Source organism: Arthrobacter sp. P4_H3 (assembly GCF_056400885.1).
In genome coordinates this window covers 225,172-281,431 of sequence record NZ_JBFUKK010000004.1, presented here as the reverse complement: position 1 = coordinate 281,431, position 56,260 = coordinate 225,172, and the positions used below count along the sequence as shown (strand labels likewise).

51 protein-coding genes, 1 tRNA gene and 1 other RNA gene are annotated in these 56,260 nt (G+C 65.7%); 22 read left to right on the top strand and 31 right to left on the bottom strand.

What is annotated here, in order from left to right; translation table 11 throughout:
* Positions 1-56 precede the first annotated feature (56 nt).
* Positions 57-1,532, top strand: a complete 1,476-nt coding sequence (locus AC1DRE_RS08030) for a stealth family protein (RefSeq protein WP_476984124.1) — start codon at positions 57-59, stop codon at positions 1,530-1,532.
* Positions 1,533-1,541: 9 nt separating this feature from the next.
* On the opposite strand, the gene AC1DRE_RS08025 is transcribed toward AC1DRE_RS08030, so the two are convergent.
* From AC1DRE_RS08025 to AC1DRE_RS07990, 8 genes are all read right to left on the bottom strand, one after another.
* Positions 1,542-2,483: a phosphodiesterase gene (locus tag AC1DRE_RS08025; protein WP_476984123.1), complete on the bottom strand. Its 942-nt coding sequence runs from the start codon at positions 2,481-2,483 to the stop codon at positions 1,542-1,544.
* Between the two features lie 195 nt (positions 2,484-2,678).
* Positions 2,679-3,890: a formaldehyde dehydrogenase, glutathione-independent gene (gene fdhA, locus AC1DRE_RS08020; protein ID WP_476984122.1), complete on the bottom strand. Its 1,212-nt coding sequence runs from the start codon at positions 3,888-3,890 to the stop codon at positions 2,679-2,681.
* A 286-nt stretch (positions 3,891-4,176) separates the two neighbouring features.
* Entirely contained in the window at positions 4,177-5,298 is a 1,122-nt protein-coding gene (locus tag AC1DRE_RS08015; RefSeq protein WP_476984121.1) for an ABC transporter ATP-binding protein, read from the bottom strand.
* 11 nt (positions 5,299-5,309) lie between these two features.
* The gene (locus AC1DRE_RS08010) at positions 5,310-6,137 is read right to left on the bottom strand and encodes an ABC transporter permease (RefSeq protein WP_476984120.1); all 828 of its coding nucleotides are present in this window, start codon (positions 6,135-6,137) and stop codon (positions 5,310-5,312) included.
* The gene (locus AC1DRE_RS08005) at positions 6,124-7,011 is read right to left on the bottom strand and encodes an ABC transporter permease (RefSeq protein ID WP_476984119.1); all 888 of its coding nucleotides are present in this window, start codon (positions 7,009-7,011) and stop codon (positions 6,124-6,126) included. The genes AC1DRE_RS08010 and AC1DRE_RS08005 overlap by 14 nt, the downstream gene beginning before the upstream one ends.
* Before the next feature lies 1 nt (position 7,012).
* Positions 7,013-8,050: an extracellular solute-binding protein gene (locus AC1DRE_RS08000; protein WP_476984118.1), complete on the bottom strand. Its 1,038-nt coding sequence runs from the start codon at positions 8,048-8,050 to the stop codon at positions 7,013-7,015.
* A gap of 402 nt (positions 8,051-8,452) precedes the next feature.
* On the bottom strand, positions 8,453-8,938 hold the full coding sequence (locus tag AC1DRE_RS07995) for a glutathione peroxidase (protein ID WP_104174074.1): 486 nt from the start codon (positions 8,936-8,938) through the stop codon (positions 8,453-8,455).
* A gap of 97 nt (positions 8,939-9,035) precedes the next feature.
* On the bottom strand, positions 9,036-10,211 hold the full coding sequence (locus tag AC1DRE_RS07990; protein ID WP_476984117.1) for a peptidoglycan DD-metalloendopeptidase family protein: 1,176 nt from the start codon (positions 10,209-10,211) through the stop codon (positions 9,036-9,038).
* Positions 10,212-10,624: 413 nt separating this feature from the next.
* On the opposite strand from AC1DRE_RS07990, the gene AC1DRE_RS07985 reads away from it, so the two are divergent.
* Complete coding sequence (locus AC1DRE_RS07985) at positions 10,625-11,536, top strand: oxygenase MpaB family protein (RefSeq protein WP_476984116.1); 912 nt, start codon at positions 10,625-10,627, stop codon at positions 11,534-11,536.
* 49 nt (positions 11,537-11,585) lie between these two features.
* Here the strand turns inward: AC1DRE_RS07985 and AC1DRE_RS07980 are convergent.
* A tRNA-Ser gene (locus AC1DRE_RS07980) sits at positions 11,586-11,670 on the bottom strand.
* 416 nt (positions 11,671-12,086) lie between these two features.
* Here AC1DRE_RS07980 and AC1DRE_RS07975 point away from each other — a divergent pair.
* From AC1DRE_RS07975 to AC1DRE_RS07950, 6 genes are all read left to right on the top strand, one after another.
* Positions 12,087-12,413: a hypothetical protein gene (locus tag AC1DRE_RS07975; protein ID WP_476984115.1), complete on the top strand. Its 327-nt coding sequence runs from the start codon at positions 12,087-12,089 to the stop codon at positions 12,411-12,413.
* A 59-nt stretch (positions 12,414-12,472) separates the two neighbouring features.
* An RNA gene (gene ffs / locus AC1DRE_RS07970) (signal recognition particle sRNA small type) lies at positions 12,473-12,569 on the top strand.
* Between the two features lie 51 nt (positions 12,570-12,620).
* Complete coding sequence (locus AC1DRE_RS07965; protein WP_476984114.1) at positions 12,621-15,833, top strand: DNA polymerase III subunit gamma and tau; 3,213 nt, start codon at positions 12,621-12,623, stop codon at positions 15,831-15,833.
* A gap of 139 nt (positions 15,834-15,972) precedes the next feature.
* The gene (gene recR / locus AC1DRE_RS07960; protein WP_104174078.1) at positions 15,973-16,572 is read left to right on the top strand and encodes a recombination mediator RecR; all 600 of its coding nucleotides are present in this window, start codon (positions 15,973-15,975) and stop codon (positions 16,570-16,572) included.
* Between the two features lie 25 nt (positions 16,573-16,597).
* On the top strand, positions 16,598-17,218 hold the full coding sequence (locus AC1DRE_RS07955) for a GNAT family N-acetyltransferase (protein WP_476984113.1): 621 nt from the start codon (positions 16,598-16,600) through the stop codon (positions 17,216-17,218).
* Positions 17,219-17,298: 80 nt separating this feature from the next.
* Positions 17,299-18,657, top strand: coding sequence for an aspartate kinase (locus tag AC1DRE_RS07950; protein WP_104174080.1), 1,359 nt, complete (start codon positions 17,299-17,301; stop codon positions 18,655-18,657).
* A gap of 95 nt (positions 18,658-18,752) precedes the next feature.
* On the opposite strand, the gene AC1DRE_RS07945 is transcribed toward AC1DRE_RS07950, so the two are convergent.
* A complete protein-coding gene (locus tag AC1DRE_RS07945; protein WP_104174145.1) occupies positions 18,753-18,935 on the bottom strand; it encodes a hypothetical protein in 183 nt (60 codons plus the stop codon).
* A 144-nt stretch (positions 18,936-19,079) separates the two neighbouring features.
* Positions 19,080-19,307, bottom strand: a complete 228-nt coding sequence (locus tag AC1DRE_RS07940) for a hypothetical protein (RefSeq protein ID WP_476984112.1) — start codon at positions 19,305-19,307, stop codon at positions 19,080-19,082.
* 80 nt (positions 19,308-19,387) lie between these two features.
* Here AC1DRE_RS07940 and AC1DRE_RS07935 point away from each other — a divergent pair, with 80 nt between their 5' ends.
* Positions 19,388-19,915, top strand: a complete 528-nt coding sequence (locus tag AC1DRE_RS07935) for a MarR family winged helix-turn-helix transcriptional regulator (RefSeq protein WP_476984111.1) — start codon at positions 19,388-19,390, stop codon at positions 19,913-19,915.
* Positions 19,916-19,955: 40 nt separating this feature from the next.
* On the opposite strand, the gene AC1DRE_RS07930 is transcribed toward AC1DRE_RS07935, so the two are convergent.
* Complete coding sequence (locus tag AC1DRE_RS07930; protein ID WP_476984110.1) at positions 19,956-23,033, bottom strand: S8 family serine peptidase; 3,078 nt, start codon at positions 23,031-23,033, stop codon at positions 19,956-19,958.
* Between the two features lie 313 nt (positions 23,034-23,346).
* Here AC1DRE_RS07930 and AC1DRE_RS07925 point away from each other — a divergent pair, with 313 nt between their 5' ends.
* Genes AC1DRE_RS07925 through AC1DRE_RS07915 form a run of 3 tightly spaced genes read left to right on the top strand, consistent with a single transcriptional unit; the run spans position 23,347 to position 25,218 of the window.
* Entirely contained in the window at positions 23,347-23,901 is a 555-nt protein-coding gene (locus tag AC1DRE_RS07925) for an SSI family serine proteinase inhibitor (RefSeq protein WP_476984109.1), read from the top strand.
* Positions 23,902-23,905: 4 nt separating this feature from the next.
* Positions 23,906-24,847, top strand: a complete 942-nt coding sequence (locus AC1DRE_RS07920) for a 3-methyladenine DNA glycosylase (protein ID WP_476984108.1) — start codon at positions 23,906-23,908, stop codon at positions 24,845-24,847.
* Entirely contained in the window at positions 24,847-25,218 is a 372-nt protein-coding gene (locus AC1DRE_RS07915; protein ID WP_476984107.1) for a serine protease inhibitor, read from the top strand. The genes AC1DRE_RS07920 and AC1DRE_RS07915 overlap by 1 nt, the downstream gene beginning before the upstream one ends.
* A 131-nt stretch (positions 25,219-25,349) precedes the next feature.
* Here AC1DRE_RS07915 and AC1DRE_RS07910 read toward each other — a convergent pair whose 3' ends face one another.
* The 3 genes from AC1DRE_RS07910 to AC1DRE_RS07900 all read right to left on the bottom strand — a co-directional run bounded on the left by AC1DRE_RS07910 (position 25,350) and on the right by AC1DRE_RS07900 (position 32,084).
* A complete protein-coding gene (locus tag AC1DRE_RS07910) occupies positions 25,350-28,496 on the bottom strand; it encodes a S8 family serine peptidase (RefSeq protein ID WP_476984106.1) in 3,147 nt (1,048 codons plus the stop codon).
* A gap of 270 nt (positions 28,497-28,766) precedes the next feature.
* Positions 28,767-31,739 (bottom strand): exo-alpha-sialidase, encoded by a 2,973-nt coding sequence (locus AC1DRE_RS07905; RefSeq protein WP_476984105.1) that lies wholly within the window; start codon positions 31,737-31,739, stop codon positions 28,767-28,769.
* 159 nt (positions 31,740-31,898) lie between these two features.
* The gene (locus AC1DRE_RS07900) at positions 31,899-32,084 is read right to left on the bottom strand and encodes a hypothetical protein (protein ID WP_104174087.1); all 186 of its coding nucleotides are present in this window, start codon (positions 32,082-32,084) and stop codon (positions 31,899-31,901) included.
* Between the two features lie 264 nt (positions 32,085-32,348).
* Between AC1DRE_RS07900 and purS the strand changes: the two genes are divergently transcribed.
* Genes purS through purL form a run of 3 tightly spaced genes read left to right on the top strand, consistent with a single transcriptional unit; the run spans position 32,349 to position 35,690 of the window.
* The gene (purS, locus tag AC1DRE_RS07895; protein WP_028265707.1) at positions 32,349-32,600 is read left to right on the top strand and encodes a phosphoribosylformylglycinamidine synthase subunit PurS; all 252 of its coding nucleotides are present in this window, start codon (positions 32,349-32,351) and stop codon (positions 32,598-32,600) included.
* 1 nt (position 32,601) lies between these two features.
* Positions 32,602-33,375 carry a phosphoribosylformylglycinamidine synthase subunit PurQ gene (purQ, locus tag AC1DRE_RS07890; protein ID WP_476984104.1) on the top strand — a complete coding sequence of 258 codons (774 nt, stop codon included), beginning with the start codon at positions 32,602-32,604 and terminating at the stop codon, positions 33,373-33,375.
* Positions 33,372-35,690: a phosphoribosylformylglycinamidine synthase subunit PurL gene (purL, locus tag AC1DRE_RS07885; protein WP_476984103.1), complete on the top strand. Its 2,319-nt coding sequence runs from the start codon at positions 33,372-33,374 to the stop codon at positions 35,688-35,690. The genes purQ and purL overlap by 4 nt, the downstream gene beginning before the upstream one ends.
* Before the next feature lie 75 nt (positions 35,691-35,765).
* Here purL and AC1DRE_RS07880 read toward each other — a convergent pair whose 3' ends face one another.
* The 7 genes from AC1DRE_RS07880 to AC1DRE_RS07850 all read right to left on the bottom strand — a co-directional run bounded on the left by AC1DRE_RS07880 (position 35,766) and on the right by AC1DRE_RS07850 (position 39,694).
* Positions 35,766-36,707 (bottom strand): hypothetical protein, encoded by a 942-nt coding sequence (locus AC1DRE_RS07880; protein ID WP_476984102.1) that lies wholly within the window; start codon positions 36,705-36,707, stop codon positions 35,766-35,768.
* Positions 36,708-36,826: 119 nt separating this feature from the next.
* Complete coding sequence (locus tag AC1DRE_RS07875; RefSeq protein WP_436056581.1) at positions 36,827-37,120, bottom strand: DUF503 domain-containing protein; 294 nt, start codon at positions 37,118-37,120, stop codon at positions 36,827-36,829.
* A 32-nt stretch (positions 37,121-37,152) separates the two neighbouring features.
* Complete coding sequence (locus AC1DRE_RS07870; RefSeq protein WP_476984101.1) at positions 37,153-37,470, bottom strand: putative quinol monooxygenase; 318 nt, start codon at positions 37,468-37,470, stop codon at positions 37,153-37,155.
* Between the two features lie 79 nt (positions 37,471-37,549).
* Positions 37,550-38,176 carry a hypothetical protein gene (locus AC1DRE_RS07865; protein ID WP_476984100.1) on the bottom strand — a complete coding sequence of 209 codons (627 nt, stop codon included), beginning with the start codon at positions 38,174-38,176 and terminating at the stop codon, positions 37,550-37,552.
* Positions 38,177-38,190: 14 nt separating this feature from the next.
* Complete coding sequence (locus tag AC1DRE_RS07860; RefSeq protein ID WP_476984099.1) at positions 38,191-38,748, bottom strand: DUF1990 family protein; 558 nt, start codon at positions 38,746-38,748, stop codon at positions 38,191-38,193.
* Positions 38,745-39,155, bottom strand: a complete 411-nt coding sequence (locus AC1DRE_RS07855) for an MmcQ/YjbR family DNA-binding protein (RefSeq protein ID WP_476984098.1) — start codon at positions 39,153-39,155, stop codon at positions 38,745-38,747. The genes AC1DRE_RS07860 and AC1DRE_RS07855 overlap by 4 nt, the downstream gene beginning before the upstream one ends.
* Before the next feature lie 113 nt (positions 39,156-39,268).
* Complete coding sequence (locus AC1DRE_RS07850; protein ID WP_476984097.1) at positions 39,269-39,694, bottom strand: CoA-binding protein; 426 nt, start codon at positions 39,692-39,694, stop codon at positions 39,269-39,271.
* Positions 39,695-39,978: 284 nt separating this feature from the next.
* Between AC1DRE_RS07850 and acs the strand changes: the two genes are divergently transcribed.
* The 4 genes from acs to AC1DRE_RS07830 are packed head-to-tail and all read left to right on the top strand — an operon-like array spanning position 39,979 to position 45,299.
* Positions 39,979-42,198 (top strand): acetate--CoA ligase, encoded by a 2,220-nt coding sequence (gene acs, locus AC1DRE_RS07845; RefSeq protein ID WP_476984096.1) that lies wholly within the window; start codon positions 39,979-39,981, stop codon positions 42,196-42,198.
* A 40-nt stretch (positions 42,199-42,238) separates the two neighbouring features.
* A complete protein-coding gene (gene sfnG, locus AC1DRE_RS07840; RefSeq protein ID WP_476984095.1) occupies positions 42,239-43,447 on the top strand; it encodes a dimethylsulfone monooxygenase SfnG in 1,209 nt (402 codons plus the stop codon).
* A complete protein-coding gene (locus tag AC1DRE_RS07835; protein ID WP_476984094.1) occupies positions 43,447-44,805 on the top strand; it encodes an O-acetylhomoserine aminocarboxypropyltransferase/cysteine synthase family protein in 1,359 nt (452 codons plus the stop codon). Before sfnG ends, AC1DRE_RS07835 begins: the two co-directional genes overlap by 1 nt.
* On the top strand, positions 44,805-45,299 hold the full coding sequence (locus AC1DRE_RS07830) for a CoA-binding protein (protein WP_476984093.1): 495 nt from the start codon (positions 44,805-44,807) through the stop codon (positions 45,297-45,299). Before AC1DRE_RS07835 ends, AC1DRE_RS07830 begins: the two co-directional genes overlap by 1 nt.
* A 45-nt stretch (positions 45,300-45,344) precedes the next feature.
* Here the strand turns inward: AC1DRE_RS07830 and AC1DRE_RS07825 are convergent, their stop codons facing one another.
* From AC1DRE_RS07825 to AC1DRE_RS07810, 4 genes are all read right to left on the bottom strand, one after another.
* The gene (locus AC1DRE_RS07825) at positions 45,345-46,214 is read right to left on the bottom strand and encodes a hypothetical protein (protein WP_476984092.1); all 870 of its coding nucleotides are present in this window, start codon (positions 46,212-46,214) and stop codon (positions 45,345-45,347) included.
* Positions 46,211-46,765, bottom strand: a complete 555-nt coding sequence (locus AC1DRE_RS07820) for an RNA polymerase sigma factor (RefSeq protein ID WP_476984156.1) — start codon at positions 46,763-46,765, stop codon at positions 46,211-46,213. The genes AC1DRE_RS07825 and AC1DRE_RS07820 overlap by 4 nt, the downstream gene beginning before the upstream one ends.
* Positions 46,766-47,130: 365 nt before the next feature.
* The gene (locus AC1DRE_RS07815; protein ID WP_476984091.1) at positions 47,131-47,535 is read right to left on the bottom strand and encodes a phosphotransferase; all 405 of its coding nucleotides are present in this window, start codon (positions 47,533-47,535) and stop codon (positions 47,131-47,133) included.
* Between the two features lie 135 nt (positions 47,536-47,670).
* Positions 47,671-48,168, bottom strand: coding sequence for an Hpt domain-containing protein (locus AC1DRE_RS07810; protein WP_476984090.1), 498 nt, complete (start codon positions 48,166-48,168; stop codon positions 47,671-47,673).
* Between the two features lie 245 nt (positions 48,169-48,413).
* Here AC1DRE_RS07810 and AC1DRE_RS07805 point away from each other — a divergent pair, with 245 nt between their 5' ends.
* Complete coding sequence (locus AC1DRE_RS07805) at positions 48,414-48,599, top strand: hypothetical protein (RefSeq protein WP_476984089.1); 186 nt, start codon at positions 48,414-48,416, stop codon at positions 48,597-48,599.
* Between the two features lie 90 nt (positions 48,600-48,689).
* Here AC1DRE_RS07805 and AC1DRE_RS07800 read toward each other — a convergent pair whose 3' ends face one another.
* Positions 48,690-49,979, bottom strand: a complete 1,290-nt coding sequence (locus AC1DRE_RS07800; RefSeq protein WP_104174103.1) for an adenylosuccinate synthase — start codon at positions 49,977-49,979, stop codon at positions 48,690-48,692.
* 317 nt (positions 49,980-50,296) lie between these two features.
* Between AC1DRE_RS07800 and AC1DRE_RS07795 the strand changes: the two genes are divergently transcribed.
* Together AC1DRE_RS07795 and AC1DRE_RS07790 are read left to right on the top strand one after the other, a co-directional pair.
* On the top strand, positions 50,297-51,751 hold the full coding sequence (locus AC1DRE_RS07795; protein ID WP_476984088.1) for a purine-cytosine permease family protein: 1,455 nt from the start codon (positions 50,297-50,299) through the stop codon (positions 51,749-51,751).
* Positions 51,752-51,958: 207 nt separating this feature from the next.
* A complete protein-coding gene (locus AC1DRE_RS07790) occupies positions 51,959-52,591 on the top strand; it encodes a uracil-DNA glycosylase family protein (protein ID WP_476984087.1) in 633 nt (210 codons plus the stop codon).
* Positions 52,592-52,661: 70 nt separating this feature from the next.
* On the opposite strand, the gene AC1DRE_RS07785 is transcribed toward AC1DRE_RS07790, so the two are convergent.
* The 4 genes from AC1DRE_RS07785 to AC1DRE_RS07770 all read right to left on the bottom strand — a co-directional run bounded on the left by AC1DRE_RS07785 (position 52,662) and on the right by AC1DRE_RS07770 (position 56,109).
* Positions 52,662-53,087 (bottom strand): DUF3151 domain-containing protein, encoded by a 426-nt coding sequence (locus AC1DRE_RS07785; protein ID WP_476984086.1) that lies wholly within the window; start codon positions 53,085-53,087, stop codon positions 52,662-52,664.
* 1 nt (position 53,088) lies between these two features.
* Positions 53,089-54,108: a class II fructose-bisphosphate aldolase gene (gene fbaA, locus AC1DRE_RS07780; RefSeq protein WP_104174107.1), complete on the bottom strand. Its 1,020-nt coding sequence runs from the start codon at positions 54,106-54,108 to the stop codon at positions 53,089-53,091.
* Between the two features lie 172 nt (positions 54,109-54,280).
* Complete coding sequence (locus AC1DRE_RS07775; RefSeq protein ID WP_476984085.1) at positions 54,281-54,955, bottom strand: TrmH family RNA methyltransferase; 675 nt, start codon at positions 54,953-54,955, stop codon at positions 54,281-54,283.
* A gap of 89 nt (positions 54,956-55,044) precedes the next feature.
* Complete coding sequence (locus AC1DRE_RS07770; RefSeq protein ID WP_476984084.1) at positions 55,045-56,109, bottom strand: hypothetical protein; 1,065 nt, start codon at positions 56,107-56,109, stop codon at positions 55,045-55,047.
* Positions 56,110-56,260 lie beyond the last annotated feature (151 nt).

Here is a 56,260-nt window from a genome sequence, read left to right as displayed (position 1 = left end):
GCCACCCCGAGGTAACGTCGCCGGCCGCTGTTGCACGGCTGAAGAACCGCCCCGACGTGGTGCGCCACCGGGGGCGTTATGCGCTGATCAATTCCACCCGTACGCCGTACCAGGCCATGGTGGAGGACCTGCTGTTCATCCGCAATGTCCTCGCCAACGCAGGCCTGGACTACCTCCTGGTCCGCGGCAACAACCACCGGCCCGTCATCGCGCTGGACTGGAAGGACCGGAAGAAACTCCGGGCCGCGCTGGTGGAGGCGTGCCGCAACGAACCCGTGTACTCCATGACCGTGGACGCCAAGAAGAAGTCCTCCGTGCTTGTTGCCGACGGCGAGCTCTCCATCAACCGCCACGCCCGCATCTTCCGGCTCTACCGTCCGCGGGTGGAACCCGACGGCGGCTTCGAGTTTGGTTCGTCCGCCGGCGTGCAGATCGAGCTGTGGAGCTTCGAAGGCAACCAGCTGATCCTGCCGATCGAAAACTCCCTTACCCGCCGGACCATGCTCACCACCGACGCCGTGCGCGGCACCGTGGAACGCTACGGGCACACCTGGCCCACCATCGAGAACATGTTCGCGGATCACGCCAGCGACATCAGCTTCGACATTGACATGGTGTTCTCGTGGGTTGACGGCAGCTCCCCGGAATACATTGCGGCGCGGCGTGCCCGGATGGCCGGCGTTGTGGTGGGCGAGGGCGATGACCATGAGGCCCGCTTCCGCCAGATCGACGAACTGAAGTACGCCCTGCGCTCGGTGTACATGTTCGCTCCGTGGGTGCGGCGCATCTTCATCGCCACGGACTCCCCGGCGCCCGCCTGGCTGGCCGACCACCCCACCGTGACCATTGTGCGCAGTGCGGAGTTCTTCGCGGACCCGTCGGTGCTGCCCACGCACAATTCGCAGGCCGTGGAGTGCCAGCTGCACCACATCGAAGGACTCTCGGAGCACTTCCTGTACTCGAACGACGATATGTTCTTCGGCCGCACGGTGGGACCGGACATGTTCTTCACCCCGGGCGGCGTCACCAAGTTCATTGAGGCGGAAACCCGCATCGGCCTGGGTGACAACGATGCCGAACGCAGCGGGTTCGAGAATGCAGCCAGGGTGAACCGGAAGCTGCTGTGGGACCGGTTCGGCCGGATCACCACCCGCCACCTGGAGCACACCGCTGCCCCCTTGCGGCGCAGCGTTGCAGCCACCATGGAGCAGGAATTCCCGCAGGAATTCGCCAAGACCGCGGCGAGCCGGTTCCGTGCTGCGGACAACATCTCCGTGACGAATTCCTTCTACCACTACTACGCCCTGCTGACCGGACGGGCAGTGACCCAGACGGCTGCAAAGGTGAGGTACGTGGACACCACCGCCCGCGCCGGGCTCAATTACCTGCCCAAGCTCCTGTCCAAGCGCAACATGGACTTCTTCTGCCTCAACGACGGCAGCTTCCCCGAAGTGGAAGCGGAGGAACGCGCCAGCCTGGTCACGGAATTCCTCGAAAAGTACTACCCGATCAAGGCGCCCTGGGAAAAGTAGGGCCCAGCCTCAGCCGCCCACTCGGATCATGGGGATGTTCTGTGTGGGCGGGTGGCCTTGCGTTTTGGCCTTCCGCGGAATCCGGACACCGGCCGCCGCCAGCCGCCGCTGGGTTTCGGCCGCGGTCACGACCTCGCCCACGGCTGCTGCGCTGCCGATCGGAACAACGGAATGTACGATCGTGTGCTCGTAAACGTGCACGAGGTTGAAGGCCTGGCCTCCGTCGCGGGGCCGGGTGCCGCCCACAGGTACGTTCAGGTCCTGGGTGTAGCAGGTGGCGGAGGCCACCGATACCGGGATGCCGGCGAAGCTGGCTGTGGTGGAGTAATGCAGGTGTCCGGCCAGGATAGTGCGGACATCCGAGTTACGCAGGACTGCAGCCAGGGCCGCCTGGCCGCGTAGCTCCACAAGGACAGCCAGGTCCAGCACGGAGGGCACCGGAGGATGGTGCAGCGCCAGGATGGTGCCGTCCGGTGCGGGCGTCTCCAGCTCCGCGGCCAGCCATGCCAGCTGCGCCTCGCTGAGCTCACCGTGGTGAAATCCCGGCACCGAGGTGTCCAGCGTGATCACCCGCAGGCCGTTGATGAAGTAGCTGTGGTCCACCGGCGAATCGTTTCCGGTCTGGTCGAGGAGCCCGGTGCGGAAGTTCTCACGGTCGTCGTGGTTTCCCATGGCCCAGATGACCTGGGCGTTCATCGCCTTACAGGCGGGCTCCACGATGGCCCGCAGCTTTGCGTATGCCTCGGGTTCGCCCTGGTCCGCCAGGTCGCCGGTGAAAATCACGGCTTCCGGGCGCGCCCCTGAGGCTCTGACTTCCTCAAACAGTTGTTTCAGGCGGGCTTCGCTATCCACTGCGCCATAAAGATGATCCGGACCTCCCAACAGGTGGGGGTCGCTCAGGTGGAGTAGAAAATGACGTGGCCGGGGGTGTTCGGCCTCGATGAGCTCCATTACTGCCTTCGTGGTTGGTTGGAAGCGGCGCCTCCAGTGTCCCTCTCAGTAATGTCTATCCAATCAGACATTCGGCCAACAATGTGCAAACTCCAGTACGCATGTTGGAAAATTCGGTAATAACGAGTAGTCCGGCGGACACCTACCCGCCTCAGTATGTGTCCGCCGGCGCGTGGTTACTCAGGTACCTGGCGGCTAGCTCAGGTAGCCATTCGGATTCAGCACATATTTCGTGGCGGCACCGGCGTCGAATTCGGCGTAGCCCTTGGGCGCGTCCTCCAGGCTGATCGCCTTGGCATTGACGTTCTTGGCGATGTGAACCTTGTCGTGCAGGATGGCCATCATCAGCTGGCGGTTGTACTTCATGACCGGACACTGGCCGGTGGTGAAGGCCAGCGATTTGGCCCAGCCCGTTCCCAGGCTGATCGAGAGCGCACCCTTCTTGGCCGCCTCGTCCACCCCGCCCGGGTCTCCCGTGACATACAGGCCCGGAATGCCCAGTGCGCCGCCGGCAGCCGTGATTTCCATCAGCGAGTTGAGCACCGTGGCCGGGGCTTCCTGCGCTCCGGCACCGTGGCCGCGTGCCTCGAAGCCCACCGCGTCAACGCCGCAGTCGACCTCCGGAACGCCCAGGATCTGCTCGATCTGCTCAGCCGGTCCGCCCTTGGTCAGGTCAACGGTCTCGCAGCCGAAGCTGCGTGCCTGCGCGAGCCGCTGCTCGTTCAGGTCGCCAACGATCACTGCCGCAGCACCCAGCAGGTGGGCACTCGTTGCAGCAGCGAGGCCCACGGGGCCCGCGCCCGCAATGTAGACGGTGGACCCCACCCCGACCCCCGCCGTGACGGCGCCGTGGAAGCCAGTGGGGAAGATGTCGGAAAGCATGGCCAGGTCCAGGATCTTCTCGAGGGCCTGGTCCTTGTCCGGGAACTTGAGCAGGTTCCAGTCTGCATAGGGCACCAGGACGTAGTTGGCCTGGCCGCCCACCCAGCCGCCCATGTCGACGTAACCGTAGGCGCTTCCCGGCCGGTCCGGATTGACGTTGAGGCAGATTCCGGTCTTGCGTTCCTTGCAGTTCCGGCAGCGGCCGCAGGCGATGTTGAAGGGGACGGAACAGATGTCCCCCACTTTGATGAATTCGACGTCGGGGCCCACTTCCACCACCTCACCGGTGATTTCGTGGCCGAGCACGAGGTCCGGTGGCGCCGTGGTGCGTCCGCGCACCATGTGCTGGTCGGAGCCGCAGATGTTGGTGGCGACCGTTTTGAGGATGACGCCATGGCGCACCGAACGGCCGACGTTGGCGGGGTTGACGCCCGGGCCGTCCTTGAGTTCGAAGCTGGGATAGTCAATGTCGATCAGTTCGACCTCGCCCGGTCCCTTGTAGGCAACGGCTTTGTTCCCTGTCATCTCTTTCCTCCTGGCTTCACGGGCACCCAAACGGGTGCCCTGCTGTGATTCACGAAGTACTGATGCGCCCTCCCCTGGCTGGCATGAGCCGGCCGTACCATCCTGCGGTGCTGCGCCGTCAAAGCCACGCAGCAGGGTTGCGGGAAGCCGGAGGGTCCGGCCAGTCTAGGCCGGGGGGATGGTGCGTAACAGGGACCAAGGTCCCGCCTATGCAGGTGGCGGACGGGACCACGGCGGCGAATGACCCGGACAGGCCGCTCCGCCGCCGTGCTCCAGACGGTCCGGCCTACGACTCCAGGACCAGGAGCTGGGCTTTGTCCGCGTCCCAGCGGACCCATACTTCGTCCTCCGGCGCGAAACGGGCGGCGGAGTCTGAGCTCAGCTCACGCAGCTGAAGGTCGTGGCCGGCGGCAATTAGCCGGTGGCGCACCGTGGCGCCAAGGTTCGTGGACGTCACCAGCTTTGCGGCGCAGCCGTTGCCTGCCACGGCTGCGGAGCTGAATTTGAGGTGCTCGGGACGGATGGAGACGGCGTAATTCTCCCCCTTTGCCCCGCGGTCGCGAACACGGGCGCGGCCCAGTCCGCCAAGATCCACCACGGCTTCCTCGCCGGTGCGCTCTACGACGGTGCAGGGAATCAGGTTGGTGTCGCCGAGGAAGCTGGCCACCCAGTCCGTGAGCGGATGGTTGTACACATCCTCCGGCGCCCCGGACTGGACAATCTTCCCGTCCCTCATCACCACGATCCGGTCGGACATTGCCATCGCCTCGTCCTGGTCATGTGTCACGAACAGCACGGAGATGCCGAGGCTCTTCTGCAGTGTCTTGATTTCCTCCTGCATCTGCTCCCGGAGCCGCTTGTCCAGGGCGGCCATGGGCTCGTCCAACAGCAGGGCGGCAGGGTTGAATACCAGCGCCCGGGCCAGCGCCACCCGCTGCTGTTGCCCGCCGGAAAGCTGCCGGGGCTTACGGTCTCCCATTTTTCCCAGGCCTACCCTTTCCAGGGCATCCACGGCGCGCTGGCGCCGTTCCGTGCGGGGCACTTTGCGCATGCGGAGGGCAAATTCCACGTTTTCCAGGGCACTCATGTGCGGGAACAGCGCATAGTTCTGAAAAACCACGCCCAGGTTCCGGTCCCTTGGCGGCAGGGTGTCCACCGGCTTGCCGTCGATGAGGACGGACCCGGAGGTATGGTCCTCGAAGCCCGCCACCATCATCATGGTGGTGGTTTTGCCGGACCCGCTCGGACCCAGCAGCGTGACGAACTCCCCGGGCTGGACGGTCAGGTCCAGCTGGTCCACGGCAACGACGTCCCCGTAGCTCTTGCGGACCTGGCGGAGTTCAATGGCGCCTTGGCGAGCCGGCTTGGCCTGGGGCTTCTGGTGCGCGGAAATCACTGATGTGCTCATCGATTTTTCCTTTAGGTTTGGGCGGGTGCGGCCAGCGGCAGCATCCGGGCGGTGGAGCGGCGCCTCAGGACAAACATGACCTGGAGGAGGAGCCCGAAGGTGGCCACGCTGACCAGCAGTGCGGATGAGACCGCGATCTTGGGGGTCAGGTTGAACTGGATGTCCGTGAACATCTTCACGGGGAGGGTGGTGGCGGCCGGCGACTGCATGAACAGGGACATCACGGTCTCGTCAATCGACACCGAGAACGCGAACAGTGCCCCGGAAATCAGTCCGGGTAGGATGATCGGCAAATACACGTGCCGAAGCACGGACAGCGGGCCGGCGCCGAGGCTCTGCGCTGACCGCACCAGGGCCGGGTTCAGCCCGGCCAGGCTCGCCCGGGTGGTCAGGTACACGTAGGGCGTGGCAATCACGGCATGGGCCAGGCCGATCGGCAGGATGCTGCCCACCATCCCGATGGCTATGAAGAACTGATAGAACGCGAGTGCCAGCACCACAGTGGGCACGATCATCGGTGCCAGGATCAGCCCCACCACAGCGGGCTGGCCCGTGAACTTGCGCCCGTGCATGCCGATGGCCGCGGTGGCGCCAAGCAGGACTCCGATGACGACGGCGATACCGGCCGATTGGAGGCTGGCAGTCAGGGCGGAGGTCCAAGCCTTGTCGGCAAAGAATCCCGCTACCGCCGCGAAGGACAGCCCTTCGGGCGGAAAGGTGATGTAACGGCTGTCGTTGAGCGCCACAGGCACCACGATCGCCGTCGGGATCACCAGAAAGAGGAAGATCGGCAGGGAAAGAAGCGCCACCAGGCGGTGCTGCGGGCTAGTTGTCTTCATGTTGGCCTCCTGCTTTGAGTACGCGCTGGTAAACCGCCACCAGGATGCTGACCATGACCGTCAGGACCACAGCCAGGGCCGCGGCTCCGGAGAAGTCCGTCAGTTGGCGTGCGTAGTAGTCAATCTGGTTCGCGATCATCATGTCGCCGGGTCCGCCCATGACCACGGGCGTAATGAAGAAACCGGTGCTGATGATGAAGACCAGCAGGCCTGCGGCCGAGACGCCGGGGGCGCTGAGCGGCAACGTGATCCTGCGGAACACGGAGGACTCGGTGGCCCCGAGGGAGCGCGCCGCCAGGCCAAGCCTGTCGTCGATTGACATCAGTGACGAGAAGATCGGGAACACCGCATACGGGAGGAGGCAGTGGACCATTCCCACAATGACGGCGAACCGGTTGTGAAGGAGTTCCACCGGCGCGTCGGTCAGGCCTATGCCCTGCAGGAAGGCATTGATGATGCCGTTGTCCTGCAGCAGCACGGCCCAGGCGAAGTTCTTCACCAGGATGCCGGTCCAGAAGGGCAGCAGCACGACGGCGAAGAGGACAACGCGAGTGACGTTGCCTGCGTTGCAGAGCACCACCGCAATGACGTAGCCCAGGGCCACGGTGACCAGGGTGGATGCGAGGCTGATGGTCAGCGTGTTCACCAGTGAGCGGACCACCAGCGGATCTTCCAGCACCCGCTGGTAGGCGTTGTCAGCGAAGCTGGACGCCACAAGCTTTCCAAGCGGCGTCAGGAACAGGACGACGTCGAAAACGAGGATCGGTGCCAGCAGCAGCCACCATCCGGTTCGCCGGCGCTTCGGCGCCGTTCCCGCGGGCGACGGGTTATCCCGGCCTTTGGGCCGGGTCCTTGGCAGAGTAGCGGTGCTCATCTCAGCTGGCCTGCCACAGCTTGAACTGCTGCTCGGTCTTCTTCAGGTTCTGGGACCACCACTTGTCGTCCCGGACAAGGATCTTGTCCGCGAGGCGCGGGCTGGTGGGCAGCGTGTCGGCAATTTCCTTGGGCAACTTGGAGAGGGCGGGCGTGTTGGCCAGCGTCAGGTTGGTGACCTTGTCGAAGGCCGCTCCCGCCTCGGCATCGTTGGACATGAAGTTCATCAGCTTGAACGCCGCTTCCTTGTTCTTCGCCCCCTTCGGCACCACAAAGTAGTCTCCGGCCAGCACTGCATTCTCGGCCGCGAAGTTCAGCTTGGCGCCGTCAGTGCGGGCGGCATTGATCCGGTTGTTGAAGCTGGTGGAGAGCGAAACCTCGCCGGAGGTGAGCTGCTGGATGGGCTCCTGGTTCGCTGCGTGGTAGAGCAGGCGGTCCTTGCCCGGGTGGTGGCCAAGAACGCGCAGGGCACGGTCCACGTCCAGCGGGTAGATCTTGTCGACCGGGACTCCATCCGCCAATAGCGCCGCCTCGAGGACGGAGCTGTCGGAAAGTTGGTTGTAGACCGAGCGCTTGGTGTTGTACATGTCCTGATCGAAGAACTGGGCCCAGTCTTTTGGCGCCTTGGCATCAGGGATGACGTTCTGGTCCCAGGCCATGACAAACAGGAAGCTCAGGTACTTGATGCCGTATTCGGCCTTTGCGTACCCGGGCAGTCCCTTGTCGCTGATGATGTCGTAGTCGAACTTTTCCAGCAGGCCTTCGGCCACGGCCGTTTCGTACTCGGGAGCGGTGATTTCCACCAGGTCCCACTGCACGTCGCCCGACTGAACCTGCGCCTTGAGCGCGGCCAGGCTGGTGTTGGCCAACAGCGTGGGCTGGATCCCGGTCTGCTTAGCGAACGGGTCAAGGATGGTCTGGGTCAGCTGGTCATTGTACGAACCGCCATAGGAAGTGACGGTCACGGTCTTGTTGGCCGCGGCGCTGTCGGTGGGCTTGGACCCACAGCCGGACAATGCCAAGCCTGCAAACGGCGCCATTGCCGCCGCCTTGAGGATTTGTCTGCGGTCAAGAACTGGGGAACGGAAATCTTTCATGGCGGAACTGCCTCTCATTGGCGCCAGCCATCCCGGCACGCCAAAGGAAGGCGTGCCGCCGGATTGGCTGGCGTGGTGCGGGGTCCTGATCCCTCATCAGCGTTGCGGGACCGACGGCGGCGGTTCGCGCAACGCCGTCCATCACCGAACTGGCCGGGTGGATCTCAAACTCAGCCGTCAAGCGGCCGTTGGGGTGCCGCAACTCTAACTGTGAAGTTGCTCACTAGTCAACGGTTGTAGTGCCTTAATAAACAGAACCTGTATTCCCGGTTGCATCGCGGGAGCAAAAAAGCCCCGGCACAATGTGCCGGGGCTCTTCCTCTGGATGGATCGTTGGCCTTCGCGTCAGGCGAGGGCGTCCTCAATGGCCGCAATGACCTCCGGTGAGTCGGGCTCCACCGTGGGGGCGAAGCGCGCCACTACCGCGCCGTCGCGGTTGACCAGGAACTTCTCGAAGTTCCACTTGACCAGGCCGGGCAGCGGGCCGTTCTTGAACCGGGTGAGCTCGGCATAGAGCGGGTGCTGGTCCTTGCCGCGCACATTCGCCTTGGCGGTGAGCGGGAAGGTCACGCCGAAATTGCGCTGGCAGAATTCGGCGATCTCGGCGTCATTTCCCGGTTCCTGCCCGGCGAACTGGTTGCAGGGCACGCCCAGGATCTCAAAACCCTGGTCCCGGAATTTCCCGTAGAGCAGTTCGAGGCCGGCGTACTGGGGCGTAAAGCCGCATTGGGAGGCCACATTGACCACCATCACCACGTTCCCCTTGAAGCGGCCAAAATCGGTCTCCGTTCCGTCGTTGAGTGTCAGCGGAATGGCGTAAAGGGAATTCACGGAGGGCTTCCTTAGAAATGGGTCATGGCTGTCATTTATGGACAACGGCCAGGCGTACGGGTTCGTGCCCTCGCGAAAGTTTTTTTCGGACGTTATGTCACGGCGTGGGGGTGGCCGTGCCCGTCGGGGTCGGTGCCGGCTGGCTGTCAGTGGGCTCAGGAGCGGTGCCTGGTTCGGTAGTCATCGTGGCAGTGGGTTCCGGTACGGGATCCCCGGTGGGTTCCGTCACGGGCGACACGGTCGGCTCCTGTGTTGGCCCGGCGGTTGGCTCGGCGGTTGGCTCCGCCGTGGAGGTGACCGTCGGTGCGAACGTCGGAGTGGGGGTCTGCGTCGCAGTGGGCGTGGTCGGCGCGGCAGACCCTGTCTGCGGCGGCGTAGGTGTTGTCGTCGCAGACGGCGTGGCGGTCGCCGTCGGCGTTGGCGTCGGCGTTGGCGTCGGCGTCTGCGTGGCGGTCGCCGTCGGGCTCCCCGGTGTTATCGGGGAAGCGGAAGCGCTCGGCGTCGCAGTCGCTGTCGACGACGGCGTCCCTGTCGCCGTCGCGGACGGCGTTCCCGCGACGGGCGCCTCCGTTTCCCCGCCCGCCACCGTATGCGAGTTGTCTGCAGACACGGGGATGGCCCACGTCGGGTCTCCTGCGGGGGCATTCGTACCGGGCGCGTAGCTGATCATGTCGATGTTCCCGAGCTGATCCAGCTGTTTGATGGGCAGGAGCTTCCACTCGAGCGGGTTGGCATGGACTCCGTTGCGGATGGTTTCGAAATGCAGATGGCACCCCGTGGACGAACCGGTGGTGCCAACCTTCGCGATGACTTCGCCCACCTGGACGGAGTCCCCCTTCTTGACGGCGATGCCTTCCAGGTGGTTGTACGTGGTGATCAGCCCGTTGCCGTGGTCGATTTCCACGCGGTTGCCGCCGCCCCAGGGGTGCCAGCCGACGGCCCTGACCACGCCGGCGTCGGCCGCGTAGACCCTTGTGCCGCACGCGGCCGCGAAGTCCTGGCCCCAATGGAACTCCCCCGCGGTGCCGGTCAACGGGCTGACCCGGAGGCCGAAGCCCGAAGTTTCGTTCAGCACTTCGAGGGGCGCCATCAGCGAGCCGGCCGGGGGGCGCCTGAGTTCGTCGGAGGCAACGTTCAGTTCGTGCTTGCCGCTCCGGGAAGTGGTCCGGATGTCACTGCGGCTGAAGGAGAGCAGGGCATTGGCATTCGCAGAGATGCTTTCGGGGGCAATGCCCAGTGGTTTCATGAAAGCGCTGGGCCAGGAAGATGCCATTGCCGGACCGCCCATTGCGGCCTGTTCAGAGGCTGACGCGACCACGGCCGGCGGCGCTGAAGCAGGTCCCTGGAGGCCAAAAGCGATCACGCCAAGCGTCGAGACCGCGCAGACGCCGAGTAGCCGCGCAGCGGCTAGGCAAGGCCTGGCGGGATGTTCCTCGTGCCCATATCCCCAGTGATTTCCCACGTGCTGACTCCTGCGATAGGCCCGCCAGACCCCAATCTCGACGGACTTACGTTTCCTATGGGACCACAGCCCCGTTACCTCTGGGAACCCCTAACGCTGATCCCGTTCGGGCGCTCCCGCGGAATTCCGGCGTTGCGGGCCGGAATTCCCAGCCTGCTCACAGCTCCCGGGCGTCGCGGACCCGCCCGCAGTTCCGTTCCCGGCCGCGTGCGCGAGAATAAAGCATGCGCAATGTCCTCAGGGATTGGCAGGCAGAACTCAAGCAAACTCTTACCGGATCCAGGGACGCAGTGCCTGGCTGGGTTCCCCGGCTGGAAGAGGGCGACGACGCCGGATATCACCTTCCGGGGTCCGCCGTCTGGGCCGTCCATGGGTCGATGGCAACCATCGTGGCTGGCATCCGCGCGCTCCTGATGCAGGCCCTGCACCCGGGCGCCCTCGCCGGCGTCTATGATCACTCGAGGTTCCGCGAAGATCCCTTGGGACGGCTTGCCGGAACCATCCGGTGGATCTTCACCGTGTCCTACGGCTCCACGGCCGCGGCGCGTGAGGCGTCCGACTGGGTACTGCGGCTGCATGAGTCGGTGCGCGGCGAATATGTGGACGGCCATGGCGTCGCCCGGAGCTACTCAGCCAACGACCCCGAACTGCTCCGATGGGTGCACATCGCGTTTACGGACGCATTCCTCTCCGCCCACAAGATCTGGGGCCCGCCCATCCCTGGCGGACCGGATGCCTACGTCCGCGAGTGGGCACAGGCAGGCCGGCTGATGGGAGTGGATTCACCCCCGCTCAGCGAAACGGAGATGCGGCAACAGCTGGACAGCTGGTACGACGACGGCGAGCTCCGCTCCGATGAGAGGGTCGCCGAGATGGTGTCGTTCATCCGCAACCCGCCGCTTCATCCTTCGCTGCGCCGCGGCTACAGGATGCTGTTTGCCGCCGCTGTTTCCAGCCTCGAACCGAAGTACCGGGACATGCTGGGACTCCGGACGCCGCAGCTGGGGCCCTTTCCGCTTCCGGTGCGGCTCGGCACCAAAGTGGCTCTCGCCGTCGTCCATGTGGCCCTGGGCAGGGTTGGGCAGAGTGAACTGGCCGCGAGGCGCCGCCTTCGCCGTTTGGGGTTTGAAGCCTAGACGGGCTCGGAACGCAAAAAGGCCCCGGTCCGAGGACCGGGGCCAAACGCGGAGAATGGGGGATTTGAACCCCCGAGGGCGTTAACCCAACACGCGTTCCAGGCGTGCGCCATAGGCCGCTAGGCGAATTCTCCAGTAGCTTCTGAATCAAAAGCAGATACTAGAATACCTGAACTTTTCGGCATCACCCAATTGGGCCTGATTGCGCGTTACGCCAACGCATTCAGCGGCCGCCCGCGGGCACGGGTTCCGCGGACTGGCGCGCCCGTGAGCCACGCCAGGAGAGTGCCCACGAAAAGTGCCCTTAACGTCAAAATGGACGCCCCCAATGCGCCCACTCCTCCGGAACACCGTTGAGCTGCCGGGTCCGGCCCTCGCGCCAGGCCCTGCAGCTCACAACCTTGAGCTCAAGTTGAGATTGCCCCAATCGGTGTACATATCAATGGTCCGCCTTGTGCCGATGATAAGCAAGGGTTGCTACTTGAATATCCGCGGACCGTTACCTAGTTGTGCTGCTATCCGTTCTTTCAGTTACTGGGAGGATGGGCGTATGACGCAGCTCCACGCCCTGGTGACCTACGTTCCCGCCGATCACGCCGAGGCGGTCCTTACTGCGTTGGGCGATGCCGGCGCGGGACGGATCGGCAACTATTCGCACTGCGCGTTCACCGCACCGGGCACCGGCCGGTTCACGCCCCTCACCGGGTCCCGTCCTTTCATCGGAGCAGCGGGCCAAGGCGAGCAGGTGCCGGAAGTAAGGATCGAATGCGTCGTGGAGGCAGAACTGCTCGATGCGGTGGTCCTTGCCCTGCGTTCCGCCCATCCGTATGAGGAACCGGCGCTGATGAGCTGGGAAGTGAACGGGCACCGCTCCTGACTGAACACAGGGCGTCCGCAGCCGGTTCGGGGCACACGAAATCATCGGGTAAACTCATTGACGGCCCCTCATGTGGCGTCATCCTGTTGAACTCCCCCAGGACCGGAAGGTAGCAAGGGTAAATGGGCTCTGGCGGGTGCATGGGGGGTCTTTACTATTCCCCCACAGGGCGGCAAACTGTCAGCCCGGATTGGTAGGGTTTTCTCTGTGAGTGTTACAACCGCCCTTTATCGCAGATACCGTCCGGACTCGTTTGCTGACGTTATCGGGCAGGAACATGTCACGGAGCCGCTGATGACGGCGCTGCGAAAGAACCGCGTCAACCACGCCTACCTGTTTTCCGGTCCGCGCGGCTGCGGAAAGACCACCTCGGCCCGCATCCTGGCCCGCTGCCTGAACTGCGCCGAAGGCCCCACGGACACTCCCTGCGGTAAGTGCCCCAGCTGCGTTGAACTGGCGCGCGGCGGCTCGGGTTCCCTTGACGTGATCGAGATCGACGCCGCGAGCCACGGTGGCGTCGACGACGCCCGCGACCTGCGCGAACGCGCCACGTACGCCCCCGTTCGGGACCGCTACAAGATCTTCATCATCGACGAAGCCCACATGGTCACCTCTGCCGGCTTCAACGCGTTGCTCAAGATCGTGGAAGAGCCGCCGGAACACATCAAGTTCATCTTCGCCACCACGGAGCCGGACAAGGTGATCGGCACCATCCGCTCGCGGACCCACCACTATCCGTTCCGCTTGGTACCGCCCGAGCCCCTCATGGCGTACCTTGAACTGCTCTGTAACCAGGAAGACGTTCCTGTGGCCCCAGGAGTGCTGTCCCTGGTCATCCGGGCCGGTGGCGGTTCGGTGCGGGACTCGCTCTCCGTCCTGGACCAGCTGATGGCCGGTGCCGGCCCCAACGGGCTGGACTACGAACTTGCCGTGGCCCTCCTCGGCTACACCCACGCATCCCTGCTGGACGACGTCGTCGAAGCCGTGGCCGCCTCGGACGCCGCTACCGTCTTCCGCGCAGTGGACCGCGTCATCCAGACCGGCCACGATCCCCGCCGCTTCGTCGAGGATCTCCTGGAACGCTTCCGCGACCTCATCATCGTCCAGGCCATGCCTGAAAGCGCCCAGTCGATCCTGCGCGGCATGCCGGCCGACCAGATAGCGCGCCTGCAGAACCAGGCGCACAACCTTGGCGCAGCCGAGCTCTCCCGCGCCGCAGACGTCACCAACACCGCCCTCACGGAGATGACGGGGGCAACGTCGCCACGGCTTCACCTTGAGCTGCTGTGCGCCCGTATCCTCCTCCCCAGCTCCGAGCAGACTGAACGCGGTATCGCCGCTCGGATCGACCGTGTTGAGCGCCGCCTGAACTACGGCGGCAACGACGTCGGGGCTCCGGCCGCGGCTTCCGGCCCAACACCTGCACCCGCACCCGCACCCGCACCCGCACCCGCACCCACGACGGTAGCTGGGCCGCCAGTGGCCCAGCCGTCAGCGGTTCCCGCGCCTGCTTCCGCGCCCGTTTCTGCACCTGTGGCTGCCCCGCCTGCCGCAGCACCGGCACCTGCTCCCGTGGCAGATGCCCAGCCCGCGGCAGCCCGCAGCGAGGCGCCTGCCCGGGAATCCCTCACCCCGCCCCGTGTCTCCACGGCCGACTGGCCCGTTGACGAGTCGGCAACAGCAAATCGCGGCATGTCCGGCCAAGTCCCCTCCCGTCCGGCTGCTCAGCAGCCTGCGGCGGCGACGCCGGTCCCCGCGCAGCCTGCGGCGGCACCGGCACCATCCGAGCGGTCGGCGCAGCCTGCGGCGGCCCAGCCGGACCCGGTGAGAACCGAAGCAAGGCAGCCGACGGCGGACAGTCCGGTTCCGGCTGCCGGTCCTGGCGGCGACGTCGAGGTCCTTCGCCGTGCCTGGCCCGACATCCTGCAGACCCTGAGCAAGATCAAACGCAGCACCTGGGCCCTCGTGGAACCGAATGCCCAGGTGGGCCAGTTCGACGGTCACGTGCTGACTCTGGCCTTCACCACCTCCGGACTCGCCGGCGCCTTCGGACGGGCAGACCACTCGGAAAATCTCCGCCAGGCAATCCACAAAACCGTGGGCATCGACTGCCAGATCAACGCGGTCTCCGGCGGCGCCAGCAGCTCAGCGAGCTCTGAGCCAAACCCAAAAGCACCCGCTAGCCGGGACACTTCGGCGACCCAAAAAGCACCCGCCGGCAGGGAAACCCAGGCGACGTCGGCTGACGTTGCCTGGGGCCTTGCCCCTGCGGCTACAGGAGCGGACGCTGCTCCCGTCCGGACGCCTGCACCCGCGCCTTCCGCCGATGCCACTTCCCCCCAACCGGGCACGGGCTCAGCACCTGTCCGCCCCACCGCGGCCGGCGCAGGATCGGCCGTCGATGCTGGCACCGCCGTGGCTTCCGGCGCCGCAAACCCCGATGTGCGGCCTGCCCCGGCTGCGCCATCGTCGCAAGACGACGTTTCCGGTTCCTACAGTTACCCCGACGACGACTGGGGTCCGCCCCTGGACGAAGATGCCCCTCCGATGGAGGAAGAACCGCCCATGGACTGGGCGCCGTCCGCTCCGGCGCAGTCGCGTCCGGCCCAGCCCGGCCCTGCGTCGGCGGGCACACCTGCGCGTCCGGCCCAGGACGGCCAGCACTCAAGCCAGCTACCGGCCAAGAAGTCATCCGTGGGCGGCACTTCAGCGGGCGGGCCAAGCACTGCGACCACCGAGGATCCGTGGGCCCGCGCCATGGAAGAGGCGCCCGGAGTCTGGACCGTGGGTGCTGAGTCGAACGTGGGCAAGTCCGTGGAAAACCCGGACATGGCCGGGCAGCCAGCTGAGCCGGAACCCCCGACCCCCCACTACGAGCCTGCCGCAGCCCAGCTCCCCCGGGCCGTCGAGGTGCCGCAGGACACGCCGCCGCTCCAGCCCGCCGAAGCCCCGCACCCGGCAGAGATCCGGCAGCCGGTCGGGGCACTCTCCGGTGCGGGCAGTTCCTCTGCGGGCTGGGCACCGTCCGCACAGTATGGTCCCGCAGCGGCGGCCGATCCCTCAGCTACGATGTCCGGCCCCGATGTCCGCAGCGTCGCAGCTGCACCTGCACCTGCACCGGCGGCGTACGCATCCCCTGCGCAGGCAGCTCCCGCCCCGGCATCCGCCCCCGGCGCTGCGGTGAAGCAGAGCCTGTACCAGCGGCTCTCCAACAGCCCGGAGGCCGAAGCCGGCCGGGCCAAAGCCCCTGCGCGCCAGGCGGAGGCCACCAAGACCTACGTCCAGGACATCCCCAGTGCGGATGACGAAACGATCGAGGAATCGGGCGTCTTTGGACGCGCCGCCGTCGAGCGTATTCTGGGCGGAAAGCTGGTGGAGGAACGGTCGCTGGACGGAAGCCCGCTGCCGCCCCGTTTCTAGCCCGCCGCCGGGCGGGTGCGTCCTTTTGGGCGGATCCGACCGCACGGCCTGACGCCGGTCGCCTTCAGCGAACGGACGCCGAAGGGCCACCGCCCGCCAACCTGCGATTCAAACAAACGAGTTAACGAACGAGGACATTGTGTACGAAGGTGCAGTTCAAGAGCTGATCGACGAACTTGGCCGCCTTCCCGGCGTGGGGCCTAAGTCCGCCCAACGGCTGGCATTCCACATCCTCGAAGCGGACCCGCAGGATATGAAGCGGCTTGTCGACGCCATCACCACCGTCAAGGAACGCGTGAAATTCTGCACCGTTTGCGGCAACGTCACGGAGCAGGAGCTGTGCAACATCTGCCGCGACCCGCGCCGCGATCCGTCTGTCATCTGCGTTGTGGAGGAATCCAAGGACGTCCTGGCTGTTGAGCGCACCCGATCCTTCCGGGGCCGCTACCACGTCCTCGGCGGCGCCATCAATCCCATCGCCGGTGTCGGGCCGGAACAGTTGCGGATCAGGGAGCTCCTGACGCGGCTCAATGACGGCGCCATCCAGGAGATCATCATCGCCACCGACCCCAATCTTGAGGGAGAGGCCACAGCCACGTACCTGGCCAGGATGCTGAAGTCGATCGGCATCGCGGTCACCAGGCTTGCCTCCGGCCTGCCGGTGGGCGGCGACCTGGAATACGCGGACGAGGTCACCCTGGGGCGGGCGTTCGAGGGCCGCCGTAACGCGCTGAGCTGACCCGGCCACCAACGGCAGCAGCCCCATGCAACCGCTCCCCTCCCTCGTCACGGAACGCCTGGAACTGCGCCCCCTGACGCAATCCGACGCCGTCGCCCTGCGCGGACTCCGGGGTCATCCCGATGCAGTCCGCTATTTGTCGCACCAGCCACTGAGCGCCGCACAGACCGATCTCCTCCTCGCCGATTTGCTGACCCGGGCGGAACGCTCCACAGCCGACTGGTTCCATATCGGCTGGGCCGTGGTGCTCCGGTCAACGGGTGCGGTGATCGGCGACGGCCGCACGTGGAACACACCGGAACCGCCGCTGCCGGGCAGCCTGCCCGCCCGCTATGCCAGCCTCGGCTACCTCCTCCACCCGGACCACCACGGCAAAGGCTACGGCAGCGAAGCCGCCGCGGCGCTGGTCCGCTGGCTCTTCACCGACGGCGGCACCGACGCCATTTACGCCGGCGTCTACGAGCCCAACACCGCCTCACGGCGCCTCCTCGAACGCCTCGGCTTCGTCCGGGATCGTTACTTCACCGCCACCCAGGACACCCACGGCAAGGCGCTGGCTTCCTGGCGCTACCGCCTGGACCGGGCGGGGTGGAGCGCCGGGCCACCATACGGTCACAATTCAACGCCGCGCGGCTCCCGGCGATAAACTGGGCACATCAGTTACGCCGTCGCGCCGTTAGGTTGCTTGGCCCCGGAACCCCGATTTGATCCAGTGAGGGTGCGCGCATGAGTATGCCCACTACCGAAGTGAAGACCGAAAATCAGCCGCATGTGGTGCCGATCGCCGTTGGCCGCACCAAGCAGCTCATTGTGCAGAAGTTCGGCGGCTCCTCGGTTTCTGACGCGGACGGCATCAAACGGGTGGCAAAGCGTGTGGTTGATGCGCAGAAGGCCGGCAACGAAGTAGTTGTGGTGGTCTCCGCCATGGGCGACACCACCGACGAACTCCTGGACCTTGCCGCGCAGGTCACCGATTCAGCCCCTGCACGCGAAATGGACATGCTCCTCTCCGCCGGTGAGCGCATCTCCATGGCCCTCGTGGCCATGGCCATCAACAAGCTCGGCGCCTCGGCCCAGTCCTTCACCGGATCACAGGCAGGCATGATCACCGACGGCATCCACGGCAAGGCACGCATCATCGACGTCGACCCGCACCGGATCCGCACCGCCCTGGACAAAGGGCATATCGCCATCGTGGCCGGCTTCCAGGGGATGAGCCGCACCACCAACGAGATCACCACCCTGGGGCGCGGCGGCTCCGACACCACGGCAGTGGCCCTGGCCGCAGCCCTGGACGCCGACGTCTGCGAAATCTACACGGACGTGGACGGTATCTACACCGCGGATCCCCGGGTGGTCGCCTCCGCCCAGAAGATCGACCGTATCTCCAGCGAAGAAATGCTGGAACTGGCCGCTTCCGGCGCCAAGATCCTGCACCTGCGCTGCGTGGAATATGCGCGGCGCTTCGGCGTGCCGCTGCACGTGCGTTCCTCATTCAGCCAGAACGAAGGCACCTGGGTCATGCCCGGAGCCGACGACAAGATCACGACCCAAGAGGGAGTTGCCTTGGAGCAGCCAATCATCTCCGGCGTTGCACACGACCGTTCCGAAGCCAAGGTCACCGTGGTGGGAGTCCCCGACATTCCGGGCAAGGCCGCCGCGATCTTCCAGGTGATCGCCGACGCACACTCCAACATCGACATGATCGTCCAGAACGTCTCCACGCACGGCACGGGCCGGACGGATATCTCCTTCACGCTTCCCATCGTGGAAGGTGCTGACGCGCTCACTGCCCTCCGTGCCGCCCAGCCGGAAATCGGCTTCGAAAGCATCGAATACAACGAGCAGATCGGCAAGCTCTCCCTGATCGGCGCCGGCATGCGTTCACACCCCGGTGTTTCGGCCACGTTCTTCAAAGCCCTGTCCGATGCCGGGATCAACATCAATATGATCTCGACCTCGGAAATCCGCATCTCCGTGGTGACGCACGCGGACCTGCTCGACGACGCGGTCCGGGCCATCCACAAGGCATTCGGCCTGGACAGCGAAGACGAAGCAACGGTGTACGGCGGCACCGGCCGCTAAGGCCTTAGCTCCCACCGCAGAAGAACGGCACAGCGGCAGGACCGCTGTGCCGTTCTTTTTTATGCAGTTCTTTTGTGTGCAGTTCCATCCGCGGGCTACGTGATGTCTTCCTTGCGGACCGCGTAGTGGTGGCCCTCGGAATCTGTCTCTACTTCGAAGTGGGCCAGGTCTTCTTCGGAAGCAGCCTCAAAATCGTCGTGCTTATGAACAACAGGTGCCGCAGTATCACCCCGCGTTGCTGGTCCGAAGAAGAACCGCAGCTTGTCGGTCTTGCTCATAAACCGCTGAATCGCCTTTGCCACGATCCCCACCCCCTTTCCCTTGCTCGGGTCAAGCAGTGATGCGTTGGCCGGTTGGTGCGTGTGCCCATATTTTACGCCCGCGGACGCAAAAAGGCCCCGGGATGAGGAGCCTGAAACGGCTCAGCGAAGGGACTTGTCGTCCGGGTTCCGGGGCACCACATACGTGCTGCCGTCCGGCCTGCGAATCGTTTCCCACTGCTGCGACTCCTCTTCGCGGCGGGCAAGGAGGGCCTTGTTCTCGTCGGTCATCTCGTGGCCCAGCGCGCTGCGGTTCGCGGGCCCGAAAATGGCCCGGAGCCTGCCTGTGGCGCGCATGAACCTTTGGGCTGCATTTTCCTTGTTGGCCATTGCGGAATCCCTTTCAGAACGGTCGAGTCCAATCCAGTGTACGCTAATCATTAGCCCACTAACGATTGAGGTGAAACCCGATGAACCAGCGCTTGGCCGCGGCCATCGAAGCGTCTGACGAAGACCTCCTGCTGGAGCATCAGCTCTGCTTCGCACTGACCGTAGCGTCCCGGAGCGTCGTGGGCGCTTACAAACCGGTGCTGGACAGGCTGGGGCTGACCCACCCGCAGTACCTCGTGATGCTCTGCCTGTGGGAGTCCAGCCCGCGCTCGGTCCGCGATATCAGCGACGCCCTGGCCCAGGAGCCCGCCACCATTTCGCCGCTCTTGCGCCGCCTTGAAACGGCCGGCTACATCACGCGTGGCCGCGCCGCCGGCAACGAACGCGCACTGGCCGTCGGACTCACCCCGAGCGGCGCAGCCCTCCGGCAACAGGCGACGGCGGTCCCCGGAACCATGATGGAGCGGCTGGGCCTGACCCGCGATGAGGTAGGCCACTTGCACCAGGCAATGATGGACCTGATTGCAGCCACCAAAACCGCAGCCGAACGTGATGCGGCCGGGCTGGGCGCTACTGGCGCCCAGCCCGGCGCCCAATCTGGCACCTAGCCCGGAGTCCCGTCAGCTTCGAAGCCCGCGCATCCGCCGATTACGGTGCCGTCACAGTGACGTTAAGCTGCGTCGAGGGACCCGTACCGAAGCGGATCACGCCCACCCAGTTGCCTGCCTCAAGGCCGGCCCAGCTGGCCGTGAGCTCGCCAGTGGCGCCGTTTTCAATGGCGAGCGGGTTGGGACTGACCGTCAGGTTTCCGGCGTCGCCGGCTAGGACCATCGCTTCGACGGAAGCTGCCGTCGCCGCGTTGCCGGGGCTGGCAAAGAGGTTGGTGGTCACCTTCCAGTCGCCTGCCACCGGGTCCGCGACGGAGACGGCCTCGTTGGCTGCAGGTGTGGCCCCCGCGTACAGCACACCAGCCGGCGAGACCACGTACAGATCGAAGTCCGCCGCGGGATTGGCTGAGATGACCGCGAACCTGGCGAGGGAAGAACCTGCCGGGACGTTGACGACCTGAACGTCGTTGGCACCGTCCTTGACCCCGGTGTACGGGCCGGGAACCAGGCTGATCGCCGTCGAATTAGCCTTGGCAAGCCCCCTTACCGCCAACTCGATCGGTTCGGGACTGCCGGAGGTCACCGGAATGACGGCGCTGCCGCTTCCGCCGGCGGAAGCGGCATTGACGACAGCCGGCGCCACTGCGGTCACGGACCGGATGGCCACCGGCGAGCGGACAGTGGCCGCATCCGAAGTCCAGGTGAGTGATCCGCCGACGAATGCGTCCAGGGTGGCACCGGAGTTGGTGAACTGCACCGTGAAGGTGGCCTTCTCGCCTTCTCCAAGGGTCAGCACGTCCGGCGTCACTTCGGCAGCTACTCCCGGAAGGTCGACGTCGGCACGGTAGGTTCCGGCAGTCAATGCAGTCACCGTCCGCGTCACCGTTTGGGTGCCGGTGAGCCCGCCGATGGCGATCGACGGCAGATTGACGTCCTTGGTGGCCACCGGGGCAACACCCAGCTGATACCCAAGCCCCTGCAGGAATCCGAGCCAGTCGTTCGGGCCGGCGTCGTACACCAGTCCGGGTGATGCCATCCGGGCAGGATCGACCTGCCCGGCGCCCTGCGCGAAGACGTCGTGAACGGGGGTTCCTTCAGCGTCCACCAGATCGTAAGCCGTGGTCATCATCGCTGATTTCACCGCAGCCGGGGACCACAGGGGGTTCTTGCCCAGCAGCAGGGCCCCGAGCCCGGCGATCTGCGGCGCGGCCATGGATGTTCCTGAAAGGAAGCCGAAGTTCTGGCCGTTGGAGCCGATGGGCGAGACAGCAGCCAGGACGCCTACTCCGGGAGCCGCAATATCCGGTTTCAGGAGGTCGCTGTTGGCTGCCAGCGTAGGTCCGCGGGATGAGAAGCCTGCGATTTGCGGTACTGGCGGCGGGTCCAGGCCGGTGGTATCGGTTGATACCAGGCTCGCCGTCAACGCCGCGTCAGCTGCAACCACGTCTTTGATGGCGGGGTCGTCAAGGTGGACCGTCGGAACACTGTGCAGGTCCACGTCCAGCGAGTTGGGCGTCAGGTTGACCAGGACCATTCCAACGCCGCCTGCCTGTGCCACGGACAGGCTCTTGGCCGTCCGGTCCACCACGCCGCGGTCACAGATCACGATCTTGCCCGCGGTCTTGGCCGGGTCCAGTGTGCCCGGAGCGCATAGGGCCGCATTGGCGTCGGGGGCAGCGGCCAGCTTCACACTGACGGCGAGCGCAATGGGCGCGTCCGTGACTTCAGTCGCCATGATGCTGGCGCCGGCGAATTTGTCTCCGCTGGACAACTCCACCGTGCCGCGGAGGCTGCTGCTGTGGGTCGATGCAGCCACACTGGTCATCCACGGAGCGGCATGGTTCACGGTACTGGCCACGGGTCCCGAGTTTCCGGCCGAGGCGGCCACGAATATCCCGGCGGCCGCGGCGTTCAGGAAGGCGATGGATACCGGGTCAACGGTGGAGTTGTTGGTGCCGGAGATGGAATAGCTCAGGACGTCGACGCCGTCCCTGATGGCGTCCTCAATGGCCTCCACACTGCTGGAACCGAAGCAGCCAGTGGTTGCCGGGCTGATGCCCTCCCAGCAGATTTTGTAGATGGCGAGTTTTGCAGCCGGGGCCACACCCGATCCCTTGCCGAAATCACGGCCACCAACAGCCTGGCTGACATTGCTGTTACCTGCCGCCGTGCTGGCTGTATGCGAGCCATGGTTGTTGATGTCCAGCGGCGAGTACGATTCCTTCGGCGAACGCAGGCCCGGGGGAACGGTTGCCTTGAAGGCTTCGTCATAGTAGCGGGCGCCGATGACCTTGCTGTTGCACTCCGTTCCGGCGAATTGAACGCCTGCCTCGCAGACCCCTGCGAACGTGCTCCCGTCCGCCTTCAGCATGGTGATCTGGTTCGTTGCCGACAGATACGGTTCGCCAACCTGCGGGCCTCCCGAGAGCGGCTTCACCTGTCCGCCGGCGAAGTAGGGATTGACCGGGGTGTAGCCCGTATCAAGCACCCCCACCACCGTTCCCTTGCCGGCGTTGGCGTCGCCGCCGAAATGTTCGGCCCAAACTCCGTTGGGACCGGGCAGACCCAGGAATTCAGTGCTTGAGTAATCAATTTTGTAGAGGCTGTCCTTAACGACAGCGAGGACGTTTCCGTCCTTGCTCAACGCATTTGCCTGTTCCGCGGACAGCTCCGCACTGAAGCCGTTCACCGCGAGGGTGTAACTGTCGTCGATGGCCACGCCTTCTTCCGCGGCCAGCTTTGCCTGCTGTGACTCAAGGTGCGCTGCGTAGCGCTGGGACTCAGCGCTGCCGGCGTCGAGCTTCCTGCCGTTGGACACGGCGGTCCCCGGGATTCCGTCGACTCCGCCGGTGTAGGCAGCCAGGGGCTTGTCCTTCAGCATCACAATGTAGCGGCCGCCGTCCAGGGACGGTTGATCGTCAACCGGCGAACCGTCCTCAAGTCCCGGCGGATCCGTCTGCGACGCGGGGGCCGCAGGGTCGGCGGTGTCTGCGGCTGCCCAGGCCGGGGCCGCCAGACCCTGGCCGGTCAGGAGGGAGATTCCCAAAGCGACGGCGGCGGCGAGGTGTGCGGCCGGATTTCTGCTTTGAGTGCGGGGGCCCACATGCGGGTAAGTCATGACGTACTGCCTCCTAGGTTGTCGGACCGTTGGCGTGACCGGTCCCACGGACTGGAAGTATCCGTCCACGTCGGCGCAACGTGGGCGTGAGGCCATACATCCAGTGATGGGAGAAACATACCGGAGTGCGGCTGCGGAATCGAGATGTTCCGGACAGATTTAATCGCCTGGCCCTTGGCGGCCTGATGCCGCCGCCCCGCCCAGCCCGCGGCAAGGCCGGGTCCAGCCCGGATCCAGGCGCCGCCAAGGTCCAACGGCAGGGTCCATCGCCGCGCACCGGCGATAGAATGGACCAAAATGAGGAGGACCGGTAATGCGTAAGGCATGGATTCACGCACTCGTTCTGGTATCCGTTGTTGGCCTCGCCGCTTGCTCGCCGGGCGGCGGCGGTCCCAGCCCTTCGCCCTCCCCCACGGCTACGAGTGCCGGCCCGTCCACGGCCACGCCGTCGCCGGATACCGAAACCACGGTCCCTGCACCTTCCCCTCCCCCATCCTCCGTACCCGCCACCGCCGGACCTGGCCAGGGGAATGCCGAGCTCGCGATCATGGTCAAACCTGCCGAATCGGAACCCGCCCAGAACTTCACGCTGGTCTGCAAGGACGGCGTCCCGGCTCCGGAAAGCAGCCATCCGTCAGCCGCTGCCGCCTGCACGGCACTGAAGGACAACCCTGCCGTGCTGAGCCCTGCACCCCGCAAGACGGACCAGGCCTGCACACAGCAGTACGGCGGCCCGCAGCAGGCCACTGTCACCGGAATCGTTGATGATTCGCCGGTGGATGCTTCATTCGCCCGAAGGGACGGCTGCGAAATCGGACTCTGGAATGCAGCCAAGGACGTCCTGGGATCCGCAGGCGGAGCGCCCTAGCCGAATGCATACTGTGAAGCCCGGCCAGCAATACGTGCTGCCCATGGACGTCTGGCAGCACCGCGAAGCAGCCCACCAGGACCGGGTCAGGCGCTACGCCGACCCCTACCTTGCCCGCCGCTCCGCCGGGAAAAAACACCCCGTTGAGGACTTCCTCTTCACGTACTACACCCAGAAACCAGGCCAGCTCCTGCGCTGGCACCCCGGCGCCGGCGCCGTCCTTACCGGGCCGGACGCAGCGGCCCGCTCCGCCTGGAAGTACTACCGGATGCTCGACGACGACGAGCTCGCCGCCGCCGGGCTGCCGGCAGGAACCACTGCCGCAACCTTTGACCGCGGCCCTTTCCTTGCCGAGCGGCGGGAGGCGCTGCAGTTTGCCGGGATAATCCTGCGGGGCACGGCCTTGCGCCCTGCCCAGTTTGGCTGCTTCGGGCTGCACGAGTGGGCGATGGTGTACCGCCAGGACAAATTTGAGCTGCGCCACGAATACCTGCAGCTGCGCCTCGGCGCAGCGGGCACCGACCGGGTGGTCGAGGACAACAGGATCCGGTGCTCGCACTTTGACGCTTTCCGCTTCTACACACCGGATGCCATCCCGCTCAACGAGCTCACTCCCAGCCGGGACAACCAGCGGTCCATGGAACAGCCGGGCTGCCTGCACGCCAACATGGACCTCTACAAATGGGCCTACAAGCTGTCGCCCGCCCTGCCCAGTGAGCTGGTCATGGATTGCTTCGAGCTGTCCTGGCGGGTCCGGGCTATGGACATGCAGGCGTCCCCGTACGACCTTGAGGAGTGGGGCTACCCGCCCATCGCGATCGAAACGGCGGCGGGCAAGGCGGAGTACGTGGAGCATCAGCGCGCCTTCTCCGCCGAGGCGCAGGAGCTCCGGACACGGCTGCTCGACGCGCTGGCACCCCTGCTCGAGGGGATCAGGGAGGACTGATGGCCGGAGACGTGGATCTGACCGTCCGGCTGACGGAGGCACCCGGGGCACCGGAGTACGAGTTCCGCCTGGTTTTCCGCACCGGAACAGCGGCGCAGGCCGCCGCCCTGGAGGGTTCAACGCTGCCGGACCCCGGCGCTGCCCTGGCCGCCGTCGAACGCTTCGGCGAGGAAGCCTTTTTCGTGCCGCGGCCGGCGGACATGATGTGCACCCAGCAATACGGCGGCCCGCAGGTGGCCGTAGTGACCGGGACGTTCCACGGCCGTCCCGTGCACAGCCGTTTCAGCCTGACCGACGGCTGCGAGATTGCACGCTGGCGTTCCATGGCCCCGCTTTTCGGCGGCACCCCGGGGACCTCCGGCCAAATCTGAGCATCCGCGCCACACACCCGCCTTTCAAGAGGAACGTCCCGGGAGCCGTGCGGCCACCGGGACGTTCCTGTTGAACGGCGTTCGTTATTCAGTTGGATGTACGGCGCGTTTCCGGCCGGACGGCGTTCGGGCTAGCTTCCCGGAACCGCGTCCACAGGCGCGAGTGCCGGAGCGCCGGCCGGTGCCGGCACCGCATCCGTGCCCACCTTGACGTTGACCCACGTCCTGATGCCGTTGCCGCCCAGGCTCAGCCGGCCGAGGTAGGAGCCCTCGGCGAGGCCGGACCAGTTGGCTGTTGCCGTGGCAGCCGTTCCGTTCGGGGCAACAATCGGATTCGGGTTGACGGTCAGGTTCCCTGCATCCCCGCTGAACGAAACAGCCTGGATCCGGGCAGAGGCGGCTCCGTTGTCCGGAGTGGAGTAGAGGTTGGCCACGATGTAATACGTTCCGGCCAGTGGGGATTCCAGGTCCAGGAACTCACTGGCCGACGATGTCGCCACCTGTGTGGCCACGAGTTTCCCGCTGCCGTCCGGCGCGTAGACCACCATGTCCCAGTCGACGTCCTCTGTCTCCGCCTGGATACCCAGCCGGGCAAACGTGGCACCGGCAGGCACTGTCACCTGGACCACGGCGTTGTGATCGTCATTCTTGGCCGCAAAGGCACCGGGGGTCTTGGTGACGGCCGTCTCGGACAGGGGCGCGAGCCCCTCAATTCCCACGGCAATGGGCGAATCCGAACCGGACACCAGGTCCATGGTCCCGCTGCCCGTGCCGCTGGCGGAACTGAAGGAGAACGACGGCGCAATCTGGGCATCCACGGGGCGGACAGCCATCGGAGAGCTGACCGTACGGGGTCCCTTCCAGGTCAGGCTTCCGGTGGTGAACTTGCCTGTCGGGGCTCCTGCACTCTTCACCGTGATGGTGACGTCCAGGCTCTTGCCTGCTTCCTTGAAATTGAGGACGGCAGGTTCAACGCGAACATCGAAGCCCGGCAGGTTGACCTCGGCCTTGTACGTTCCGGGGATCAGGGCCGTCAGCGTCCGCTTGACCTTGATCTCGCCAACGAGGCTGCCCAGCGCAATGGAGGGTACGTTGAGGTCGCGCGCGGCCAGTGTTCCTGCATTGTGCGCACCGGTGTCAACGCCTTGCCCGTTGAGGAAGGCATTCCATTGCTTGATGCCCGAGTTGTAGACCAAGCCCGGATCCAGCACGCGGGTGGAGTCAATGTGGCCGGCGCCGCCTTCGAACGGGTTCAGGTTGGGCGTTCCGTCGGCGTTGACCAGCGGGTAGGCGGTGGTCATCATGGCGGACTTGACCATGGCGGGTGTCCACTTGGGCTGCTTGCTGAGCACCAGCGCACCGAATCCTGCGATGTGCGGTGCTGCCATGGACGTGCCGGACATGAAGCCGAACTGGGCGCCGTTGTTCCCAATGGTGGAAACGCCGGCAAGGACGTTGACGCCGGGCGCGGAGATGTCCGGCTTCAGGAGGTCGCCGCCGGCGGCCAGGCTCGGACCGCGGGAGGAGAAGCCGGCCACCTGGGGTGCCGGTGCGAGGGGCTCACCGGTGAGGTCGCCCTTGACGAGGCTGACCGTGAGGGCCGGGTTGGCGGCAAGCTTGGATTTCAGCTCCAGGCTCTTGGGCGCGTTGACGTGGACGGTGGGCACCACGTGGTTGTCGGCGTCTTCGGAACTGGAGGAAAGGTTGACCAGGATCATGCCCAGTCCGCCCTTGGACTGGACCTCAAGGCTCTTCGCCGTGCGGTCCACAACGCCGCGGTCGCACACGACGACCTTGCCGCTGACCTTGGCGGGATCGAGGGTCCCCGGACCGCAGAGGTTCGGCGCCGTGGGAGCGCCTGCCGCTGCGGCGTCCGCCGCGATCACGGCGGGAGCATCCTTGACCTCGGTCTTCATGATGGACGCACCACGGAACATGGTGCCGTCGGAAACCTTCACCGTGCCCAGCAGATCGCTCGGGAATGTGGAAGCTGCCACGGTGGTCAGCCACGGCGACGCGTGGTTCACCGTGGACACCGTGGGCCCCGAGTTACCGGCCGAGGCCGAGACAAAGACGCCGGCTGCCGCGGCGTTCAGGAACGCCAGGGCAACGGGGTCAGTGGTGCTGTTGGTGTTGCCGGAAATCGAGTAGTTCAGGACGTCCACGCCGTCCTTGAGGGCGGCGTCGATGGCTTCCACTGAGGCTGAGGAGTAGCAGCCGCCGGTGTTCGGATCGTCGTCCTCCCAGCACACTTTGTACACCGCAACCTTGGCGGCCGGAGCGACGCCGGAGCTCTTGCCGAAGCTGGCGCCGTCGATGACCTGTTCCACGTTGGCGTTGCCGGCGGCCGTGGTGGCGGTGTGGGTGCCGTGGCTTCCCACATCCACCGGTGAAATCAGCTCCTCCGGGGCACGGTTCTCCGGCGCCACGTACTGGAGGAAGGAATCGGCGAAATACCGGGCGCTGATCACCTTCGAGTTGCAGTCGCTACCGTCAAAGGCCGCGCCGGATTCAATGCCCTTCTGGCACTCACCTTCGAAGGTGGTGCCGTCGGACTTGAGCATGGCGATGGTGCCGTCCTTGGTCCGGTACGGGACGCCCAGTTCCGCCTTGCCCTTGCCGTTACCGCTGAGCGGAGCCACTGCCTCGCCTTTGAGGAACGGGTTGTCCGGGGCGTAGCCCGAGTCGATCACCCCGACCACCACACCCCTGCCTGCATTGGCTTCGCCGCCGAACTGCGTCGCCCACGCACCGTCCTGGCCCGTGAGCTTCAGGAAGTCGGTGGTGGTGTAGTCCGGCGCGTTTTCCACGTCGGGTGCGACCAGGAGGACGTTGCTGTCCTTGGCCAGCTCGGCGGCCTGGCGTGCGGTGAGCTGGGCCACGAAGCCGTTGAGCGCCGCGGTGTACTGCGTCGCGGGTTTTGCGGAGTGCTTTGCCGCGACATCGCGCTGCGACTGGCGGAGGTGGGCATCGTAGGCTTTGAATTCCGGGCTGGCGGCGTCAAGCTTTCGGCCCTGCTGCGGTTTGGTGGCGGCGAGTCCCCCCGTGCCACCCTCATAGGCGGCGGCGGCTTCCTCGGCCAGGACCACTATGTAGCGGCCGTCCTTGTAGTCCGACGGATTGACGTTCTTGGCCTGCACTGCCGTGCTGGGTCCAGCCGGCGCCGCGGTAGCGGGACCAACTGCAACGGAGGAGAGAAGCAGCGGGAGGCCTACAGCCAGCGCTGCAGCCTTCCGGAGTCCCCCGCCCCGGACAAGGCTTTTTCCTTTTGATTTCACGAGTGACTGAAACCTTTCATGAGGTACGGGTCCGGCGGTGCGGCCGGTCTCGGTCAGCTGGGAAATGGCAGCCGGAGTAACAGATCCTGTCATCCGGCGAGACCAGCCGAGTCAAACAGTACAGAGTGATAGGCGAATATGACATAGGACACATACTCCGTTTTTCTTTTGTCATTTCGAGGCTCCTTTCTGCGACCAAGAAGGCGGGCCGGCGGTTTTCCGCCGGCCCGCCACCCCGTTATTCAATTCGGCTTCAGCGCTGGCGCCGGGTCAGCTCGCTGACCCCTTCGGCGTCACGTGCAGGCGGTCGAAGGACACCTGCCGCCCCTCGGAATCCAGCACGACGACGTCGTCCCGCCCGTTTTGCACGGAGTCCGGCAGCAGAAACTCAACAGTGTCGGCCGTCGTGGGAAAGATCCAGCCAATCCGGAAGGCATGCTTGTTCAGGTAGACGTAGTACCACTGGCCGTGGGGAAGGCCGCGGAGCGTCACCTTCTCACCATTGCGGTACTTGTCGTTGGTGCCCAGATCGGAGGCGGGAACCTGTCCGGTGAAATCCTGCACTGACAGCGCCGGTTCTGTCCCGGGTTTTGCCGGCTGCAGCCGCAGGGCTACCGGCTCTGCCGGCACCTCAACACGAACGGTCCGCGAGCCATTGGAAGCTGTCGCGGTAAACGGCGCGGCAGGCAGCTGGCCCGCTTCCACATCGGTGGCGGTGAGGACGTGCACCCGCGTCGCCGTCGCTGTTTCCCCGATGCCCAGCGCGTCCGCGGAAATGCCGGCATCCGGGGCAGCCACGCCGGTCAGCGCCACGTTGCCCGCGTTTCCCAGCGTGTAGGAATATGTGACGGAATCACCGGCACCCGCGTACCGGTCGCCGTCGTTATCGGTCCATTCGGCCGAAACTGTACCGTCCAGCTTCGGGTTCCGGACCGCGAGGTCCACCTCGCCGCCGTCCACGCGGTATTCACGGCTGGTTTGACCCGCGGCCGCGACCGTCCACATGGATTCAGCACGAAAGAACCCCTGGTCCGCCTCCTGCTGGGTCACGGCATGCCGGGGCGTGGAACAGCTGTACGAGCCTGCCGCTGCAAGGTTGATCCAGCGGCAATTTCCCGCCCCGGTCGGAACGAGCGGTGAGAAATTGCCGGATGTCGGTACGAAGTCAGCCGCCAGGGGGCCCGTGTTGCTGACGGCGAATTTGTAGGGAACCTGCTCGCCTGCGGTATAGGGCCGCACGCTGAGGTCCCGGCCGGCGTCGTTACGGGCACCCGCGATGCTCCCCGACAGCAGGCCGTCGCGGAGCGCCACCGCGGAACCTGTGAAGGAGACCTGCTTGGTCAGCGCCGGGTCGCCGGCAGCCGTAACGGTGAATTCGGCCGCGGGGACAAAATAGCCGCGGCCAAGGTCCTCTGCGCTGAGCGCGTGCTTTGCCGTGGTGCAGTTATAGCCGGCCCCTGCAGCGAGGTTGTTGTACCGGCAGTTGGGGGCCGACGGCGGCAGGAACCCGGTCTCGAACGTTCCGGAAACCGGGACGGCGTTGGCGGTGACGTTCGAGGTGCTTTTCACCGCGAAGGTGTAGGACAGCACGTCACCCTCCTTGTAAGGACTGGCAGCCACGTCCCGGGCCGGTGCGGAGCCGCTGACGGTCAGTCCAACCTGTGGGGACTGCGGGCTATTGGCGACAAACGTGGACTGGGACACCCTGCCGTCAGCCGTGGTGAACGCCGCGTTGAGGGACTGCGCCCCGGACGCGTTCGCGGGCGGGGTGAGCTGGACGCTTACGGTGGCGGACGTGCCGGGCGCTATGTCAGGTACGGCGGTGGTGGCAGCGGACCAGCCTGCTGGCGTATAGATGCTGGCCTTGGCCCCGGACAGGACGGTTGCTTCCTGGTTGGTGACCGTCACGGGCACCTGTTGGGCAAGCCCCGGCGCCACAGTTTGGGCCGGCACGCTCACAGGGGCGCAGACGTAGTTCAGCCAGGCGTCATCGAAGCTGGCGAACTGCATGTTATCGGTGTAGTTCGCCTCGTACAGCACCCCGAACTTACCGTCGGCAAGGCGGGTGACCGTGGAATACGCGGAGAATCCGGACCGGATGGTCCGGACCCCTGGCCATGTGGCGCCGTCGTCGCACGATACCCGGGCAGAGACGTTTTCCCTGGCCGTCCTGGAGTTGGAATTGGTGAAGATCAGCTTCCTGGCGTCAGCGGAACCCTGCGGCGCGGCGGGGAACATCCGGGAGATGGACCCGTTGTTGGCGGGGTCCGGCAGTTCGGTGTCCTGCGTGACCGCCCCGTAGCTGGCACCCCCGTCCGCGGATACGGCCACCTTGCGGTAGCCGCCGTTGGCGCTGTCCCGCGAATTCAGCAGCACCCTTCCGTCTGACAGCTCCACGGTTTTGTTTTCGTCCATGCGGTCACCGACCGGGGCACCTTTGTGCCACGTGGCACCATGGTCATCCGAGTAGACGCTGTAGGCCTGGAAGAGTTCCGAACCGTTCACTTGGCGCACGTACCCCGAGTACTGCTGGATTAGGCGACCCTTATGCTCGCCGTATTTGAGCTGGATACCTTCCCCGGAAGCCGCGAAGTTGGTGCGTACGTCGCCGGGCTGCGGGCTGGTCTTGCTGCTGCCGGGCTTGGTGACGCCGGTGATGAACCGGGGCGCGCTCCAGGTCAGCCCGCCGTCCGACGACTCAACCACCGCGGAAGAGATGACGCTGCGGTCGGCATCGTCGTTGCCGTAGGTGCTTGTGGCGAAGCCGGCGTCCTTGGAGTAGACGAACAGCGCGAACACCTTCCCTGCCTCCGCGTCATGAATGTAGGACGGATCACTGAAGCCGTATTTGGGGCTGCCGGCATCGCCCACGTGGCCCGCCGCGATAACGGTGAGCGCGCCCCAGGTTTTGCCCCCGTCGGTGCTCCTGCGCTGGACGATCGAGTTCGGGTTTGGTGCGTCGGCCGAGCTTCCCGGCCGGCCGTCCCATGCGGCGAGGACCACGTCGTTTCCCAGGTAGGTGAGGGCGGGGATGCGGTAGAAGAAGTTGTCTGCCGTCCGGTCGGCGGCAAGGTTGGCCTCGGCAAAACTCCCCGGCGCAGCCGTGGGGCTGGCTGGCGGCGTTGGCTCGGCCCGGGCAGGCAGCCCGGTTCCTGCGATCAGCGCAAGGCCCAGAAGCCCGGCGGTGCCTGCCCGGCCGAACCGGCCGAACCGGCCGGACCCTTGTTTCTTTTTGAATTCCAATCCACTGTCCTTTCAAGGCGCCCCCAGGGCGATGATGCGGAACGCTGCTGGCCTATTGCTTATCCCACATGCCACATACAACGTCCTACAACCTTAGAGTGCAGTGGATCACATTGACTAGAGGGGGTCAGGCGGGCGGGTTTTGGGCTTTACTGCCGGCTACTGGCGCGGAGTGCGGACAACCTCGCTGATCCACGCCCGGGTCTTCTCATCAATCGGCCCGGCAACGTTCGTCGCCCGGGCCGCCCGATCGGCTTTGATTTTCTGGATCACCATTCGGCCCAGGCCGGCAAAAACTGCAGCGGCCATTACCGGTAGAAGCACGGATTTCGGTTTCTGAGCCATGCCGCAATCCTACTCAGCGGACCAGCGCGCCACCAGAGCCGGCGTCGCGCGCCACCCCCGCGGCGAGTGCCCCAATTCACAGTCAACCGGCGAATGCGGCTTGACGCACTGCGGCCGGTAGAATGGGGCATGCAAGCTCGCGGAGCGCTCTTTCCGCTGTCTTATGTTTGGAGTCCGCAGGGCTGTAAATGCAGCAGCAGACCAGCGTGAGACGGCACCACTCCGCTGCGCCCTTACCCAACGCTCACGCACAGGAGTTACCGGATGCCCCGGATCGTTGTCGACGTCATGCCCAAGCCCGAGATTCTGGACCCGCAGGGAAAGGCCATCGTGGGTGCACTTCCCCGCCTGGGCTTCACCAGCTTCAGCGCTGTCCGCCAGGGCAAGCGATTTGAACTGACCGTTGACGGCGAGGTGACCGATGCAATCCTGGCCCAAGCCCGTGAAGCAGCCGAAACCCTGCTGTCCAACCCCGTGATCGAAGACGTCGTCAACGTCGAGGTCGTCGAGGCCTGAGATGACTGAACTTCCCTTGATTGGCGAGGCGGTCGCGGTCGCGGCCAACCCGCGCCTCGCCGGCGCCCGCATCGGCGTCATCACCTTCCCAGGAACCCTTGATGACCGCGACGCCGCCCGCGCCGTAAGCCTGGCCGGCGCCACTCCCGTGGCACTCTGGCACGCGGACACCACCCTCAGCGACGTCGACGCCGTCGTGATTCCGGGCGGTTTCTCCTACGGGGACTACCTCCGCGCCGGCGCCATCGCACGCTTCGCTCCGCTGATGTCCAAGATCATCGATGCGGCCAACTCCGACGCCAAGCTGCCCGTCCTGGGCATCTGCAACGGCTTCCAGATCCTCACCGAGTCGCACCTGCTGCCCGGCTCGATGATCAAGAACGACCACCTGAAGTTCATGTGCCGCGACCAGGTCCTGCGCGTGGAAAACAACAGCACGGCCTGGACCGGCGACTACGCTGCCGGCCAGGAAATCACCGTGCCGCTGAAGAACCAGGACGGCCAGTACATCGCCGACGAGAAGACCCTGGACGCCCTCGAAGCGGAAGGCCGCGTGGTGTTCCGCTACGTCGGCTTCAACCCGAACGGCTCCCGCCGCGACATCGCCGGCATCTCCAACGCCGCCGGCAACGTCGTGGGCCTCATGCCGCACCCCGAGCACGCCGTGGAACCCGGCTTCGGCCCGGCATCCCTCGACGGCATCGGCGGCTCGGACACCGATGGCCTCGGCTTCTTTACCTCCGTCCTGAACAAGATTGTGGGAGGCGCAAAGTGAGTACCTCAGCTGAAACCGTCAGCAGGAAGTTCAACATCGACACCGTCGAGAACGCGGCCAAGACCCCGGACGTCGAACTCCCCTGGGCCGAGCTCGGCCTGAAGCAGAACGAGTTCGACGAGGTCGTCAAGGTCCTGGGCCGACGCCCGACCGGCGCCGAACTCGCCATGTACTCCGTGATGTGGAGCGAGCACTGCTCCTACAAGTCCTCGAAGAACCACCTGCGCCAGTTCGGCGAGAAGGTGACCGACGAGATGAAGAAGGACATGCTGGTGGGCATCGGCGAAAACGCCGGTGTCACCAACCTGGGCGACGGCTGGGCCGTGACGTTCAAGATCGAGTCGCACAATTCGCCGTCGTTCGTGGAGCCCTACCAGGGCGCCGCAACCGGCATCGGCGGCATTGTCCGCGACATTATCTCCATGGGCGCCCGCCCCGTGGCCGTGATGGATCCGCTGCGCTTCGGCGCCATCGACCACCCGGACACCGCCCGCGTCATGCACGGAGCCGTGGCCGGCATCGGCGGCTACGGCAACTCCCTGGGCCTGCCCAACATCGGCGGCGAAATGGTCTTCGATTCGGTGTACCAGGGCAACCCGCTGGTCAATGCGCTGGCAGTCGGCGTCATGCGCCACGAGGACATCCGCCTCGCCAACGCCTCCGGCAAGGGCAACAAGGTGGTGCTGTTCGGTGCCCGCACCGGCGGCGACGGCATCGGCGGCGCCTCGGTGCTGGCCTCGGAGTCCTTCGACGACACCAAGCCCTCCAAGCGCCCCGCCGTGCAGGTGGGGGACCCCTTCGCCGAGAAGGTCCTGATCGAGTGCTGCCTGGAGCTGTTCAAGGGTTCCCTCGTTGAGGGCATCCAGGACCTGGGCGCCGCAGGCATCTCCTGCGCCACGTCGGAGCTCGCCTCCAACGGCGACGGCGGCATGGAGGTCGAGCTGACCTCCGTCCTGCTCCGCGACCCCACCCTGACCCCGGGCGAAATCCTGATGTCCGAGTCGCAGGAACGCATGATGGCCGTGGTCACCCCCGAGAACATCGCCGCGTTTGAAGCGGTTATGGACAAGTGGGCCGTGGAGTACTCCTGGCTGGGCGAGGTGACCGACACCGGCCGCCTGATCATCACGTGGGAAGGCGAAGTCATCGTCGACGTCGACCCGCGCACCGTCGCCCACGACGGCCCGGTCTACGACCGTCCGTACGCCCGCCCCGAATGGCAGGATGCCGTCCAGGCCGATTCCTTCACCGGATCAGTCCAGGACGCCGGCCGTCCCTCCGCCCCCGCGGAGCTCGCCGCTGCCGTGACCGAGCTCATTGCCTCGCCGAACATGTGCAGCAAGGACTGGATCACCAACCAGTACGACCGCTACGTCGGCGGCAACACCGCACTGGCCTTCCCCGACGACGCCGGCGTGGTCCGCGTGGACGAGGAAACCGGCCTGGGTGTTGCCCTGGCCACGGACGCCAATGGCCGCTACACCTACCTCGACCCGTACCACGGCGCACAGCTGGCACTGGCCGAGGCCTACCGCAACGTCGCCACCTCCGGCGCCGTGCCGATGGCCGTCAGCGACTGCCTGAACTTCGGTTCCCCCGAGGACCCGGACGTCATGTGGCAGCTCGCCGAGGCCATCCGCGGCCTGTCGGACGCCTGCATGGAACTGGGCATCCCGGTCACCGGCGGCAACGTGTCGCTGTACAACCAGACCGGCACCACCCCCATCCACCCCTCCCCTGTGGTGGCTGTGCTGGGCAAGCTGGACGACGTCGCCCGCCGCACTCCGTCGGGCTGGCGTGAAGACGGCCAGGCCATCTACCTGCTGGGCACCACCGCAGCGGAACTGGACGGCTCGGAATGGTCCAACATGCGCGGACACCTCGGCGGTTTGCCGCCCAAGGTTGACCTCGCCGCCGAACGCGCCCTGGGCGAAATCCTGATCAACGCGTCCCGCGACGGCATGGTGGATTCGGCCCACGACCTCTCCGAAGGCGGCCTCGCGGCAGCCCTCGTGGAGTCGTCGCTGCGCTACGGCGTGGGTGCCCGGATCGCGCTGCAGGATGTCCTGGACCGCGACGGCGTGGACCTGTTCACGGCGCTGTTCTCCGAGACCCAGGGCCGTGCAGTTGTTGGCGTTCCCCGCTCCGAGGAGGTCCGCTTCACGGACATGTGCACCGCCCGCGGCTTCGCCCACACCCGCATCGGCGTGGTGGATGCCGACAGCGGCAAGCTGGAGATCAACGGTGTGGACACCCTGTCCCTCGACGCCCTCCGCGAAGCCCACGAGGCAACCCTGCCGAAGTACTTCGGCTAGGCACTGCTGCTTCATCGATTGCTCCGTAACCGCCCTTTTGAAGGCTCAGAACGGCGGTTACGGAGCAATCGTTCGTTAAAGCCGAGGCCGCCATCCGGCTTGGACCAAGGCCGCACGGACTTTGGATACGGCGGGCTTCGCGTCGTTGTACATGTGCCGTTTGGAGATGCGGACCTCCGTCCAGCCCAGGGCTTCGTACCTCTCAGAACGAGCGATGTCCCGGACAACCTGGGCTTCATCCCCGTGGTGCTCGCCTTCGTACTCGATCCCGACTTTGTACTTCCGGTAGGAAAGGTCCGGCTCGTGATGTCTGGCGCCATCCTCTGAAATTATCGGGACGTTGAGTTCCGGTTCAGGCAGCCCGGCCCGGATCACCGCCAGTCGAAGGAGAGTCTCCTGCGGCGAGTCGGAGCCCACCCGGATAAGTTTGATCGCTTCCTTGGCCTTCCGCAGGCCGCGCTTCCCCTTATGCCTGTCGATCATCCGCTGCAGGTCCGCCAATGTGCACAGCGGCATGACGCGATCCTCCAAGTCCGGCCGCGGAACCCGCACGCAGCTGTCCCCCATGGCTACAAGCTCGTCGACTGACAGCATTTCCGCCATATCCAGCCAGGTCCGCTCCGGTGTGGTCACAGGGATCCCGTCGACTATGGTGACCTCATCGCTGAACAGCTTCATCCGGTGCACGATGACATGCGGCCGATTCAGATGGGCCTCGCCCTCAGGCCTGATGACATGAAACATATCCGGCAATCCCTTCTGCTGACGTCGCGGCAACACGAGGAGTTCCGCCGCGGTGAGGTGCGACGCGGCGCATCGCTCGTTGACCTCAATGAAAGGCCGCACCCTTACGCTCAAGGGGAGCTCCGCCGTCGGGCTCGCCGATCGGATCCCCTTGCCCAGGCGATGCAGGCTGCGGTGCCGCAGCCGCTTGTGCGACACTCCGGCGCGCGCCGCATCCACCACGGTGAAGGGTCGGTCCTGAAAATCATCCGGCAGCGGACGTGCAGTCTTCATGGGTTCATGAGAGCAGAATGCCGCCTGAGCTCGCAGAAGTTATCCACAAGGCCCATCGGCTGCTCCCTAACTGCCGTTTTGAGGGCTCAGAAGGGCAGTTACGGAGCAATCGATCGGGTTCAGTCGTCGCTGCGGAGCTCCCGTTGGCGGGCACTGAGGAGTTCGAGTTCGGGGCGGAAGGCCACAAAGCGTTCGACGGCGGTGAGCACCTCCACGAGGTGGGCCCGGTCGGCTGCCACCAAGCCGGCGCCCAATTGCGCACGCCTGTACTGCTCGTGGTCTCCCACCTCGGCCACGGACACTTCAAACCGGCGCTTCAGTTCCGCCAGCAGCGGCCGCACCACGGAACGTTTCTCCTTGAGGCTGTGAACGTCGCCTAGGAGAATGTCGAACTCAATCCATCCGATCCACATGGATTAATCGTATCGATGCGGTCAGGACGGGGTCAGATGGTGAGTTCGCCCATGCGGTCCCAGCCGTCGCCGTCGAACTGGCGGCTGATGATCCGCGGCGTCTCGGCCAGGGCCTGCGGCATGTCCGCCATGGCCTTCTGAAAGTGTGCGCTGTTGACGTGGTCACCGGCGGCGTCGTCCTTGAAGGCCTCCACCAGCACGAACTCGTTGGGGTCCTCGACGCTGCGGGACCAGTCGAACCACAGGTTGCCGGGTTCCTGGCGCGTTGCCTGGGTGAAGTCTTCCACCAGGTCCAGCCACTTTTCGGACCAGTCCGGCTTGACCTTGAACTTAACGACAATGAAGATCACAGGGCTGATGCCTTTCGTTGTGTGCGGGGGTCAGTCCATTGTTTCACCGGGGAGCAGCAACGGCCCGCGCAGGAGGGGTTCAGGCCCCTGCGGCGAGGGAGTGCTCGCACTCGTCGATTGCCTCCCGGGCCCATTCCTGCTGCTGGGGTGTGCCGACGCGTTCGGCCCACTGTTCGGCCAGTTGGAACTCCACCAGGGCCTCAGTGAAGCGCCCGGCTTCGTGCAGCGTCCAGCCGAGGTTGTTGTGCAGCGGGACCATCCAGCGCCTGGTCCGCGAATCGTGCACGGTGGAGGCGTATTCGAGGGCGCTGCGGGTCCATGATTCGGCGTGTGCGGAGTCCGCGATCGCCAGCATGTGCAGCGCATCAACAGCAAGGAATTCCTCGCTGAGGTGGTCCGCGAGTTCTGCCGCCTGTTCAAAGAGCGGCACGGCCATCGCGGCGTGGCCGCTCGAGTTCAGCAGGCGCCCGCGTTCCAGCAGTACCCGGACGCCCACGGTGGGCTCATCGGTGTCGACGGAATCCAGCAGGGCGTCGGCTTCCTCGTAGCGGCCCTGCAGTCCGATGGCCCGTCCCAGCTGGGTGGCGAGCTCCGCCTGTTCGTCGGCGTCGTAGTTTGGGTCTTCAGCTGCCGCCCGGAAACGGGCTTCCGATCCTGCGGGATCGTCGAAGTTCCACAATTGGTCAAGGGTTTTCTGTTCCAGCATCCACCTGCTCCTGATCAGCTTTCACCTGCGGCCAGTTCGTGTGCACTCCCAATGTATCGGGAAGTGACATACCTTTGTGCGCGTCCCGCGACGGCGCCGCCGGCAGCGTAGAACCAGTTGGACGGCCTGCTGAAGGCCGTGATTTTGAGGAACACTCGCCCCTGTCCGTCCACTTCCACTTCGAAGGATTCCTCGCCCCGCACGGGATGGCCGGGCAGGCTTCCGTACCCGAACCCGGCGCTTTGCGGGCCATCGCCGGGCACCGGCCGGTGCACCCATACCACCTCGCAGGGGGCGTTGATCCGGAAGGGCCCGACGCCGAATCCGCTCACCACGCGGGCGCCGGGCACCACGACGTCGGAGTCGGTGCGGACACGCAGCCCGGATTTCTTCTGCAGCTGCCAGGTCAGGATTCCGTGGGCCACCCTCCGGTACAGTGCCGGGCCGTCGCCGAGGTAGGCCCGCGTCACCACGCAGGGGAATCCCTCCGGGGACTGTCCGTGCTCCGTGGAGCCAATGCCCGGATAGTTCAATCCGCCGCGGGCGATGCGTCCGGCGCAGGGCCTGATCATACGCCGTCGCCCCGGGCGAGGCCTGCCCAGCCCAGCTGCTCGCGCTGCCTTCGGCTGAGCGAGGCCACCACCAGGTCGTAGGAGTCCTCCACCATGTCCCGGATCATGTCATCCGGCAACGCTCCGTCCAGCCGGACGCCGTTCCAGTGCGTTTTGTTCATGTGCCAGGCGCCGTTGATTTCGGGATGGATGGCCCGCAGCTGTTCGGCCAGGGCCGGTTCGCATTTGAGGCTCACGGACCAGTCCGCCGGATCCATGGCGGACAACGCGAACATCTTGGCGTCCTGCCGCGCCCCGCCGGTCACGGCGGCCCGCACCTTGAAGACGGAGGTCTCGGGACCGAAGGGAAAATCCTCAAAGGCACCGGGGAAGCTCAGGCAGATCTGGCGGAGGGTGGCAACATCCATGCCACGAGCCTATCCGGCGGCACGGACCGACTGCAGGCCGACGCACTATCCGGCGGTGCGGGCATCGCCGATGCTGCGCAGTCCGTCCGGGGTGGTGCCGCGAAGGTGGGCCGTCAGATGCCCACGCGCCATCCCTCGCGGGCGGGACAGGCGTTGACCACCACGTCCAGTCCGGCGGCCCTGGCCCGCTCCACCGCAGCGTCGTCGAAGACGCCGAGCTGCAGCCACACAGCCTTGGCGCCCACGGCGATGGCCTGGTCGATGACAGCCCCCACCTTGTGCGAGTTCACGAAGCAGTCCACGACGTCGATCGGGTGCTTTTCGGCGGGGATGTCCGCCAGGGAATGGTACCCCTTCTCCCCGTGGACGTCGTCAGCGGGGAGGTTGACCGGAATGATTTCCATACCCATCCGGTCCCGGACATACAGGGCAACTTCGCACGCCGAGCGCCATTCATTGGTGGTGAGTCCTACTATCGCCCAGGTGCCTTTGGTTCGCATGAGGCGGTCAATGACTGCCGGATCGTTAACGTGGGCCATATATCAACCTTACTCCTGCGGCCTTTCCGGGCGATCGTCGAATAACTGAATGAAATGTCAGGTCAGTCGTCCGGAATGAATGAATATTACAGCGTGGAATGGCATGATTTTGCTAAATCGTGCATCTCGGTTCTAGTAGGTAGTGACCATCCCGAGCGGCCGAGAGACCTGGATCGATGAAGCCGCAGCAACCCCGGTGACGTGAGACGACCATTCCCACGTAACTGTTCCTTGCTTGCTGACGGAACTACGGGTGCTACTGCCAGGACCGATGGAGTGCTGTAATGACCCCTGAGAATTCTTTTGCCCTGCCCACTATTGCCCGGATTCCGTCCGAGGCAACACCACAAACCACTTCGGACGCGACGGCGAACGAAGCAGGGCTGCGTGACGCGCCCGGCTCCTCTCGCGGCTCTTCGGGATGGTCCCTGACCGAGCCCACGGACGGCGCTGTGCACGGCGTCCCCACTGACGGGCCGGCGCGTCACCGCGGCACCACCCCCCAACCTGGCACCTCCGGGTCCGGCACCGCAGCAACGGCCGTGGCCGTGGCCGACACGGTTGCCTTCTGGGAAGAACAGGCGCTCCGCCTCGACTGGGCGGCGCCAGCCGAAGGGCCCGCCGAAGGACCGGCCAGCGGCCACATCAGCGGCAAGCCCTGGCACACCGCCCACCGGCGCGTCCCGGCAGACCTGGATGCCGGCACCGGACCGGACATCACCTGGTTCGAAGGCGGCAAGCTCAATGTTGCCTACAACTGCGTGGACCGCCATGTTGCCGCCGGACGCGGTGACAAGGTGGCACTCCATTTCGAGGGCGAGCCGGGCGATCGCCGTGCCGTCACGTACGCGGAGCTGAAGCGGGAAGTGTCCAAGGCCGCGAATGCCCTCCTGGACCTGGGCATCACCAAGGGCGACCGCGTGGTCATCTACCTACCGGTCATCCCCGAAACCGTCATCATCACCCTTGCCGTGGCCCGCATCGGCGCCATCCATTCCCTCGTGTTCGGCGGCTTCTCCGCCGAAGCGCTGAAGTTCCGGGTGGAGGACACGGGCGCCAAGCTCCTGGTCACCACGGACGGCCAGTTCCGCCGCGGTGTCGCCGTGCCGGTCAAGGACAACGCCGACGCCGCGGTTGCCGGGGACAACGCTATCGAGCACGTCCTGGTGGTCAACCGCACCACCCCCGCAGACCAGCTGGCCGGCGTCCCCATGACGAAAGGCCGCGACGTGTGGTGGCACGACGCCGTCGGGCAAGCCTCCGAGCTGCACGAGGCGGAAGAGTTCGACGCCGAAACACCCCTGTTCATCATGTACACCTCCGGGACCACGGGTAAGCCCAAGGGCCTGGTCCACACCTCCGGCGGCTACCTCACGCAGGCGTCCTGGAGTTTCGAGCACCTGTTCAGCAACCCCGACCCCGGGCTCCGGGACCGGGATGTGCACTGGTGCACCGCCGACCTGGCCTGGGTCACCGCCCACACCTACGAAATCTACGGCCCGCTGTCCAACGGAGTCACCCAGGTGATCTTCGAAGGCACACCCAACACCCCGCATCCGGGCCGGCACTTCGAGATCATCGAACGCTATGGCGTCACCCAGTACTACACGGCGCCCACGCTGGTCCGCTCGCTCATGGGCTGGTTCCCCGACGGCGTTCCCGGCACGTACGATCTCTCCTCCATCCGGATGCTCGGCACGGTGGGCGAAGCGGTCAACCCGGAGGCCTGGCGCTGGCTGCGGCAGAACGTTGGCGCCGGCACCGCACCCGTGGTGGACACCTGGTGGCAGTCCGAGACCGGCGCCACCATCCTCTCCCCCGCCCCGACGGACACCGAGTTCAAGCCCGGCTGCGCGGCCCGCCCGCTGCCCGGCGTCAGCACCCGGATCGTGGACGACGCCGGCAACACCGTTCCGCCGGGCGTCCAGGGCTTCATCGTGGTGGACACCCCGGGACCGGCCATAGCCCGCACCGTCTGGGGCAACCCGCAGCGCTACTTCGATTCCTACTGGCGCAAGTACGCCGCCCAGGGCTGGTTCCTCGCCGGGGACGGCGCCAAATACGACGACGACGGCGACATCTGGATCCTGGGGCGGGTGGATGACACCCTCAACGTCTCCGGCCACCTGCTCTCCACGATCGAAATCGAATCGGCCCTCGTCTCCCACCCGAGCGTCATTGAGGCCGGTGTATGTCCGGTGACGGACCCCAAGACCGGCCATGCCATCGTCGCCTTCGTGGTGCTGAAAGGCGGAGTTTCCGGCGAAGTGGCCGCCGAACTCCGCAACCACGTCGCGAAGGAGATCGGGCCCATCGCCAAGCCGCGCGACGTCGTCGTGGTTCCCGACGTTCCCAAGACGCGCAGCGGCAAGATCATGCGCCGGCTGCTCACCCAGCTTTTCGAGGGAACCACCCTCGGCGACACAACATCGCTCCAGAACGAACCGGCGATCGCCGGAATCCAGGAAGCCCTGGACGGCCATGCCTCCTCCCTCATTGGGTAGAAGCAGTCTCCCTTCAACGGACAGAAGTAAAGGAACAATCATGAACGACATCAGCAACGTTGCCCGTCTTTCCGAGCCGCTCAAGTTCGCGTACTGGGTGCCGAACGTTTCCGGCGGCCTGGTGGTCTCCACCATCGAACAGCGCACCGGCTGGGACTTCGACTACAACAAGAAGCTGGCCCGGATCGCGGAAAACTCCGGCTTCGAATACGCCCTGACCCAGACCCGCTACGCCGCCTCCTACGGTGCGGACAAGCAGCACGAGGCCACGTCCTTCAGCCTCGCGCTGCTGGCGGCCACGGAGCGGCTCAAGGTCATCTCGGCCGTCCACCCCGGCATGTGGCACCCCGGCGTGCTGGCCAAGTTCATCATCACCGCGGACCACATCTCCAACGGCCGCGCCGCCGTGAACATCGTCTCCGGCTGGCTCAAGAACGAGTTCACCAACTTTGGCCTCGAGTGGCTGGAGCATGACGAGCGCTACGTCCGCACCGAGGAATTCATCAAGGTCCTGCGGGGCCTCTGGACCGAGAAGGACTACAGCCAGTCCGGCAAGTACTACAACATCACCGACTTCACCCTGAACCCGGCCCCGGTGGACGTTCCCGGCCGTGCGCACCCGGAGATCTTCTTCGGCGGCAACTCCACCGCAGCCCAGGCGACGGCCGGCCGCGTGGCCGATTGGTACTTCTCCAACGGCAAGGACCTGGAGGGCTTCAAGGAGAACATTGCCGGTGTTGTGGCAGCGTCCGGCGAGACGCAGCGCGGTGCTGAGGGCCGGCTCGCCGCGCCAAGGTTTGGCCTCAACGGCTTCGTGATCGCCCGCGATTCCGAAAAGGAAGCCCGCGACACCCTCCGCGAGATTGTCGAGAAGGCGCACAAGCCCGCCGTCGAGGGTTTCCGCGCGGCTGTCCAGGAAGCCGGGGCGTCCACGAAGGACGGCAAGGGCATGTGGGCCGACTCCAGCTTCGAGGACTTGGTCCAGTACAACGACGGCTTCAAGACCCAGCTGATCGGCACCCCGGAGCAGATCGCCGAACGGATCGTGGAGTACAAGAAGATCGGCGTGAACCTGTTCCTCACCGGCTACCTGCACTTCCAGGAGGAAGTGGCTGCCTTCGGCCAGGACATCCTCCCGATCGTCCGCGAACTCGAGGCCGACCTCGCCCGCAAAAACGGCACGGAGCTGGACCTGTCCCGGACGCCGGTGGCTACGGCAGGCTCAACCGCAGGGCTGGTGAACGCGTAATGGCTGACCGCAAGTTCGGTTTCCGCACCCGCGCCCTGCACGCCGGCGGCACCCCCGACGCCGAGCACGGCGCCCGTGCCGTGCCCATTTACCAGACGACGTCCTTCGTCTTCAAGGACACCCAGGACGCTGCCAACCTCTTCGCGCTGCAGAAGTACGGCAACATCTACTCGCGCATCGGCAACCCCACCGTGGCGGCGTTTGAGGAACGCATTGCGTCCCTTGAGGGCGGCATCGGCGCGGTCGCGACGTCCTCGGGCATGGCCGCGGAGTTCATCACCTTCGCCGCGCTCACCCAGGCCGGCGACCACATCGTGGCAGCCTCCCAGCTGTACGGCGGAACGGTCACCCAGCTCGATGTCACGCTGCGCCGCTTCGGGGTGGACACCACGTTCGTGCCCGGCACCGACCCCGCGGACTACGCGGCCGCCGTCCGGGAGAACACCAAAGCGATCTTCGTTGAGGTGGTGGCCAACCCGTCGTCGGAGGTCCAGGACCTTGAAGGCCTGGCGAAGGTAGCGAACGACGCCGGCATCCCCCTCGTCGTTGACGCCACCTTGAGCACGCCGTACCTCGTGCGGCCGATCGAGCACGGCGCGGACATCGTGATCCATTCCGCCACCAAGTTCCTCGGCGGCCACGGCACCACGCTGGGCGGCGTGATCGTGGAGAGCGGCCGGTTCAACTGGGGCAACGGCAAGTTCCCCACCATGACCGAACCCGTGGCCTCCTACGGCAACGTCTCGTGGTGGGGCAACTTCGGCGAGTACGGATTCCTGACCAAACTGCGCTGCGAGCAGCTGCGTGACATCGGTCCCGCCCTGTCACCGCAGTCCGCGTTCCAGCTGCTGCAGGGCGTCGAAACCCTTCCGCAGCGCCTGGACGAGCACCTGAAGAATGCCCAGGCGGTGGCGGAATGGCTCGAGGCCGACGAACGCGTCGCCTACGTGAAATTCTCCGGCCTGCCTTCCCACCCGCACTTTGAGCGGGCGAAGAAGTACCTGCCCCTGGGGCCGGGGTCGGTATTCTCCTTCGGTGTCAAGGGCGGCCGGGCGGCCGGGCAGAAATTCATCGAGTCTCTGCAGCTGGCCTCGCACCTGGCAAACGTTGGCGACTCCCGGACCCTGGTGATCCACCCCGGCTCCACGACCCACCAGCAGCTGAGCCCGGCCCAACTGGAATCCGCCGGCGTCCCCGAAGACCTGGTCCGGATTTCGATCGGGCTCGAGGACATCGAGGACATCCTGTGGGACCTGGACCAGGCCCTGGACGCGGCGCAAAACGCGGCGACGGACAACCTGGCCGACGGTGACTTCCTCGAGGAACCGGCCGACGCCTGCACGATCGGAGCGAAGTGATGACTGTCGAAGACCGTACCTGGGAAGGCCCCTCGGCGCCGGATCGCCTGAACCTGCTCCGGCAGGCGAAGTCCATTGCGATTGTGGGTGCCTCGGACAAGCCTTCGCGGGCCAGCTACTTCGTGGCCACTTATCTGCAGTCCTCGACGCGGTACAAGGTGTACTTCGTGAACCCCGTTGTGAAGGAGATCCTTGGCCAGCCGACCTACGCCTCATTGGCCGACCTTCCCGAAAGCCCGGACATCGTGGATGTGTTCCGCAAGCACGACGATCTCCCGGGCGTCCTGGACGAGGCCATCGCGGCCGGTGCCAAGACCCTTTGGCTGCAGCTGGGTTCCTGGCACGAGGAAGTGGCCGCGGATGCTGAAACGGCCGGGCTCAATGTAGTGATGGACCGGTGCGTGAAGATCGAGCACGCCCGGTTCCACGGGGGACTACACCTTGCCGGCTTCGACACCGGCGTCATTTCCTCAAAGCGCCAGGTCCTGGCCTGACCACACCACTAGGTCCTGACCTGACCACACCAGTAGGCGCGCGGGTTACCGGCGGAACTTCCCCAGCCAGCTGTTGACGGAATCTAGGGCGGAATCCACCGTGGAATCGACCGCGGCTTCCGCGGTGGAACCAATCTTCACACCGGGTTTAGCCGTGCCCGTCCCCTCTAATTCCCAGGCTCCGGCGCTGGCTGCCGCCGCATCGGCTTCCACTGCATCGGGTGTGTTTGCGGCGCCCTGCCCATAGGCCTGATCCGGGGCACGGCCAGTCATGGCTTGACCGGACGCGGCCTTGCCCGGGTTGGCCTTACCCTGGTTGGCCTGTCCGGGATCCCCGTTGGCACCGGGAGGCCGGCCTTCGCTAGTCGCGGAGTGGTTCTTCTCGCCCGCGGATGCGGCCGGTGCCGCGGTCTCGACTGCCGCGTCCCCTGCATTAGCGGCTTGCGCGGCCGGCTCACCGGCTCCGTGCACGGCCGTAGGGTGGCCCGGGTCAAGCTGCAGGAAGAGCGGCGAAACCCAGGTGATCCGTCCACCCCGGTCCGCAGCTGCGGGCGCCAGGGGAAGGCTCCAGCCGGGGGCCCAGTCCGTGGTCAGCTCTTGGACGGACCACGGCCCGGTGCCGTCTCCGGACACCTGGCTCGTGGCGGCAACTCCACTGACGCCAAGGCCCATGCCCGCCAGGACTGCAAGCCCCACCACCGCGGGACGGTGCTTGCGCAGCCAGCGCTGCCGGGTCAGCTCATCCCGCGGACCGGCCAGCATCAGCGCGAGCTCGGGCCCCGGAGCGGGTGCCTGGATCTGGGCCAGCGAGGCAATGGACAGGAGGGCCCCCCTGAGCTCGGGCACGTCCGTGTGGCCGGCGTCGAGCAGAAGCTGGTCGACGGTCCCCCCAGAAGAATCGTCCCTGGTTGTCATGGCGCCACGTAGTCCTTTACGGCCGAATGTTCACGGAGTCTGTCCAAAGCACGTCGCTGAAGCTGTTTTACGGCTCCGGCACTTTTCCCCATAATTTCGGCCACTTGCTCCACCGTAAGATCCGCAATGATCCGCAGCGTCAGCACTTCCTTCTGGTCCTCCCCCAGCACCTCCAGCAGCGCCAGTACTTCCCCGGGCGCCACCCGCAGCATGGCCGCCGCTTCGGCCGAGGAGGATTCCCGCCGGTCAAGTTCAGGTTCGAAAGGATGTTTCGCGGGGGTCCGGCTTTGCCTTCGGTGGTCGTCAACCATCCGTGCATGCGCCACCGAAAACAGGAAGGTCCGGAGTCCGTTGGCACCGCCGCTGATTGAATCGATGCGTGGCAGAACCGCCAGGAAGACGTCCTGCATGGTGGCCTCCGGGTCCTCGACACCACGTGCGGTCAGGTATCCCAGTACCTGCGACGCATAGCTCCGGTAGACCATGTTGAACAACTCGCCATCGCGGCCCTTAAGGGCATGCAATGAATCGTCGGTCAGTGCGTCTGTCACGGACGTGTGGCTTTCGTTCAAGGGAGATGGCTACATCATTGTATGGCCATCAAGTGGCCGCGCGGATGGTATCCCGCCCAACAACTTTACCCCGGGTAACCAAGATGAAAGACCGGCAGATACCGTGCACTCCTGTGCCGGCTTCCTGCTGAACCGGCTTCGGACAAAAAGGGGCCGGGCCGGAAACCTGATGGGGGACAGTTCCGGCCCGGCTCTCTTTTTGCAGTCAAGCGCCGGGTCCGAACCTGATGGGGGACAACTTCGAACCCGGCGCTTTCATAGTGGTAATCGTCACGGCACCGCCGTGGGTTACGCGAAATCCAAAAATACTTCAAAAAAGTTCCAGCCACTGGTTCCGGACCGGGTCAGAGGTGGGACAGCCGTTGGCGGAGCCAAAGGATAACGGCCTCACCCTGCCTCCGTTGAAAGGCCCGGAGGGTAGGCAGCCCTGGCGGAGGAGGCTGCCTCCCGGCGTCGGTGAAGTACGCACCCAAGCCCGACAACACCCGATTAATGCCGTCCGCCGTGGTTGGCGCAAATACCTGGTGGGCCCGCAGAACGGACTCCACATCGAACGCCGGATCGTAGACCCGAACGTTGAGCAGGGCTGTGAGGCCGTCGATCCAGGGCGAGCCTATGCATGCCCACGGCCAGTCCACCAGCACCGCCCGGTTGGGGGCCGTCATCAGGATATTGTCGGACCGCACGTCCGTGTGCACGATCGAGGTCCCGGCGAGGTCCTGGAGCCCGGCTTCGGCGAGCTGTGCCAAATTCCCGACTGCATGAACCCATTATTGTCCGCCCAGCGGCAGCTTCCGCATACCTTCGGGAGGGCCTTCGCAGTGGTGCCGGGCGCGTGCCGGTCGAGAAAGCCTGGCGCGTGCCGGGGGCAGCCGGCGTCTGCCTCAGGCGCCCGTCAATAAGCGGGACAGCGCCGAAGCCAGCTCCGAAGCGTCGGGGCCGAGGCGCCGGCCCGTCTCGCGGGCCCGGTCCATCCGTCCGACGCGCAGGTCGGCATCCACGAGCCAGGCAACCAGTTCGAGCCGGGCCGCCCCGGCCATCGCGGCCGACGACGCAAGGCTTTGGGCGGCGGCACTGGCCGCCTCATGGTCCCCGCTGTCCAAGGCGCTGATGACGTTATTGACCCTGGACGGGAGCAGGACCAGGAAAAGGTCCAGGAATTCGAGAAGCCGGCTCTGGGAATGCACTCCCCCGGCCAGCTCCTGCACGCGCGAGCGGTCAAGGACCGGTTCCCGATTGATGCGGGCACGGTAACGGCGCGGGCCCTGTTCCTGCCTCGCGTGCCGGTCCGGCGACTCTGGCGCTGACCCGGTTTTCGCTTTGTCTGACTTCAAGCTGAGACCCATGATGTCCACCTCTTCCTTGGCGGTCCGGTGAGTCATCTTCGAGGGTTCCCGTTCCCCGCGAAGCGCCGGTGAGTCCAACATAGGAAGAGTGGCCGGTCCCGTCACGAGTGACCGGTACCCGTCATCGCAAATGCGGCCACCTGCATGGCGCGCTCCGCTACGCACCGTCCGCTCCCGCCCTGGGCTGACCGTCCCGGGCCCGGCACTCTGGGAGGTTCCGATCCTGTAACGCTCCGCCGGGAGGGGTTCCGCGGGCCGGCCGCGGATGTCACGATACGGGCATGAGCGAGGAAGTGATGGCCGTATCTGCCGCCGGTGCGGCAGCGGCCCCGAAACATGTGACACGACTGGTCAGCACCGGGTCCGCAGCGACCCGCGCCATGGGAGAGCAGGCCCGGCGACGCCGGGACGCCGAAGCGAAACTGCAGCAGCATCTGCTCCAGCTGCGCGCCAAACAGGCCCAATAGCTGGCATACACGACGACGACGGCGGGCCACCTTTCCAGGTGACCCGCCGCCGTCGGACGTCAGGTGCTTTTCAGCCTGACGCTGTCAGGTTCAGTCCAGAATCAGGTCGTTGACCACAATGGTCTGGTCGCGGTCCGGGCCGACGCCGATGGCCGAGAAGCGCGTACCGGACAGCTTCTCGAGTGCCAGCACGTAATTGCGGGCGTTCTCCGGGAGGTCCTCCAGGGTCCGCGCCGCGGTGATGTCCTCGGTCCAGCCTTCGAAGTACTCGAAGATCGGCTTGGCGTGGTGGAACTCGGTCTGCGTCATCGGCATTTCGTCGTGCCGGACGCCGTCGACGTCGTAGGCCACGCAGACCGGGATCTGCTCGATGCCGGTGAGCACGTCCAGCTTGGTGACGAAGTAGTCCGTGAAGCCGTTGACGCGGGAGGCGTGGCGGGCCAGGACGGCGTCGTACCAGCCGCAGCGGCGCGGACGGCCGGTGTTGACACCGAACTCGCCGCCGGTCTTCTGCAGGTACATGCCCATCTCATCGAACAGTTCCGTGGGGAACGGGCCGGCGCCAACACGGGTGGTGTACGCCTTGATGATGCCGATGGAACGCGAGATCCGGGTGGGGCCGATGCCTGATCCCACCGAAGCGCCGCCGGCTGTCGGGTTGGAGGACGTGACGAACGGGTACGTGCCGTGGTCCACGTCCAGGAACGTGGCCTGGCCGCCTTCCATCAGCACAACCTTGCCCTCGTCCAGGGCCTTGTTCAGCACCAGCGTGCTGTCGATGACCAGCGGGCGCAGCCGCTCAGCGAAGGACAGGAAGTAGTCCACGATCTCGTCCACCTCGATGTCCCGGCGGTTGTAGACCTTCACCAGGAGCTCGTTCTTCTGGCGGAGCGATCCCTCAACCTTCTGGCGGAGGATGGAGGCGTCAAAAACGTCCTGCACGCGGATACCGAGGCGGGCCACCTTGTCCATGTAGGCAGGGCCGATGCCGCGGCCGGTGGTGCCGATGGCACGGCTGCCCAGGAACCGCTCAGTGACCTTGTCCAGGACCTGGTGGTAGGGCGCAACCAAGTGGGCGTTGGCCGAGACGCGCAGTTTGGAGGTATCTGCGCCGCGGGCTTCCAGGCCGTCGATCTCCTGGAACAGGGCCTCGAGGTTCACCACACAGCCGTTGCCGATGATCGGAACTGCGTTGGGGCTCAGGATGCCGGCAGGAAGGAGCTTGAGCTCATACTTCTCACCGCCTACGACGACGGTGTGCCCGGCGTTGTTGCCGCCGTTCGGCTTCACCACGTAGTCAACGCGGCCACCGAGCAGGTCAGTGGCTTTACCTTTGCCTTCGTCGCCCCATTGGGCTCCGACGATCACGATTGCTGGCATGGGATCCTCCCCCATTCGTTCGGGCCGGACCGCAGTCGGTTCACCAAGGTGACCCGCCAAGGGACAGCGCCGTTCATGAGAATGCCCCGAATTCCACTGCCGGGCCTGCGCGGCCACCAGGCCGACAGTCACAGCGCAAGAGTTCCGGGGCTCTTACCACCCAAGTTTAGCCGATCTGGGGCCGGACCACGGTGACGGCCAATTCCGGACGACACGCCGGGCTGTCTGGTATTTGCGACATTGGCCGCCGCATCGCCGTTGTTATGCGGCCCGCGACCCTGTGACATGGAACATAACAGCCAGCACGAGGAGTAACCATGGCAGCAGGAAGCACTACCGTCGAGGCCCGGTCAATCGAGATGATCCCGCCCCGCGAGCGGCACGGCCACCCAAGGGGGCAGTTCACGCTCTGGTTCGGGGCGAACGCGCAGATCACCGCAATCGTTGACGGCGCCCTCGCGGTCGTATTCGGCGCGGACGCGTTCTGGGCCATCATCGGCCTCCTGCTGGGCAACGTCGTCGGCGGCGCAGTCATGGCATTGCACTCCGCCCAGGGGCCGAAACTGGGGCTTCCCCAGATGATCTCCAGCCGGGCCCAGTTCGGCGTCTACGGTGCCGTGATTCCGCTGGTCCTGGTGATCCTGATGTACATCGGCTTCGCGTCCACCGGCACGGTGCTGTCCGGCCAGGCGATCAACCTCGTGCTGGGCGTGGATGCCCCGGCGGTGGGCATCCTGATCTTTGGCGCCGCCACCGCGTTCCTGGCAATCCTGGGGTACAAGTACATCCATGCCCTTGGCCGCATCGCCACAGTGGTGGGCCTGGCCGGCTTCCTGTACCTGACGGTTGCCGTGTTCACCAGGTTCGACGTTGGCCAGATCATGTTCCTGAAGGGCTTCGAGTGGCCCACCTTCCTCACCGCGATAGCCCTGGGCGCAGGCTGGCAACTCACCTTCGGCCCGTACGTCGCCGACTATTCGCGGTACCTGCCCCAGTCCACCTCAGAGCGCAAGACCTTCTGGTACACGTTCGCCGGCTCGGTGGGCGGCGCCCAGTGGGCGATGACGCTGGGCGCTATCGCGGGCGGGCTCTCCGCGGCAGGCCTGGGCGGCGATTTCCTCAAGAACCAGGTGGGCTACATGGGCGACCTGGCCGGTGGCGGGCTGATCGCGGTCTTCATCTACCTCATGATCGTCACGGGCAAACTCACCGTCAACTGCCTCAACGCCTACGGCGCCTTCATGTGCTCGGTGACCATCAGCACAGCCATCAACCGGCGGGACTCGGTCTCACGGGCAGCCCGGATCGTCTTCATCATCGCCGTCATCACGGCCAGCGTGCTGATCGCGCTCTTCGCCAGCAAGGACTTTTTGAACGTCTTCAAGAACTTCGTCCTGCTGCTGCTGATGGTTTTCACGCCGTGGTCCGTCATCAATCTCGTGGACTACTACAAGATCTCCCGCGACCGGCTGGACATCCCCGCCCTGTACAACCCGGACGGCCGCTACGGCCGGTGGAATGTCCCGGCCCTGGCCTCCTACGGGATTGGTGTCCTGGTCCAGGTGCCGTTCCTCGCCCAGGCGCTCTACACGGGGCCGGTCACCAAGTGGCTGGGAGGTGCGGACATTTCCTGGATCGTGGGCATCCTCGTCACCATGGCGGTGTACTACCCGTGGGCCAAAGCCACCAACCGTGCGCCGGCCGAGACAATCTACCCCGCAGCCGCATCGGGGAGCGCGGCGAAAGACACCGCTCCGGCAGTGACCGGCTGACCGGCAACAAGGTCCCGGGGGCTGCGGGAGCTCTCGGGACCGGTTCCGGGTCCCACATTTCGCAGGGCTTGATAGACTGATAAGGATCGATCAGGAATCGGTCCACTCACCACATTTTCAACCACACCGTACCTAGGCGTGCCGGTATTTGGCATGCCCGCGTCAGGCGTGGCAGCGTCACCGATCCCGCAGGAGACACAGCAATACATGACAGCCTTGGCTACTGAATCTTTCCGCGAGCAGCTTCTGAGCCGCCGTTACGAACCCAACGTCGCAGCTGTCAATGAGCTGTGCGACACCTTCCAGAGCGTCAAGCCGGACACCGTGGTCCCCTACGTGGACCCGATGCACGACGTCGACGAGTGCCGCATCATCAGCCTGTACTCCAACATCGGCACCGCCGATGAATCCGGCTTCATCACCGCCGGCGACAACGAAGCGGCCACCCGCATGCTCGGCGTGCAGTGGAAGCTGGGCCTCCGCCCCGAGTTCGTCATGCCGTGGAACGTCCACCCGTGGCACATCCCCGGCGAGCCCAACGGCAAGTTCACCCCGGACCAGATTGCCGCAGGCCTCAAGCCGCTCCTGAAGTTCCTTGCACTGGTCCCGCGCGCGTCCGTGATCGTGGCCCACGGCACGGAGGCCAACCGCCTGGCCCAGCTGCTCCTCAAGACCGAAGTGCCCCTGCTGTGGCGCCGCGGCCTGAAGACCTACAAGGTCCGCTCGCTCAGCGGCCGCGCCTTCGCCGGAACCGAAGCCCGCCAGCAGCAGTACCTCGACGAGATGCACGTTGCCTACCTGGACGCGATGGCCCGCACCGGCCTCACCAAGGCGAACTGAATAGACTGAACCACATACGACGGCGGCCCCTCACCTTTCCAGGTGGGGGGCCGCCGTCGTCGTTCCTAATTCAGTTTTTTCCTTCGATGGCCGCTTTGGCGGAGGGATCGGAGTCATTGAGGAACTTCTCAATGCGTTCCGGTTCCTCTGCCTCGCCGATGGCCGAGGAGGCGCGGCCCAGGGAGTACAGGGCACGCAGGAAGCCCTGGTTGGGTTCGTGCTCCCACGGGATGGGTCCCACCCCGCGCCAGCCGTTGCGGCGCAGTGAATCGAGTCCCCGGTGGTAGCCCACGCGGGCGTAGGCGTAGGACTCGATGGTCCGGCCCTCGGCCCAGGCTTCCTCGGCGAGTACAGCCCACAGCAGTGACGAAGTGGGGTGCTTCTCCACCAGGTCCAGGGCTTCCTGGCCGGCATCCAGCTGCGCATAGACCTCAGTCTCGGCAGGCAGGAGCGTGGGCTCGGGACCCATCAGGTTCCTGCGGAACTCGTCGGACATACTAGAAGGTCTTTCCGGCGGAGCCGAGCTGCTTGGTGGCTTCAACAACGCGGGCTGCCAGGCCGGCTTCGGCCGAGGCGCCCCAGACGCGGGGGTCGTAGGTCTTCTTGTTGCCGACCTCGCCGTCAACCTTCAGCACGCCGTCGTAGTTCTTGAACATGTGGTCGGCCACCGGACGCGTGTAGGCGTACTGGGTGTCGGTGTCGATGTTCATCTTGATGGTGCCGTAGGAAACGGCGTCGGCGATTTCCTGGTCGGAGGAGCCGGAGCCGCCGTGGAACACGAGGTCGAACGGGTTTTCCTTGCCGATCTTGGCACCGACCTGGGCCTGGATGTCCTTCAGGATCTCCGGGCGCAGCTTCACGCCGCCCGGCTTGTACACGCCGTGCACGTTGCCGAAGGTCAGGGCGGTGATGTAGCGGCCGTTCTCGCCGGCTCCGAGGGCTTCGATGGTTGCCAGGGCGTCTTCCACCGTGGTGTAGAGCTTCTCGTTGATCTCGTTTTCGACGCCGTCTTCCTCGCCGCCGACGGTGCCGATTTCGACCTCGAGGATCATCTTGGCAGCAGCGGTGCGCTCCAGGAGTTCACGGGCGATGCGCAGGTTTTCCTGCAGGGTCTCGGCGGAGCCGTCCCACATGTGCGAGTTGAAGAGCGGGTTGCGTCCGGCCTTGACCTCGGCTTCGGAGGCTGCCAGCAGCGGCAGGACAAAGCCGTCCAGCTTGTCCTTGGGGCAGTGGTCGGTGTGCAGGGCGATGTTGACGCCGTAGTTCTTGGCCACTTCGCGGGCGAAGGCGGCGAAGCCCAGGGAGCCGGCAACCATGTCCTTGGTGGAGGCGCCGGACCAGTAGGCCGCACCGCCGGTGGAAACCTGGATGATGCCGTCGGACTCTGCGTCTGCAAACCCGCGCAGGGCCGCGTTCAGCGTCTGCGAGGACGTGACGTTGACGGCGGGGAATGCAAAGCCGCCCGCCTTGGCGCGGTCGATCATCTCGGAGTAGATCTCTGGGGTTGCAATGGGCATGCTGACTCCTAAAGTGAATTTCGTCTACGGGCTGTGTTGACCCTGGAGTGAACCTCGTCGGCTAGCACCCATCCTAGTCATTTCTGCGCAAGGGCAGTGTTTCGGGTCACGGGGACGGGTAACACTTTGCGCTGCGCCCGCCCGGATGGCAGGCCGCGGTGACGGTGCCGAACTAGACGCGCTGGCTGAAGACGTGCCGGCGGATCCAGGCGTGCATCGCGATGGCCGCGGCCGAGGCGGCGTTGATCGACCGGGTGGAGCCGAACTGCTCGATCGACAGGGTGTCCACCGCCGCTTCGTGGACCTCGGGGGACAGCCCCGGGCCCTCCTGGCCGAACACCAGAACGCAGTTCTTCGGGAGGTCATAGGTTTCCAGCGGGACGGAGTCCGGGAAGATGTCGATCCCGATGATCGCCAGTCCCTCCCCCTGCGCCCACGCCACGAAGTCCGCGACGGTCGGGTGGTGCCGGACGTGCTGGTACCGGTCGGTGACCATGGCCCCGCGGCGGTTCCACCGCCGCCGCCCGATGATGTGCACTTCCTTGGCCAGGAACGCGTTGGCACTGCGCACGACGGTGCCGATGTTCATGTCGTGCTGCCAGTTTTCGATCGCGATGTGGAAGTTGTGCCGCCTGGAGTCGAGGTCCGCGACGATCGCTTCATGCTTCCAGTAGCGGTACTTGTCCACCACATTGCGGCGGTCCCCGTCGGCCAGGAGGTCAGAGTCCCAGTGCCCGCCCTGGGGAAACTCACCTTCCCAGGGCCCGACGCCGACCTCCGCCTTGGGCTCCGGTTCCTTCTCGGGCGGGGGCACGGGCAGGGCTGGGGTCTGGGGGTGGTCAGTCACCCCTCAACTCTAGCCGCGCCCGTGCCGGCCCTTCGGCACGGTGCCGCGCGCGGTGCCCGGACCAGTGCCCGGGACGGATGCGGGCGGGACTAGCCGTCCAGCTTCCAGCGGTTGGCCCGGTAGGAGTTGGCGATCTTCTCCAACGCTTCCGGATTGGCGTTCCAGTAGCTCTCGTGTCCGCTGACGCCCATCATCTGCGGCGTGCCCCAAGGCGTCACACTGAACAGGTTGACGGCCCGGATGGCGTCGCCGCCGGCGTTGGTGCACGTGAACCCGACCACGACGGCCGTTGCACGGCGGAACTCCCGGATTTCCGGCGTCGACGACTCAAAATTGGAGACGCATTTGTGGCCCACGAGGTGCTGCGGCAGTTCAGCGGCGGGGATGGCCTTGAGCTTCGCCTCGATGTCCTTGACGGCTGCCTGGACCTTTGCCGGTTCCTTGCCGTACTTGCCCTCCTCAGCTTCAGCGAAGAAGGAGAAGGCCGTGGAAATGCCGTCACCGTCACGCTCATCGGTACCTCTGGCGACTTGCTGCATGGGAGCGCCGGAGGCAGGGTCCGTGGTGATCCCGAAGGTTTCGTCGCTGCTCCACGCGGCCAGGTACGAGAAGGAGGATTCGCCGGTGACAAAGCGCTTGAAGAGCGGGTCGTCGGCTGCCGGAATGTTGGCGGGGCCCTGAAGTTCGTCCCACCCCTGGGGAAGGGGGAAGGCGCCGGCCGGCATGTCGTCCGAGGGGGCATCCTCCGACGGCGCGGCGGATCCCTCCGGAGCGGCGCTCTCCTCCGCCGCTTCCGAAGCCGCGGCTTCAGAAGACGGCGCCACCGGCACAGGCTTGTCCTCGGCCTGCGGTTTGCTGAACGCCGGAATGACCCAAACGAACACGGCCACCAGCGCAATGATCACGGCAGCGGCGACGGCGCCCAGCACAATGATCAGGTTCTTGTTGTTGCGCGGCTGCTCTGGTGGCTGGGGCACGGAATTCTGTGCCGGGTAGGGCGGCTGGGGATAGGGCTGCTGTGTCGCGTACGGCTGCGTGGGCGGCTGGGGCGCATAGGGCTGCTGGGGCGGCGGCGGGTAGCCCTGCGTATCTCCGGGCTGCGTATCTCTGGATGAATCCCTGGGCGGCGGCGGTGCGCCGTAGTTGTTGCTCATGTGCGGGCCCTTTCAGGTGCTTGCTGGCATCCTGCGGTTCCCGGGATGCCTGGTAATGTCCGGCGGCGGGGACCTGCCGGCGCGGGCCGGCACAACAAACCACCGCAGACATCCCCCGATCCGCGGCCGCTGGCACACTGGTGCCAGCTAC

Coding starts and splice junctions, on each gene's coding strand:
- AC1DRE_RS08025 (WP_476984123.1), bottom strand. CDS start 2,483: ATGGAGCTCATCGAGGCCGAACACCCCCGGCCACGTCATTTTCTACTC.
- fdhA (WP_476984122.1), bottom strand. CDS start 3,890: ATGACAGGGAACAAAGCCGTTGCCTACAAGGGACCGGGCGAGGTCGAA.
- AC1DRE_RS08015 (WP_476984121.1), bottom strand. CDS start 5,298: ATGAGCACATCAGTGATTTCCGCGCACCAGAAGCCCCAGGCCAAGCCG.
- AC1DRE_RS08010 (WP_476984120.1), bottom strand. CDS start 6,137: ATGAAGACAACTAGCCCGCAGCACCGCCTGGTGGCGCTTCTTTCCCTG.
- AC1DRE_RS08005 (WP_476984119.1), bottom strand. CDS start 7,011: ATGAGCACCGCTACTCTGCCAAGGACCCGGCCCAAAGGCCGGGATAAC.
- AC1DRE_RS08000 (WP_476984118.1), bottom strand. CDS start 8,050: ATGGCGCCGTTTGCAGGCTTGGCATTGTCCGGCTGTGGGTCCAAGCCC.
- AC1DRE_RS07990 (WP_476984117.1), bottom strand. CDS start 10,211: ATGGCATCTTCCTGGCCCAGCGCTTTCATGAAACCACTGGGCATTGCC.
- AC1DRE_RS07985 (WP_476984116.1), top strand. CDS start 10,625: ATGCGCAATGTCCTCAGGGATTGGCAGGCAGAACTCAAGCAAACTCTT.
- AC1DRE_RS07975 (WP_476984115.1), top strand. CDS start 12,087: ATGACGCAGCTCCACGCCCTGGTGACCTACGTTCCCGCCGATCACGCC.
- AC1DRE_RS07955 (WP_476984113.1), top strand. CDS start 16,598: ATGCAACCGCTCCCCTCCCTCGTCACGGAACGCCTGGAACTGCGCCCC.
- AC1DRE_RS07950 (WP_104174080.1), top strand. CDS start 17,299: ATGAGTATGCCCACTACCGAAGTGAAGACCGAAAATCAGCCGCATGTG.
- AC1DRE_RS07945 (WP_104174145.1), bottom strand. CDS start 18,935: ATGAGCAAGACCGACAAGCTGCGGTTCTTCTTCGGACCAGCAACGCGG.
- AC1DRE_RS07940 (WP_476984112.1), bottom strand. CDS start 19,307: ATGGCCAACAAGGAAAATGCAGCCCAAAGGTTCATGCGCGCCACAGGC.
- AC1DRE_RS07935 (WP_476984111.1), top strand. CDS start 19,388: ATGAACCAGCGCTTGGCCGCGGCCATCGAAGCGTCTGACGAAGACCTC.
- AC1DRE_RS07930 (WP_476984110.1), bottom strand. CDS start 23,033: ATGACTTACCCGCATGTGGGCCCCCGCACTCAAAGCAGAAATCCGGCC.
- AC1DRE_RS07925 (WP_476984109.1), top strand. CDS start 23,347: ATGCGTAAGGCATGGATTCACGCACTCGTTCTGGTATCCGTTGTTGGC.
- AC1DRE_RS07920 (WP_476984108.1), top strand. CDS start 23,906: ATGCATACTGTGAAGCCCGGCCAGCAATACGTGCTGCCCATGGACGTC.
- AC1DRE_RS07915 (WP_476984107.1), top strand. CDS start 24,847: ATGGCCGGAGACGTGGATCTGACCGTCCGGCTGACGGAGGCACCCGGG.
- AC1DRE_RS07900 (WP_104174087.1), bottom strand. CDS start 32,084: ATGGCTCAGAAACCGAAATCCGTGCTTCTACCGGTAATGGCCGCTGCA.
- purS (WP_028265707.1), top strand. CDS start 32,349: ATGCCCCGGATCGTTGTCGACGTCATGCCCAAGCCCGAGATTCTGGAC.
- purQ (WP_476984104.1), top strand. CDS start 32,602: ATGACTGAACTTCCCTTGATTGGCGAGGCGGTCGCGGTCGCGGCCAAC.
- AC1DRE_RS07880 (WP_476984102.1), bottom strand. CDS start 36,707: ATGAAGACTGCACGTCCGCTGCCGGATGATTTTCAGGACCGACCCTTC.
- AC1DRE_RS07875 (WP_436056581.1), bottom strand. CDS start 37,120: ATGTGGATCGGATGGATTGAGTTCGACATTCTCCTAGGCGACGTTCAC.
- AC1DRE_RS07865 (WP_476984100.1), bottom strand. CDS start 38,176: ATGCTGGAACAGAAAACCCTTGACCAATTGTGGAACTTCGACGATCCC.
- AC1DRE_RS07860 (WP_476984099.1), bottom strand. CDS start 38,748: ATGATCAGGCCCTGCGCCGGACGCATCGCCCGCGGCGGATTGAACTAT.
- AC1DRE_RS07855 (WP_476984098.1), bottom strand. CDS start 39,155: ATGGATGTTGCCACCCTCCGCCAGATCTGCCTGAGCTTCCCCGGTGCC.
- AC1DRE_RS07850 (WP_476984097.1), bottom strand. CDS start 39,694: ATGGCCCACGTTAACGATCCGGCAGTCATTGACCGCCTCATGCGAACC.
- acs (WP_476984096.1), top strand. CDS start 39,979: ATGACCCCTGAGAATTCTTTTGCCCTGCCCACTATTGCCCGGATTCCG.
- sfnG (WP_476984095.1), top strand. CDS start 42,239: ATGAACGACATCAGCAACGTTGCCCGTCTTTCCGAGCCGCTCAAGTTC.
- AC1DRE_RS07835 (WP_476984094.1), top strand. CDS start 43,447: ATGGCTGACCGCAAGTTCGGTTTCCGCACCCGCGCCCTGCACGCCGGC.
- AC1DRE_RS07830 (WP_476984093.1), top strand. CDS start 44,805: ATGACTGTCGAAGACCGTACCTGGGAAGGCCCCTCGGCGCCGGATCGC.
- AC1DRE_RS07825 (WP_476984092.1), bottom strand. CDS start 46,214: ATGACAACCAGGGACGATTCTTCTGGGGGGACCGTCGACCAGCTTCTG.
- AC1DRE_RS07810 (WP_476984090.1), bottom strand. CDS start 48,168: ATGACTCACCGGACCGCCAAGGAAGAGGTGGACATCATGGGTCTCAGC.
- AC1DRE_RS07805 (WP_476984089.1), top strand. CDS start 48,414: ATGAGCGAGGAAGTGATGGCCGTATCTGCCGCCGGTGCGGCAGCGGCC.
- AC1DRE_RS07800 (WP_104174103.1), bottom strand. CDS start 49,979: ATGCCAGCAATCGTGATCGTCGGAGCCCAATGGGGCGACGAAGGCAAA.
- AC1DRE_RS07795 (WP_476984088.1), top strand. CDS start 50,297: ATGGCAGCAGGAAGCACTACCGTCGAGGCCCGGTCAATCGAGATGATC.
- AC1DRE_RS07790 (WP_476984087.1), top strand. CDS start 51,959: ATGACAGCCTTGGCTACTGAATCTTTCCGCGAGCAGCTTCTGAGCCGC.
- AC1DRE_RS07785 (WP_476984086.1), bottom strand. CDS start 53,087: ATGTCCGACGAGTTCCGCAGGAACCTGATGGGTCCCGAGCCCACGCTC.
- fbaA (WP_104174107.1), bottom strand. CDS start 54,108: ATGCCCATTGCAACCCCAGAGATCTACTCCGAGATGATCGACCGCGCC.
- AC1DRE_RS07770 (WP_476984084.1), bottom strand. CDS start 56,109: ATGAGCAACAACTACGGCGCACCGCCGCCGCCCAGGGATTCATCCAGA.